This window comes from Streptomyces sp. NPDC046821 (assembly GCF_040645335.1).
Classification (GTDB): Bacteria; Actinomycetota; Actinomycetes; order Streptomycetales; family Streptomycetaceae; genus Streptomyces.
The window spans coordinates 1-56,573 of sequence record NZ_JBEYYB010000015.1 but is presented as its reverse complement, the minus strand read 5'-3'; the positions used below and the strand labels follow the sequence as shown (position 1 = coordinate 56,573).

The window sequence follows — 56,573 nt, the reverse complement described above, 5'->3', positions numbered from 1 at the left end:
CGGAGGCACCGGCCCGCAGGGGAAGGGCCTCGCCTATCGCTTCGCCCGCGGCGGGCACGACGTCATTCTCGGGTCGCGCGACGGAGGGCGGGCCGCCCAGGCCGCTGACGAGCTCGCCGCCCGCCTGGGTGGGCGTGGCGGGACGGTGACCGGGGCGGTGAACGCGGAGGCCACGACGAAGGCCCAAGTCGCCCTCCTTGCCGTCCCGTTCACCGGTCACGACGTCCTGGTCGCGTCCCTGGCCGCCGAGCTCGCGGACAAGGTCGTCATCAGCTGCGTCAACCCGATCGGCTTCGACCGGCACGGCCCCCACGGTCTCGAGCTGGGTGGCACGTCCGCCGCCGAGACAGCGCAGGCCCTGCTGCCCGACAGCGCGGTGGTCGGCGCCTTCCACCACCTCTCGGCCGTATCGCTGAACGGGGACGCCGACCTGCTCGACCACGAGGATGTACTGGTCTGCGGCGACGACCAGGAGGCCAAGCAGACGGTCATGGAGCTCGCGGCGACCATCACCGGCAAGCCGGGCATCGACGCCGGAGCACTGCGGCTTGCACGGCAGCTCGAGCCGCTGACCGCCGTACTCATCTCCATCAACAAGCGGTACAAGGTCCGCTCCGGTCTGGCCATCCACGGTGTGAGCGGCTCATGACCGAGCAACCACGGTGGTGGGTCGTGGTTCCGATCACCGCATGTGCCGGAACGCCACTGCTCCAGTCCTCCGGTCCCGACTCACTGAGCCATCACCGCGCCTCGAATGCCCGGCAGGTTCACGTCCCGGCGCGGTCCGGCCTGCGCCGTGATGTCGACTACCAGGAGGACCTGAAGGGCCCATCCTGCCTGGGTGCCGGTCTTGCGGTCTTTTGTGACGCAAGGGGCGTCGTGCATGAGTGAAGTCCTCGGTGAGCTGCTTGCCTGGTGGCGTGCCGGTGAGTCGGTTGCCATGGGGACCGTCGTCGCGACCTTCAGGTCGGCGCCCCGCCCGCCGGGGGCGTCGATGCTGGTCGGCCCCGATGGGAGCGTGGTGGGCTCGGTCTCGGGCGGGTGCGTCGAGGGCGCGGTCGTCGAGCTGGGCCGGCAGGTTCTCCGGGATGGCGTACCGGTGTTGGAGCGCTACGGCGTGACGGACGACGACGCTTTCGCCGTCGGGCTGACCTGCGGCGGGATCCTCGACGTGTACGTGGAGCAGGTCGACCGGGCGACCTTCCCGGAGTTCGAGGACCTGGTGGGCGAGGTCGAGGCGGGGCGTCCCGTGGCCGTGGCGACCGTGGTCGCCCACCCCGATCCCGCCGTCCTAGGCCGACGGATGCTGGTGCGGCCGGGCGCAGCGGTCACCGGCAGCCTCGGCAACGACCGTATGGACCGCGCAGTTGCCGACGACGCGCTGGGCCTGCTCGCGGCCGGCTCCAGTGAGACGCTCGGCTACGGTCCTGAGGGTGAGCGTCGTGGAGAGGGGATGCGGGTGTTCGTCCGCAGCTTCGCCCCGCGCCCGCGCATGTTGGTGTTCGGCGCGATCGACTTCGCCGCTGCGGTCGCCCGGGTGGGAACCTTTCTCGGCTACCGGGTGACGGTCTGCGACGCCCGGCCCGTGTTCGCGACGCAGGCCCGATTCCCCGACGCCGACGAGGTGGTCGTCGACTGGCCGCACCGCTATCTCCAGGCGCAGGCGGACGCTGGGGAGATCGACGGCCGGACCGTGATGTGCGTGCTGACGCACGACCCCAAGTTCGACATCCCGCTGCTCGAAGTCGCGCTGAGGCTGCCGGAGTTCGCCTACATCGGGGCGATGGGTTCACGGCGTACCCATGAGGATCGCCTCCGTCGTCTGGAGGAAGCCGGCCTGACTCCCAAGGAGATCGAGCGGCTGTCGAGCCCCCTCGGTCTCGACCTCGGCGCGCGGACGCCGGAGGAGACCGCGATCAGTATCGCTGCCGAGATCATCGCCGGACGCTGGGGCGGGAGTGGCCGGAGGCTCGCCACACTCGGCGGGCGGATCCACCGCGAGGACTGAGCAGCAGCGAGTGTCCTGCCCGGCCGGAGCCGGGCAGGACACTCGTCGTCGACTATCGGGGGTGGCGCACTCAGGCGCGGTCGTCGACCTCCACGCGGCGTACTTCGACCGTGGCCGGCGGGGCGACCCGAGGACGCCACACGGCGTAGATCACCGCGGCGACGACGGCCGAGACGAAGTAGCTGAAGTCCGCCCCGTGCAGCGCCTTGGCGATCGGGCCCGTGTAGAACTCGGTGCCCATGAACGGAATCGATATGGCGGTGCCGACCACCAGCGCGGTGAGTCCAGGGATTCCATAGCGCCCGAACACGCCGTCACGCTCATAGAAGTTGCGGATGTCGGGGTAGCCACGACCCGACCGGTGGACGACGAAGTAGTCGATCAGCAAGACCGCCAGCCACGGCGTGATGTAGTACGACACGACGTGCAGGAACAGGCGGAAGTTCGCCTGGAACGCGTCACCACCGAAGACCAGGGCGAGGAAGAGCCCGAAGAGTCCGGCGATCGTCACCGTCACCCACTGCGGGAGCCGCAGGTCGCAGGTCAACGTCGCCATCGCACCGCTGTAGAGGTTCACCGCGTTGTGCGGGATCGCCGAGATGCCGAGCGTCAGCAGCACCACGTAGCGAAGCCAGTCGGGCAGGGCGACCTGGAGGGCGCCGAGCACGTCCCCGTCCGGTGCGAGCGTGATGAGTCCGGCGCCAAGGACCATCATCCAGGTCGTCGACGCGAACAGTCCGGCGGTCGCCGCCTTGACGACCGACGACGGCTTGGTGTCCTCGGGCAGGTAGCGCGAGTAGTCCGACGCGTACGGTGCCCAGCTCGCGGTGTAGCCGAACACGACGGTGAACATCACGAGCCACGCCAACCAGTAGTCGCTGCCCGAAGTGCTCGGCGCCATGCCCGGGCCACCGCCGTGCGCGATCAGCACGATCGAGACGACCGACAGCAGAACGAAGCTGAGCTTCGTGATCCAGTCGCCGAGAATGTGCAGGACGCGGTAGCCGTAGACGCCGATCACGATGTTCAGCGCCGCGACGACGACGACCGTCGGCCCGTACGGCGTCTTGAACAGGTCGGCCAGAGACTGCGCGCCCAGCACGGTCCCGACGGTGTAGTACCCGACGAACACCAGGAGGGACAGCAGCGCCGGAAGGTAGTTGCCGATATGGCCGAACGCCGCACGTCCCATGGGAAGTTGTGGCATACCCAGGCGAGGGCCCATCGCAGCGCACAGACCGGTGCCGACCGAGCCCAGGAGGTTGCCCAACACGATGGCGGTGACGCTGCCCCAGAAGCCGAGCCCGAGCACGCCGCCGCTGGAGCCGACGAAGATGCCCGCCAGGTAGATCACGGGGGCGAACCGCACGGTGAACTGGTTGCGGGGGCGGCCGTATCGGCGACTCGGTTCGACATAGGCGATGCCATGACGTTCGAGTGCCAGAGCGGCTCTGTCCGACGGCTCGGCATGAGCCGCCGTGGGATTGTCCTTCATCACGGATCCTCGGTTCCTCTGTCGGGCCAGCACGACAACCAAGACACGCGCGCAGCCTTGGGTCCGAATGCCCAGGGGTGGCCATATTGCTGAGCTCGGGAGGCATCGCTGGCTGCCTCGGCGGCATGAGCCGCCTACTCGCTCCCTCAAGCCCATCGGGTGTGACATCGGCAACATTAGGGAGCCGTGCCGCCCGAGCCCATGGCACCTTGCGCCAAGGCAGCGTGCCCAGCCTTGGCTGAGACCGCCATCCGCGCCAAACAGAGTGTTCGTGCGGGTCGCGAGGAACCGCGGGCGGGCCGCGTCCGGCGGCCCGCCCGAGTCAGCGCTGTACGTTCAGCCCCGCACTACACGTTCAACGCCGCGCTCCGTCCCGCCCTGCGCCCGAAGAAGCTGCCGTCCCCGAGTGACGCGCCGCTCGCGTACCCCCAGGACGCGATGCCCGCCGTGGCGCGGCCCGCCGCGTACAGGCCGGGGATCGGGTCCCCGTTCACATGCAGCACCTCGGAATCGGGGTTGGTGGTCAGGCCGCCGAGGGCGAAGCCCGACGTCATGCCCCGCAGGTCGACGGCGCCGAGCGGGCCACGGAGCGGTCGCAGCCAACGCGCGGTCTTGTGCAGCAGCGGGTCCCGGCCCTCCTCGGCATGGCGGTTGTAGACCTCCAGCGTCGACTCCAGGGCACCGGCCGGAAGCCCCATCTCGGCGGCCAGTTCGGTCGCCGTCTCGCACACCCAAGTCGGCCGCAGCTGAAGGAAGTCCGGCGCGGAGGAGACCCTGGCGGCCTCCTCGAACCCCTCCTCGTCGAGCACGAGGAACGTCTGGTTCTCCTGCTGGAAGAGCGCGGCCTGCCCGATCCGGCCGGGGTAGGTGTCCTCGTTGATGAACCGCTGTCCCCGGCCGTTGACCATCATTCCGCGGATCAGATACTGCGGGTCCATGTGCAGCGCGACCTCGCACGCGTCCATGTGCGCGACCCCCGCGCCCAGTCCCTGGGCCAGCCGGACCGCGATGCCGTCGTGCTCCTCGACCGCCGAGCCCGGACGGTCGAGCAGCAGCGGAGCGTGAGCCGCCAGCATGTCCTCGTTGTACGTGAAGCTGCCGGTGGCCAGCACCACCCCGCGCCGGGCCTGGACGGTGACCCGCTCTCCGTACTGGCGCGCGACCACCCCGCACACCCTGCCGTCCGCCTCGACCACCAACTGTTCGATGCGCATGTCGTAGTGGGCCTTGACGCCGAGCCGTTCGGCGGTCTCCACCAGGGGCTTCATGAGCATGTATCCGCCGCCGCGCTCACCGGTCCGCTTGTCCTCCATCTGCGGGAGGTGACCGCGTGGCGCGGCCTTGGCGATGGTGTCGAACGGGTGGGCGTTCTCGCCGCCTGAGTACATCAGGCCCTCGTCGGCCGCGGGTTCCCAGGCCGGCTCTCCGTAGAAGGCAGGCTTGAAGGGCACACCGCACTCGACGAGCCAGTCGTAGTGCGCGACGCTGCCCTCGCAGTACGCGGAGATCTTCGCCTTGTCGCTGCCCGGGCCCATGGCGGCCATCAGGAACGCGGACATCGCCTCGGGGGTGTCGTCGAATCCGCAGGCACGCTGGAGCGCGGTGCCGCCGCCGAGGTAGATGAAGCCACCGGCCAGGGCCGCGGCCCCGCCCCAGCCGCCGGCCCGCTCGAGGACCAGTACCTCGGCCCCCGTTGCGGCGGCCTCCACGGCGGCCGCTGCTCCCGCCACTCCGTACCCTGCGACCACCACGTCCGCGGTGAGGTCCCAGGAGCCGATCTCGGTTGCTGCGCACGGTTTCATGCCGTCGTCCTCTCGCCTTGCGGAAAGAGGCAGGAGCGTAGGGCGGCCGTGCCGCACCGCACACGCCGAAGCTCCCGGTGACCGGGAAAGCGTCCCATCGAGTTGGCCGGCGTCCCGGGCGAGTTGGTATACCCGGGTGTGCCCGCAGCCGTCCGCGCAGCTGTCCGCGCAGCCGTCCACGTGTGCTCCGTCGTCAGATACCAACCTCATCATCGACGCACGCTTCGATGATGAGAGCCACCTGCTCCACAGCCGGTGAGTTGCCCACGGCCCGGCGCCCGAGCAAGAGGTCGGTGGTCTCCGCCTCGGCGAGAGCCACGTACGTGACCCCGTCGAGCCGCAGGCTCTGCACCGACTCCGGGACGAGGGCGACGCCGTGCCCCGCCGCCACCAGGACGACGAGGGTGGCCGTCTCACCGACTTCCACGAGGGACTCGGGCCGGAAGCCCGCCCTGCCGCAGGCGGCCATGACACGGTCGTGCATGGCGGACCGCTCCTGGGCGGGATGGATGACGAAGGGCTCACCCGCCAGTGCGCCCAGCGGGATACGGCTCTCGGAGGCCAGCGGGTGGTGGGCCGGCAGTACGGCGACCAGGGGTTCGGTGCGCAGCGGTGTGGTGTTCACCCCCTCGGTGCGGGGGCCGGAGCGGAGCACCGCGAGGTCGTACGTGCCGTCGAGCAGGCCGTCCATGAGCTGGGGGGTGAGTAGTTCGCCGCGCAGGTCCAGGGTGATGTGGGGCAGCCGGGCGCGCACGGTGCGGGCGACGCGCGGCAGGACGTCGTAGGTGGCGGTGCCGATGAAGCCGACGGATACGCGGCCCGCGTGACCGGTGGCGAGTTCGGCCATGTGAGCCCGCGCGCGTTCGGCCTCGGACACCAGGGTGCGGGCGTAGCCGGTCAGGTGCCGGCCCGCCTCGGTCAGTTCGACGCGCCGGGTGGAGCGGTGGAACAAGGCCACGCCCAGTTCCCGCTCCAACTGCTTGATCTGCTGGGAAAGGGCGGGCTGGGCGACATGCAGACGGGCTGCCGCACGTCCGAAGTGGCACTCTTCCGCGAGCGTGAGGAAGTAGCGGACTTGGCGGAGCTCCATGGGTCCAGCCTAAAGCAGCCTATAAAGAACCCTTATCAATAGGTAAGCACTCAGTCTTGGACGTGATGAAGTGCGCGGCCTACCGTTCTGACTGTGACCGACAGTTATGTGTACGCGACAGCACGGACGCCGTTCGGCCGGTTCTCCGGTGCCCTTGCCGGCGTCAGGCCCGACGACCTCGCGGCACTCGCCGTACGCGGGGTCCTGGACAAGGCGCCGGCGCTCGATCCGGGCGAGATCGGCGACGTGGTCTGGGGCAACGCCAACGGCGCGGGCGAGGACAATCGCAACGTGGGCCGGATGGCCGTGCTCCTGGCCGGGCTGCCCACGTCCGTGCCCGCCACGACCGTCAACCGGCTCTGCGGGTCCTCGCTGGACGCGGCGATCATCGGCTCCCGGGCCGTCGAGACCGGCGACGCGGACATCGTGCTGACCGGCGGTGTGGAGTCGATGAGCCGGGCTCCCTGGGTGCTGCCCAAGCCCGACCGGGCCTTCCCCGCCAAGGACATGACCGCCGTCTCCACCACACTCGGCTGGCGGCTCGTCAACGAACGTATGCCGAAGGAGTGGACGGTCTCCCTGGGAGAGGCCAATGAGCAGCTCGCCGACCGGTTCTCCCTCTCGCGGGAGCGGCAGGACGAGTTCGCCGCCCGGTCCCACAACCTCGCCGACGCCGCCTGGACGGACGGCTTCTACGACGACCTCGTCGTGCCGGTCACGGTGGACCGCAAGGGCGGCACCCTCACCCGGGACGAAGGCATCCGGCCGGGATCCACGGTCGACAAGCTCGCCGCCTTGAAGCCGTCCTTCCGCCCCGACGGCGGGATCACGGCGGGCAACGCCTCGCCGCTGAGCGACGGCGCGTCGGCGGTACTCCTCGGCTCGGGGGAGGCTGCGGCCCGTATCGGAGTGGATCCGCTGGCGCGGGTGGCCGGGCGCGGGGTGTTCGCGCTGGATCCGCAGCTGTTCGGCTTCGCCCCCGTGGAAGCGGCGAACCGGGCCCTGAAGAGCGCGGGCATCACCTGGTCCGACGTCGGCGCGGTCGAACTCAACGAGGCGTTCGCCGTACAGGCACTGGCCTGCGTGGACGCCTGGAAGATCGACCCCGCCATCGTCAACACCAAAGGCGGCGCGATCGCGCTCGGCCACCCGCTGGGCGCATCCGGCGGCCGGCTCGTCGGCACGCTGGCCCACCGGCTGAAGGAGTCGGGACAGCGCTGGGGAGTGGCCGCGATCTGCATCGGAGTCGGTCAGGCGCTCGCCGTGGTCCTTGAGAACGTCACGGAGACGAGGGGATGACCGTGAAGCTGTGTGCTGACGCCGACGAGGCTGTCGCCGGCATTCAGGACGGCTCGACCGTGCTGGTCGGCGGGTTCGGCATGGCCGGTATGCCGGTGGAGCTGATCGATGCGCTCATCCGCCAGGGTGCGACCGATCTGACCGTGGTGTCCAACAATGCGGGCAACGGTGACACAGGCCTGGCCGCACTGCTGGCGAAGGGGCGGGTCCGCAAGATGATCTGCTCCTTCCCCCGGCAGAGCGACTCCTACGTCTTCGACGGGCTGTACCGGGCCGGCGAGATCGAGCTGGAGGTCGTCCCGCAGGGCAACCTCGCCGAGCGGATGCGGGCGGCCGGAGCCGGGATCGGCGCGTTCTTCTGCCCCACCGGGGCCGGGACGCTGCTGGCCGAAGGCAAGGAGACCCGCGTCATCGACGGCCGTACCTATGTGCTGGAGTACCCGATCAAAGGCGATGTCGCGCTGATCGGAGCGCACCGGTCCGACCGCATGGGCAACCTCGTCTACCGCAAGACCGCTCGCAATTTCGGGCCCGTCATGGCCACGGCCGCGACCACCGTGATCGCGCAGGTGCGCGAGGTCGTCGACACCGGAGTGCTCGACCCGGAGTCCGTGGTGACGCCGAGCATCTACGTGGACCGTGTGGTTCAGGAGACAACCGTGCAGGAGGCAACCGTGCTGGAGGCAACCGTATGACCCCCGACCGGCCCGTCCTGGACGCCGAGCGCGGTCCGCTCGGCGCCACCCTTGACGCCGAACGCCGTCCGCTCGGCAAGCACGACATCGCCGCCCTCATCGCCAGGGACATCCCGCACGGGGCGTTCGTCAACCTAGGGATCGGCCAGCCGACGCTGGTCGCCGACCATCTGCCGGCCGACTCCGGAGTGGTGCTCCACACCGAGAACGGAATGCTCAACATGGGCCCGGCCGCGCAGGGCGAGGAGATCGACACCGATCTCACCAATGCCGGCAAGATCCCCGTGACTGAGTTGCCCGGAGCCGCGTACTTTCACCACGCCGACTCCTTCGCCATGATGCGCGGCGGCCACCTGGACGTCTGCGTCCTGGGCGCCTTCCAGGTCTCCGCGGGCGGTGACCTCGCCAACTGGCACACGGGCGCGCCGGACGCCATACCCGCCGTCGGCGGGGCCATGGACCTGGCGATCGGGGCCAAGCAGGTCTTCGTCATGATGACGCTGTTCACCAAGACCGGCGTGCCCAAGCTCGTACCGCAGTGCACCTACCCGCTGACCGGAACCGGCTGCGTCGACCGCGTCTACACGGACCTCGCCGTCTTCGACCTCACCCCGGACGGAGTGGTGGTGCGGGAGACCTTCGGGACCACCGTCGCCGACCTCGAAACCCGCCTCGGCCTGCCGCTTCTGCTGGCACAGACCTGACCTCGGAGTCCCGTGCAGCTGTCGGCGTACGCTGATGCAGAGCGTCACAGGGGCGGTGTGCGGGGCGGCCATCGGCCACCCCGGGAACCAGGAGTCGCCGTATGACCGGTGAGGACGTGCTGCAGCGGTACGACGTGCTCGAGTCGGCCGAACTCGACGAGTTCCGTGCCACGGTGGCCCGTTTCCTGACCCCCCACCGGCTCAGGCCCACCGGGCACGAGGGTGCCTACCTGCGCGGCAATGTAGCCGTCGCCTCGCTGGGCGCGCTGTCGCTGGTCTACGGCTCGCACAGTGGCACCGAGCTCGACGTCACCCTCACCGAGCAGGTGGACTACTACGACGTGAACCTGGCCTGGGAGGGCCACAACCGGATCACCTGCGGCGGCCAGGAGATCATCGTGGACGCGCAGACCGCCGGGATCATCTCCCCGCAGATGCGGGCGACGATGCGGCTCAGCGACTCCTACCGCCAGCTGCACGTGCGGATGGAGCGCTACGCCCTGGAGCGCCACCTCGAGGAGTTGCTGGGCCGGCCCGTGGTGGCTCCGATCAGGTTCCACCCGGCGATGGACCTGCGGAACCCGTCGGCGGCCACATGGGCGCGCGCGGTCCGCCTCCTCGTCGACGACCTCGAGACCCTCGACGGGCTCGCCGCGCAGCCGGCGGGGGAGACCCCGTGGACGTCGTTCCTGATGACGGGGCTGCTGCTCGGCCAGCCGCACAACTACACCGAGCAGCTCACGCGGCAGCGCGCGGCTCCGCGCCCGGGCGGGCTGCGGCGCGCGATGGACCTCGTAGAGGAGGCGCCCGAGGCGGACCTCTCGGTGGAGCGGCTCGCCCTCGCCGCCGGCATGAGCCCGCGCTCACTGCAACGCCAGTTCCGCGCATACGCCGGCGTCGCTCCCCGCGAGTACGTGCTCCAGGTTCGCCTGGCCCGGGCCCACGACGACCTGCGGAACGCGCGGCCCGGTGCGGTCACCGTGGCGGACGTCGCCCTGCGCTGGGGCTTCACGCACGTACCCCGCTTCGCGGCGGCCTACCGTCAGCGGTACGGCGAGCTGCCGTCGGCCACGCTCAACGCGTTGTGACCGCAGGCACAGCTCTGTCGCGCGACGGATCCCGGCGTCGCGAAGCGGATCGGCGAAGTGCTCCGTCGTACCTAGCGTCATCGCCATCACCGAGCCGAGGTGCTCCGGTCCCATGGGAGACACACATGAACCACGACTACGACGTCGCGATCGTCGGGTACGGCCCCGCCGGCCTGATCCTCGCCGCCACGTTGGGCAAGGCCGGCCACAAGGTTGTTGTGTTCGAGCGCTGGCCCGGCCTGTACGGCCTGCCGCGGCTGACGCACATCGACGGCGAGACGGCGCGGATCATCCAGGGCGCCGGCGACATCGAGCACGCGCTGCGGGACGCGTACCCGATCCCGGACTACCGCTACTTCAACGGCGACGGCGAGCTGCTCGTCGAGCTGGACTGGCGGGGCACCTCCAGCGGCCACCCCGCGCACATCTCCATGTTCCAGCCCGACGTCGAGGACGCCGTGGACCAGCACGTGCGGGCGACGGGCAACGTCGAGGTGAACCAGGGCTGGGCCGTCGTCAGCGTCGGTCAGGACGAGGAGGGTGTGCAGGTCACCGCCCGCCCGTGGTCCAAGGACCGCACCGGGCAGTGGTCCCACGCCGACGAGGAGCGCACGGTCACCGCGAAGTACCTGGTCGGTGCGGACGGCGCCGGCAGCTTCGTCCGGGCGACCCTCGGCATCGAGCGCAGCGACAACGGCGTGGACGACCGCTGGCTCAACATCGACACCGAGCGACTGCGCGAGCTGCCCGAGCAGTTCATGAAGGTGACCCAGTTCTGCGATCCGCAGCGTGGCCACATGTATATGCCGATAGGCCGCAGCAGGCAGCGGTTCGAACTCGCCGTGCTCAAAGGGGAGGACCTGGCTTCGTACGAGGCGGAGGACTTCGCCTGGAAGTGGTTCGACGAGACGCACGGCCTGGGCCCCGAGGACGTGAAGATCCTGCGCCAGGTGGTGTACACCTTCCAGGGCCGCATCGCCGAACAGTGGCGCAAGGGCCGGGCGTTCCTCGTCGGGGACGCGGCCCACACCACACCGCCGTACATCGGGCAGGGCGCCTGCTCCGGGATGCGGGACGGCATCACCCTCGGCTGGAAGCTCGACCTGGTGCTCAGCGGCAAGGCGGACGACCGCCTGCTCGACACCTACGAGGCGGAACGTCGCCCGCACGCCACCGCGATCACCGAGATCTCCACGGCGCTCGGCAGGGTCGCCAACACCCACGACCCCGTGGAGGCGGCCACCCGGGACGAGGCCTTTCGGACTGGGAACGTTCCGCCCCCGCCCGCGTTCCCGACGATCGTGGCAGGCGTGGTCCACTGTGGTGCCGACGGCCGCGTGGCGCCCCTGGCCGGCACGCTCGCCCCGCAGGGTGTGGTGCGCAAGAGCGGTGTTGAAGGGCTGTTCGACGACGTGGTGGGCCGCGGCTTCGCGCTGGTCGGCAGCCTGGACGTGCGCTCCGTCCTGGACACCGACCGACTGGCCTTCCTGGCCGACCTCGGCGCCACCACGGCCACCTTGGCCTCGGGCGCACACGACTCCGTCGAGGACGTCGACGGTACGTACGCAGAATTCTGGGAGACCAACGACGTGCAGGCATTCATCAGCCGCCCCGACTACCACCTGTTCTGGGCCGGACAACTCACGGAACTCCCTGCCGTGGTCGACGAACTCAGGGCGCAGCTCGCCTGGTCGACGGTTCCGACGTCCGCTCCGACGTCCGCCGGAGCCCTGGCATGACCGCCCCGGCCGACTCCGCGATCGCACCCGCCGACGTGCTGTGGCGGGCGATGGGCCCGTCGCGGCTCCTCGACTGCGGAGTGGTACCCAGTGACGTGACCGCCCTTCAGGCGCACACGGCCGGTGGGGCACGTTGGGATGACGCCTGCGAGACCCTCGCCGACGCCCAACTCGCCCGCGCCGCTCAGGCCGAGGAGCGCGGACACCGGGTCACCGCGGTCGAGGCGCTGCGCGCGGCCGCCGCCGACCTGCTCTTCGCGCAGATGGCGTTCAACTTCGACACCGGGCGCAAGCGCGAGCTGTACGCCCGGTTCAGCGCCACGGTCGCCCGCGCCGGCGCTCTGGCGGGCTGGGAGCGCGTACAACTTCCTTATGGGGACGGCCACTTGGTGGGCTGGCTCCTCCGCCCGACAGGACCCGTCCGGGGCACTGTGATCGTCTTCGGTGGCCAGAGCGGGTGGGGCGCGGCGTACCTGCGGATGGCCGACGCGCTGACCGCCCGTGGCCTGGCCGCCTTCCTGGTGGAGGGCCCCGGGCAGGGCGAGCCGCGGATGGAGAGCGGGCTCATGCTCGACGGGTACGTCCGCGGTGCCTACTCCGCGTTCGTCGACCACGTGCTGGCACAACCGGACCTCGCCGGTCCGGTCGGGCTGTGGGGCAACAGTCTGGGCGGTCTCTACGCGGGGACCACCGCCGCCTCGGACCCGCGCGTGACGGCGGTGTGCATCAACGGCGCCCCCGCGCGGCCGCGGCTGCTCGGCATGAGGACCTTCGACGAGCAGGCCGCCGCGATGCTCGGCTCGGACGACCCGGACGCGGTGCGGCGCAACTTCGACCGGCTCGCCCTGCGGCCGGATGAGCGGATCGAGGCATCGCTGCTGGTCCTGCACGGTGGCGCAGACCCGATCGTCTCCCTGGCGGACCAGCAGCCTTTCCTCGACGCCGCCGATCCCGGCCGCGCGAGCCTGCGAGTCTGGGACGATGGCGAGCACGTGATCATCAACCACGCCGAGGAACGCAACGCCGTCGTTGCGGACTGGTTCTGCGAGCAGTGGAGTTGAGAATGACGGATATCAACGCCGGCACCGCCACCCGGGCCGTGGTCGACAGCTTCGCCGACACCCCGGATCCCCGGCTGAAGGAGATCCTGGGCACCGTCACACGGCACCTGCACGACGCCGTCCGAGAACTCGCGCTGACCCAGGAGGAGTGGGAGCGGGCGATCGGCTTCCTCACCGCCGTCGGGCAGAAGTGCGACGACACTCGGCAGGAGTTCGTGCTGCTCTCCGACGTCCTCGGAGTCTCCATGCTGGTGGAGACGATCAACGGGGGAGCCGAGTGCACCGAGAGCACGGTCCTCGGCCCGTTCCACATGACCGAGTCGCCCGCGCGCGAGCTCGGTGACTCGATCGACCTGGTCGGCACCGGAACCCCCTGCGTCGTCACCGGCACAGTGCGCGGCACCGACGGCGCCCCACTGCCCGGCGCGGCCGTCGACGTATGGCAGTGCGACGAGAACGGCTTCTACGACGTCCAGCAGCCCGACATACAGCCGGCCGGCAACGGTCGCGGCCTGTTCCGGGCGGACGACGCGGGCCGGTTCTCGTTCCGCACCGTGGTGCCCAGCCACTACCCGATCCCCACCGACGGACCGGTCGGCGCGCTGCTGACCGCGACGCGCCGCCATCCGTTCCGCCCGGCCCACGTCCACGTGCTGGCCTCGGCCCCCGGGCACGAAGAGGTGGTCACGCACATGTTCGTCGCGGACAGCCCCTACCTGGACAGCGACGCCGTCTTCGCCGTCAAGGAGAGCCTGGTGGCCGACTTCGCACCGTCCACCGACGCCGCGCTCGCCGCGCGCCACGGCGTCGAAGTCCCGTTCCACCACGCCCACTTCGACATCCGGCTCAGCCCGGAGAACCCCACCAAGTGAACGGAGCCGTCCCCGTGTCCCTCCCCGCCTCCTTCGTGTACGACGCCCTGCCGATGCGTGTCGTCTTCGGCAACGGCAGCCTCAACAGGCTGTCCGAGGAGATCGACCGCCTCGGCCTGCGCCGGGTGCTGGTCCTGTGCACGCCCGGGCAGCAGGACCTCGCCGGGCAGGTGGCCGAGCTCGTGGGGGAGCGGGCGGCGGGCACCTTCGCGCAGGCCCGGATGCATGTGCCGGTTGAGACGGTGGCCGCCGCTGCCGTCGAGGCCGAACGGCTCGGCGTGGACGGCTATCTCGCCGTCGGCGGCGGCTCCACGATCGGCCTCGGCAAGGCCCTGGCACTGAAGTTCGGGGCTCCCGTGATCGCGGTCCCCACGACGTACGCGGGCTCGGAGATGACGCCGATCTGGGGGCTGACCGAGAACGCGCAGAAGCGGACCGGCCGCGACCCGGCGGTGCTGCCGCGCAGCGTCGTCTACGACCCCGATCTCACCCTCACGCTCCCGCCGGCGATCTCGGCCACCAGCGGACTGAACGCCCTCGCGCACGCCGTCGAGGCGCTCTACGCACCGGACGGATCACCCGTCGTCGCGGCGATGGCCGAGCAGGGCGTGCGCGACCTGGCGGCCGCGCTGCCCACTTTCGTCACCGACCCCCGGGACCGGGAAGCCCGCGCCGCCGCGCTCCAGGGCGCCTGGCTGTGCGGGGCCTGCCTGGGGGCCACCACGATGGGCCTGCACCACAAGCTCTGCCACGCCCTGGGCGGCACCTTGGACCTGCCCCACGCCCAGACCCACGCCATCGTGCTGCCGCACGTGGCCGCCTTCAACCTGCCGGCCGCACCACAGGCGAAGGCGGCGCTGTCCCGCGCCCTGAACACAGGCGACCCGGCAGCCGCGCTCGCGTCCCTTGCCGACACCGTGGGCGCACCCCGCCGACTGTCACAACTCGGCGTGACGGAGAGCGACTTGCCCCCGATCGTGGAGACAGTCCTGGCAAACCCGTACTCCAACCCGCGCCCGGTGGGCCGGGCCGACCTGGAGCGACTTCTGACGGGTGCGCTGTGACGGCCCGCGTTACCTCAACGCTGTGAGGCGGAGGCGGCAGTCACAGCCGTAGCCAGGGGATCGCGGGCCGGGCGGCCGAGGAGATCCGTCAGGTCGGGAGTGGTGCCGTCCAGGAAACCGTGTCGGACGCCGGTGGCGATCGACGTGAGCATGGGCGGCTGGAACGGCAGGAGTCCCGGCGTCTCGTCGAGCAGCCTGCGGCGGTACTCGCCCAGGCCGATGGTGCGGTGCGGAACGCCGAGAACGTCGGCCACCTGCCCCGCCGTGATCGGCGTACCGACCAGGTCGTACACCCGCCCGCGGTGTCGGTCCGGGTCGGCCGCGACGGCCGCCGCGGCGTCTGCGAGATCCTCCCGCGCGACCGCCGCCAGAGCGCCCTCCCCGAAAGCTGACTCCACACCATCGCCGGCCCACATCAGCAGGCCGCCGAAGAGTTCGGCGTACAGGCCGTTACGCAGGATCGTCCACGGCAGTCCGCTCGCCCGCACCAGACGCTCGGTCGCGCGGTGCGCCAGCGCGAAGCCGAGATGGTCACCGGCCGTGGTCAGGCTCGTGTAGACGACATGGCTCACGCCGTCGCGCTCGGCCGCGTCCAGAACCGCCTTGTGCCGCCTGACGACCACGTCGTCCTCGGCGTAACCGGCGGAGATCAGCACCAGGGTCGACACCCCGGCGAGGTCGAGGCTCGCGTGGTCGTCGAAGTCGAGGTGCCGTGTCCCCTCGCCCGGCGTGCGGCTGCCGCCCGTGGCGGTGGCTCCGCCGGCACGTAGCGCCGCGAGAGTGGCCGCGCCGAGGTTCCCGTTTGCTCCCGTCACCAAGATCATGTCAATCGCAGTCTTTCGTCGTGGTTCTCTTCAGTAACTACGCTTGATCCTCGATCGCACGCTCACCGGCCACAAGAAGGCACTTTGATGTCAGTCACGCACACCGGGGTAACCGCCCCAGCCGAGCTCGACCCCTGCGGCCGCGAGGACCATCCCGACTGCGGCATCCGCGACGTCCTGGACCGCATCGGCGACAAATGGTCGGTGCTCGTGATCGTCGAGCTCGCGGGCGGGCCCCGCCGGTTCCGCGAACTACAGCGGGCCGTCGACGGCATCTCCCAGCGGATGCTCACGCTCACCGTCCGCCGGCTCGAACGCGACGGCCTCGTACTGCGCACCGTGTACCCGACCGTCCCGGCCCAGGTCGACTACCGCCTGACCGAGACCGGAGCCGGCCTGACCCACCTGGTCAAGGCACTCGCCGACTGGTCACTCGCTCACCGCGCGGTCATCGCCGAGGCGCGGCACGCATACGACGAGACGCACCCTGACCATGACATTCGCTGACGAGGACCGCTGCCCCGTACCCGCGTCTACGTAAGCGCGGGCACCCGTCGTCATCCGGAGCCGGCCCTGACCACCCGGTGAATGCCACGCAAGCAGTTGGCGACCTTGACCCGAACAGTCCGTTCAGAGGGATCCCGCCCGGCTTTGCGGCCATCTTGCATGTCGAAGCAAGCCGGAAGGATCTGTCTCGCATGGCCAGCACCGACGTGCCCACAATGCCCGCCCCGCCAGGGGACCGCGCCCGTTTGCGAACGGTGATGCTCGACCCGGAGCGATGGCGGAGGCCCAGAGGCGGGCAACCGGCGTACGCCCGGCCCGCACTGGCAGCCATCCTCCTCCTGGCGGCCGTGCTGTTCGCGTGGGACATCCAGAACGCCCCCTACCACTCGTTCTACTCCGAGACCGTGCGGAGCATGAGCATGAGCTGGAAGGGGTTCTTGTTCGGCTCGTTCGACCCCGGCAACTCGATCACCATCGACAAACTGCCCGGCTTCATGTGGCCGCAGGCGCTGTCCGCGCGGATCTTCGGCTTCCACCCGTGGGCGATCACGCTGCCACAGGTGATCGAGGGCGTGCTGAGCGTGGCGGTGCTCTATCGCGCGGTACGGCGATGGGCCGGGGTGAACGCGGGGCTGCTCGCGGCGGGCGCGTTCACCCTCACGCCGGTGATCGCCGGGCTGTTCCGTACGGAGGTCGAGGACCCGGCGTTCACGCTGTTCCTGCTGCTGGCCGGCGACGCCACGCTGCGGGCGGCGCGCGAGGCCCGGCTGCGGCCGCTCGTGCTGGCCGGAGTGTGGGTGGGCCTGGCGTTCCAGGCCAAGATGCTGGAGGCATGGGCGGTGCTCCCCGCACTCGGGGTGCTCTACCTGGTGGCGGCCCCGACGACGCTGCGGCGCCGTGTCGGCCACCTGGCGGTGGCGGGCGCGATGTGCGTGGCCGTATCGCTGTCCTGGGTGCTGCTGGTGACGATGACGCCGGCCAAGGACCGCCCGTACGTGGACGGCACGACGGACAACTCGTCGATCAGCCAGGTGGTCGGTTACAACTTCCTCAACCGCTTCGCCTCGCTCGGCGTCACCCCCGAGCAGACCGGCAGCGTTCCCACGTCGGCCATGGCCGGAACCACGCCGTCCCCGAACGACGGCAAGGCCCAGCCCGCCCGGGAGTGGGCGAAGATGCTCGGCAAGTCGCTGTCCTCGCAGGTCGGGTGGCTGTATCCGGCGGCAGCGCTGTCGGCGGTGTGCGGAGTGCTCTGGCGGCGCGGGAGGCCGCGCACGGACATGCTGCGGGCGGGCTTCCTGCTGTGGGGCGTGTGGCTGGCGACGTTCTTCATGGTGTTCAGCGCGGGAGCCGTCGGCGGGCACATCTACTACATGGGCATCGTGGCCGTACCGATCGCCGCCCTGTTCGGCGCCGGAACGGTGCAGTTCTGGCGGGCCTGGCGCTCGGGGGACCGGCGGCGGGCGTGGGCGCTGCCGACGGCGGTCGCGTCCACGGCGGCCTGGTCGGCGCTCTGCGCGGCGCGCTACCCGACGTTCGAGCCGTTCCTGGCACCGGTGGCCGTCGCCCTCGGCGCGGCGGCGCTGACGCTGCTGGGCCTGTCCCGCAGGAGCGCCGGCCGCGCACGGCGGCGCACGGCGGTGCTGGGGCTCGGGGTGGGGCTCGCCGCGATGCTGCTGCCGTCCGCCGTCTGGGCGGCGTCGGTCCTTGACCCGACGTACGGGCACTCGGGCATGGGCGCGGCCGGACCGGTGCGTCCACACCACACGCAGCGGCACGCGACCGAGGCCATGAGCAGCGGTACGCGGTCTCAATCCGGCCATCCGACTCGCCCGCATCTGACAGCCGCGGGAGCCAGCGAACCAGATTCCCTCGCCCCGGCGGAACGCAGCCTGCTCACGTACACCGGGGCTCACCGGATGGGAGCCAAGTACCTCTTCGCGACCACGAGCTGGCGCACGGCCTCGCCGTTCATCCTGTACGCGGGCGCCGACGTACTCCCGATGGGCGGCTTCACCGGCACGGCCCCCAGCCCCACCACCGCCGGACTACGTCACCTGGTGGCCACGGGCCAACTGCGCTACGTCCTGCTCGGCGGCCCCGCCACCCAGACCGGCCACGCCAACGCGGCCTGGGTACGGGCCAACTGCGCACGGGTGCCCGACCGGCCCGAGCAGTTCTACCTCTGCACTCCGGCGACCCCCTGACCCGCCGAACCGCCCTGGCACGGCGGGGCATGGGGGAGCGGGGTCGCGGTCTGATGCCGGCCGGCAGACGCCGACCGACGCGGACAAGGCTGCGCTGGGCGACCTCGCCGTGCACCTCCCACTGATCTTGGGCTAGTAACGACGTGTGCGGCAGTTGAACATAGGAGACGACCTTTCAGCCATGCTGTGCTTCTGGCCAGACCTGAAGCAGCCACTCTTCGACGCCCTCGAAGAAACACTCGTCGACGGAACGTGCCGCTGCTTCCGCGCGACCGCGGCAATAGGCACGGAGACGGTGCTTCCCAGACGCTCCAAGGTCCACCGGGCCTACGTCCGCTGCGGGGCTGTGATCCCACTCCCGCAGTTCAACCTGCCCAGACCGGCTGCTGAAGACAGCCTCCTCTACGGCCTCCCAGGAGCCGTCAGCACGACAAGGCTCAACAGGCCAGACTTCGAGACGGACGTCGGGGCGGAAGTCATTGGCCGCCGTACGGAACAGAGCCCCGCGATCCCCTTGGACCACGATGCGGTCGGAGCCTTTCCACGAGGGGAACTCGGGCAGAGAGCCCTCGTCCGCCAGCAGGAACTGCCGGTATTCGACACGAGGGCGCCCTTCGACGGCAACCAGAGGAGCATCGGCGCTGGCCATGAGCGAGATTCCTTTCTTGGGGCCGCTCGCCATCGGGAGCGGTTGACAGCGCGCAAGGCGCGCAAGGCGCGCCACGCGGGTCGGAGCACCGTCACGCCGTCCAGTCAGGGCGCCGCCCCAAGTACCTCAGCAGCTCCGCCGTCACATCGTCGCCCGGCTCAGCCGGAATCACCGGCGCGAAGGCGAACGCTCGCAGCGGCTCGACGAACTGCCGTGCCGCAGCGAGCAGTTCGGCCGCGAGTTCCGGGGTCAGCGGCGACGCCTGACCGGTAGCGACGGCGATGTCCCAGGCGTGCACCGCGGCATCCAAGGCACAGGCGCTCACGCCGAGGGCGGCCGGCATCTTGTTCGGCGGCAGCGGGACGGGGACATCCTCCTGTCCCGGAGCCACCGTCGCCCACGCGGCTCTGCTCACCCGCACCGCGGCCTCCGCCACCGCCAGCGGCTCGCCGTCCAGCTTTCCGGAGGGTGCGAACGGGTCCTCGGCCGGGCCCTCGCCCTGGCCGAGGAACGCGGCGTAACCGAGCTGGTCGCCCGCCGCGTGCTGCAGCACCTGCAGGGCATTCCACTCACTGCACGGGGTGGGCCGCGTCCAGTCGGCAGAGCCCACACCTCTGACGGCGGAGAGCAGCGCTTCGTGGGCCTGGTCCAGAACCGGCCAAGTCGTAGATGTACTCACGGTGTTCACCTTCCTGGTCACGTCACGATCAAGCTCACCCTGACATGACTGCAGTTCCGGGACCACGGCTTTCCGGAACACCACTTCTTACGCCGCCACGGAGAACCTCTCCTCCGCGTCGGCCAGCCAGAAGAAGACCAACGGCAGACCGAGCTCGATCACCGCCAGCGCGATCTGGAACCACTGCGGCCAGCCGTGCACGGCGAGCGAGAGCAGCCGGCCGATGCCGCCGAGCAGGAAGATGCCGGCCAGCCACCGCACCGCCTGAGCCGGAATCGGGCGCTGCCGCGCGGCCCAGAGCCAGGCCAGCCCGTAGCCGACAAAGCTGGCCCCCATGAACCGGCCCCAGCTGTCGACCGTCGCCCCGGCGGAACCGGCGCCCGGAATCGCCGCGTTACCGAGCGCCACATGGAACAGGCCGATCGCAACGCAGGCCCAGCCCATCAGATGCGTGAGTAGGCGCAGAGCCCTGGCCATAGTCCCTCCGAGCCGAGCAGGCGGACGTAAGTAGACGTACGTCTACTACAGTGGAGGCGCTAGTAGACCCATGTCAACTAGACTCTCGTTCGTGTCTCCCCGTCAGCGACTCACCCCTGCCGACCGTCGCGCCCAGCTCCTCGCCGTCGGCGCACGACTCTTCGCCGCCCACCCGTACGCGGATGTGCTGATGGAGGATGTCGCCGAAAAGGCCGGTGTCTCCAGGGCCCTGCTCTACCGTCACTTCCCCAGCAAGCACGCCCTCTTCGCCGCGGTCTACCAGCAGGCGGCGGACCAACTGCTCGCCGAGACGCGGCTGGACCCCGCCGACTCTCTCGTCGAACAGCTCATCCAGGGCATGGACGTCCACCTCGACTACTTCATGGCGAACCGCAACGCGGTCCTCGCCGCGAACCGGGTCCTCGCGGGCGACCCGGTGATCCAGACGATCATGACGAACGAACTGGACGCGCTCCGCGAGCGGCTGCTGGCCGTGCTCCCGCTCACGGACGAGGGTGACCGCGAGGCGGTGTCCGGCGTCCTGAAGAGCTGGCTGGTCTTCGTCCGGGTCCTCTGCATCGACTGGCTCACCCACGAGACCTGCACCCGCACCCAGCTGCGCGACGTCTGCGTCGGCGCGGTCCTCGGCGCCCTCCGGCCCCTGCTCACCGAGGACCCCGCCCCGGACTGGCCGCCGCCAACGCCGCGCGGATGAGCATTGGGAAGTCGCGCGGCATCAACCAGTCAGCAAGTGGTGACCGTACGGCTCGGCCACGATCACGGCGTCTCGTCGGCGCTTGACGAGTCGGCCGTTCTCGACGTCGAAGTACTCGGTCGAGACGTCCTCCAGCGCGTCCCGGTTCTCCTCGCGGTCCAGGTCGTAGGCGTCGCCGAGCGGTCCGGCCGAGCGGGCGTGGACGGAGGCGATGAGTGCGTGGTCCTCGTCCGTCAGCCGGAGCTGGGTCAGTTCGACGTTGGCCTGGATGTGGCGTGCGTGCCGGGCGCCCTGGATGACGGCGGCGACGGCCTCCTGGTCGAGCACCCATCGACTGGCGACGGCCGGGATCGTGACGCCGTGGCGGTCGGCGATCGTCTTCATCGCCTCCAGGAGCTCCTGGTAGAGGCCCCAGCCACCGAAGTCTTCGATGATCCGGTAGTACTTGTCGAGGGAGACGTTCTCGAAGTCCGGGCTTCCCGGGTCGGGAATGCCGCGCCACTTGTCGCTGAAGAGGCCGCCGGCGATCGTCCCGTAACAGAGGAGCTTGACGTCGTGGGTCCGGCAGTACTGCGCCAGACCGTTTTGAGGCCGTCGGTCGGTGGCTGAGTACTGGACCTGGTTGGACACCACGTCGACGCCTGCGTCGATCAGTTCTGCCAGGCGCGCCGTGTTGTAGTTGGTGACGCCGACATACCGGATCTTGCCGGCCTTCTTGAGGTCCTGCAGGATGCCTGCCACCTCGACGTGGTTGCCGATCTCGTAGTTCCACCAGTGGAGTTGCATCAGGTCGGGGCAGCAGGCATTCGACGACGCCCGCACCGATTGCGGAGCGCGCGCGGGTCGCCGAACACCGCATGGCCGAGGCCGGAGCCCTGATCCCCGACGACCTGCTCGACAGATTCACGTTCTGCGGCACACCGGGTGACGTCATCGAGCACGCCACCGAGGTGTACGAGGCCGGAGCGACCCGCATCGAGTTCGACACGCCCTTCGGTCTGACCGAGCACGGCGGAATCAAGCTGCTCGGCGAGCAGGTACTGCCCGCCCTGCGCGCCCGCGGCATCGGAACCCTCTGAAGACCGACCACCATCGGATCCCTCTGAAGACCACCGCCGGATCCCTCTGAAGACCACCGTCGGATCCCTCTGAAGACCACCGGCTTCGCCTCATCACCCTCGCACCCGGTCGAGGAGGTTCCCGTGCGGCGGACCCTCCTCAACTTCAGGAAGAACCAGGAGACGCGCATGAAGAGTGTCGACACACCCGATGAGCACACGACCCGCCCACCCACGCCCCACGCCGGCACCCGACGGCCGGACATCTCGCCGGCCCTCTACCGGAAGCTGGTGTGGCGCGTCCTGCTCCTGGTGGCGGTCTGCTACTCCATGGCCCTGGTCGACCGCGTGAACGTCGGCTTCGCCAAGTTGCAGATGAGCGAGGGCATCGGCCTGTCCGCCGCCGCGTACGGGCTGGGCGCCGGAATCTTCTTCATCTCGTACTGCCTGCTGGAGATACCGAGCAACCTCATCCTCGAGCGCGTGGGCCCACGCGCCTGGATCGCGCGCATCATGGTGACGTGGGGCGCGATCACCTGTCTCACGGCGCTCGTCCACACCCCCGGGCAGTTCTACCTCGCGAGGCTCGCGCTGGGCGCGGCCGAAGCCGGGTTCTACCCCGGGATCGTCTACTTCCTCGCCCGCTGGTTCCCACAGAAGCGCCTGGCGAGATCCCTGTCGAGCCTTGTCGTGGCCGCCTGCCTGGCCAACATCCTCGTCGGCCCCCTGTCGGGCTTCATGATGACCCACCTCCACCAGTTCGCGGGCCTCGCCGGCTGGCAGTGGCTGTTCATCGGCCAGGGCATCCCGGCGATCCTGCTCGGCATCGTCTTCTACGTCTTAATGCGCAACACCCCGGCCGAGGCCCCCTGGCTGAGCGAGCCGGAGCGCCGTGAACTCACCGACGCGGTCGGTGAGTTGGCCAAGCACGACCCCCAGGTCAAACTGTCGACGCGGGTGCGGTCCGCGGTCACCGACGGCAAGGTCTGGCTCTTCGGCGGACTCATGGCCGCCGCCTACCTGGGCGTCTACTCGGTGGTGTTCTGGATGCCCACCATGGTGGAGGCGAGCGGTATCCACGATCTGACCGTCGTCGGGTTGATCTCGGCGGTGCCCTTCGTCGTGGCGGCCATCTGCACCATCTGGGTCAACGCGGTCGTCGACCGCACCGGCGCGGCCCATCGCATCGTCGTCATGATGATGATCGGAGCCTCGGCGGGACTCATCTTCGCCGTTGTCGTCGGGTCCTCCCTCGCGCTCACGCTCATCGGGATCTCCGTCGGCACCGCGTTGTTCAGCGCCGCCAACCCCGCCATCTGGGTCATCGCGAAAGAACACCTCGGCAGCACCACGGCCACCGCGGCAGCACTGGCGCTCATCAACTGCATCGCCTCGTTCGGGTCGTTCCTCGGGCCGTACATCATGGGTCTCGGACAGCAGTGGACCGGTGGCACCCGGATGCCTCTGATCGCCATCGTCGGGGTCGCGGGGGAGCGACCACGTCCGCCGCGCCGCACGCGGCTACCCGGCCGCGGTCCGGCGCGTGGTCAGCCAGCTGCTGTAGCGGCGCAAGTCCTTGCGCTGCCGGAGCTGGTCCCTGAGCAGGGCGACGGCGGGTCGCGTGCGGGGAGTTGGGGAGCGGCCGTCCGCGAGGCGGCGCAGTTGGTGGCGGACGAGGGCCATGCTCGCGGAGGAGGCGAGGGCCTTGTCGGTCCAGGCCACCGGGCGCAGGGCGTGGTCCGCTTCGGTGCGGGCGGCCCAGCGGCGGGGCAGGTCGGGGGTGACGGCGAGGGCGGTGCCCATGCCGATGACGGCGACGCCGTCCGCGAGGGCCCGTTCGGCGGTTTCGCGTCGGGTGATGCCGCCGGTGAGCATGAGCGGGAGCGGGCTCGTACGAACGAGGTCGGCGGCCAGGTCGAGGAAGTAGGCCTCGCGGGAGCGCGTGCGCTCGTCGGCCGGGCGGCCGGTCATCGCGGGGCTCTCGTAGCTGCCGCCGGAGAGTTCGACCAGGTCGACGCCGAGCGGGGCGAGCATGGCGATCACCTGGCGGGCGTCGTCGATGTCGAAGCCGCCGTGCTGGAAGTCGGCCGAATTGATCTTGACCGCGACGGCGAAGTGTGGCGGGACAACGGCACGTACCGCGCGGACAACGTCGAGCAGCATCCGGGCGCGGTGTTCGAGCGGGCCGCCCCAGGCGTCGGTGCGGGTGTTGACCAGAGGGGAGAGGAACTGCGAGAGGAGGTACCCGTGGGCGGCGTGGATCTCCACGCCGTCGAAGCCGGCCTCGGCGGCGCGGCGGGCGGTAGTGGCGAAACGCTCCACGGTCGTGGTGATCTGGTCGGGTGTCATGGCGGTGGGGCGGCCGAAGCGTCCGCTGTGCCGGCCGAGTTCGACGCCGCGGTCGGTGGGGCCCCAGACCACACCGGGCAGTCCGGAGGGCACCTGGCGGCCCGGGTGGTTGATCTGCATCCACACCGCGGCGCCGCCGGACTTGGCCGCTCGGGCCCAAGCGGCGAACGGTTCTAGGGGCGAGTCGGCATCGAGCACCACACCGCCGGGCCCCGTGAGCGCCTCGGCGTGGACCATGACGTTGCCGGTGATCAGCAGGCCGCTGCCGCCCGCGGACCAGCCGCGGTAGAGCGCGAGCAGCCGCCGGTCGGGCAGCTGGCCGTCACCGGCGAGGTTCTCCTCCATGGCCGCCTTCGCGATCCGGTTGGGCAGCACCGCGCCCGAACCCAGGTGCAACGGCGTGAACAGGTCGTCCGCCATCGGGGACTCCGCTCCCTCGACTAGAATGTGTGCGCTGCTCACATTAGCCCAGGATGTAAGCAGTGCATACATGAGTGAGGGTGACGCATGGCACAACAGACCGGCTCCTACCACCACGGCGACTTGCGTACCGCCTGCCTGCGCGCCGCGCACGACCTCCTGGAACAGGACGGCAGCGCCGCGCTGTCTCTGCGCGCGGTGGCCCGCCGGGCGGGCGTCTCCGCGACCGCTCCCTACCGCCACTTCGCCGACCGCGACGCGCTGCTCTCCGCCGTCGCCGCGCAGGGCTACCGCGAACTCGCCACACGCCTCACCGCCGCACACCCCGCCCCGCGGACCCCCGAGGACCTGGCCGCCGTCGCCGCCGCCTACGTCCGCTTCGCGATCGAGCAACCCGCCCTGTTCCGCGTGATGTTTGCCGAACCCTGCGACCCCGCGGACGCGGAACGGGCCGCGGCCACCGCCGCGATGCGGGACTACGTCGATGCGATCGTCGCCGACACGTTCCCCGCAGCCGACGGTGAGGCGATGTCGACCGCCGTGTGGGCGCTGGTCCACGGCCTGGCCTTCCTCCACCTCGACGGAAAACTCGGCCCCACCGACCCCGCCGCGACCGACGCCCACGTCCGGGCGGCGGTCCGTGCACTGCTGAACACCACCCGACCCGCCCCTGCCGCGGAACCGAACCAGTAAGCCGCACGGCCCACGTCTGCTCCCCGCCGCACGCACGTCAACGCTACGACTTCCTGCGTCTGCGACGTGCGCGCCCGGACATGCCGGCCGGCTGCGTCATTCGTCCCACTGATCGAGGAGGACGTCCGTGAGGTCGGCGCTGGGTTCGGTGGCGCCGAGGGTTTGTTCGGTCCAGATGATTTTGCCGCGGGCGGTGTAGCGGGTGCCCCAGCGCTGGGCGAACTGGGCGACCAGGAACAGCCCGCGGCCGCCCTCGTCGGTGGTCTTGGCCCGCCGCAGGTGGGGGGAGGTGTTGGAGCCGTCGGCGACCTCGCAGATCAGGTGGTCGCGGTCGTGCAGCAGCCGGAGCCGGATGGGCTGGGTGCCGTACCGGATGGCGTTGGTGACCAGCTCGCTGATGATCAGTTCGGTGGTGAATCCGATCTCCTCCAGGCCCCAGCTCTCCAGTCGGCGTGCGGCCTCGCCCCGGACGGTGGAGACGGCCGCGGGGTCGGCGGGCACGTCCCAGGTGGCGACCCGCTCGGGGTCCAGCAGCCGGGTGCGGGCGACGAGCAGCGCGACGTCGTCGCGGGGGCGCTCGGGCAGCAGGGCGTCGAGTACGGCCTGGCAGGTCTCCTCAGGCGTGCGGTCCGGGTGGCCGGCCAGAGCGCTGCGCAGCAGGTCCAGGCCGGTATCGAGGTCGCGGTCCCGGTCCTCGACGAGCCCGTCGGTGTACAGCACCAGCTGGGAGCCGGCGGACAGCTGAAGCTCGGCGGTCTCGAACGGCAGGCCGGCGCCCAGCCCCAGCGGCGGGGAGATCGGCACCTCAGGGAAGGTGACGGTTCCGTCGGGGGCCACCAGGGCGGGGCCCAGATGGCCGGCGGTGGCGGCTTCGGCCCGCCCGGTGACGGGGTCGTAGACGGCGTACAGGCAAGTAGCGCCGGTGACGGCCGGCTCGTCCTCGCCGTCGGCGGCCTGATCGCTGTCGAGGTGGGTGACCAGCTCGTCCAGGTGGCTCAGGAGCTCGTCGGGGGCCAGGTCCAGGGCGGAGAAGTTGTGCACAGCGGTACGCAGCCGCCCCATGGTGGCCGCGGCGTGCAGGCCGTGCCCGACCACGTCCCCCACGACCAGGGCCACCCGGGCGCCGGGCAGCGGGATGATGTCGAACCAGTCGCCGCCCACCCCGGCACGGGCGGGCAGGTAGCGGTGGGCCGCCTCCAGGGCGGACTGATCGGGCAGGGTGCGGGGGAGCAGGCTGCGCTGGAGGGTTACGGCCATGGTGTGCTCGCGGGTGTACCGGCGGGCGTTGTCGATGGCCAGCGCCGCCCGGGCGGCCAGTTCCTCGGCGGCGGACAGGTCGTCGTGCTCGAAGGGTTCGTGGCCCGAGCGCCAGAAGTCGGCCATCCCCAGCACCACGCCACGGGCCTGCAGCGGCACCGAGATCAGCGAGTGGATGCCGTAGTCCAGAACCCTCTGGGCGCGTTCCGGATCCTGGGCGCACCAGCTCTCGGAAGCGGCCAGGTCGGGCTCGAGGACCGGGCGGCCGGCGGCGATGGGGTGGTCGGCGGAGTGGAAACGGATGAGCTGCCCGACGGGGTAGAGGGGCGCGTCGTCCCGGATGCCGCGGACGGCGGCGCGGCGCATCTCGGTGTGCGCCCCGGCTGGCTCCTCGCCGCGCAGGACGGGGTCGAGGAGTTCCACGGTGACGAAGTCGGCGAACCGGGGGACCGCCACCTCGGCCAGCTCTTCGGCGGTGCGCTTCACGTCCAGCGTGGTGCCGATCCGAACCCCGGCGTCGTAGAGCAGCCGCAGCCGTTGCCGGGCCACCTCGGCACGGCCCGCCAGGGCCCGCAGCTCGGTGGTGTCCCGGAGCGTCGCGACGACGCCGCCCAGCCCGCCCCCGTGCGGATCGGTGGTCCGGACGTTGACCGCAAGGAGTCGCTCCCCGGCCGGATGAACCTCGTCGGTCGCCGCCCGCCCCGAGACCAGCAGATCAGCCATCTCCGGTCCCAGGCCCAGCTCGCCGACCAGGCGCTGCTCCGCGTCGGCCGGCAGGTCGAGGAGGCGCCGCGCCTCGTCGTTGGCCAGCACCAGCCGCCCGTCACCCCCGACGATCAGCACTCCCTCCCGCACGGCGTGCAGCACCGCGGTGTGGTGCTCGTACATACGGGTCATCTCAGCCGGACCCAGGCCGTGCGTCTGCAGACGCAGCCGCCGGCCCACCAGCGCGGATCCGCCGGTGGCGAGGAGCAGCGCGGCGGCGGCGGAGCCGAACACGACCGGCAGGTGCTGCATCACGGCGCTGTTCACGGTCTCGACCTTGACCCCGGCGGACACGATGCCGACGACGGAGCCGTCGGCCTTGGTGACGGGGACGACGGAGACGACGGAAGGGCCCTGGCTTCCCGCGAAGGTCGCGGTGGCGGTCTTGCCGTGCATCACGTCGGCCAGGAGATCGCGGGGGCCGATGACGTGTTTTCCGATCAGGTTCGGGTCGGGGTGGGTGTAGCGGATCCCGGCCGTGTTGGAAACGACGATGGCGTCGACACCGGCTCCCTTCCTGGCCTGCTCGGCGAGCGGCTGCAGCACCGCGGTCGGGTTCGGGCTACGCAGCGCCTGCACCATCCCCGGGGAGTGCGCGAACGCCTCGGCGGCGGCGAGCGACCGCTGGCGGGCGTCCAGCGTGGTGTCGTGCCGGGCCTGCAGCACCAGCGCCACCACCGCGGCGGCGACCAGCAGCAGCACCGTCACGATCTGCAGCAGAAACACCTGGCCGGCGACGGTACGCACACTCAGCAGCGATCCGAGGCGCCGCCCCGCCGACCGGTGAGGAACCTCCTGCCCGCCCTCGCGCCGAGTCACCGCCCGGTTCCCCGAAGCGCAACCTCAGACCGCCCCTGCGCACACCCGATGGCGCACAGACGGCAAGACGGTATCGAGGAGCTGCGGAAACATCCCGGCATGACCATATGTTCCTCCACATTCACCAGTGTCGCCGACCAGAGGAAGACGACCGGCACCGGGCCGGAACCGACCGCTTCACCGGCCCCGCCCCGACACCTGGGCCGACCGACGAGTCGGTCGGCCTTCGCTCCGCCGCTGCGGCTTCGTCATCGACTACCCAGTGCGGTAGGAGGATCAAGCCCTCGGATCGTAGGAACTTCAGGGCTGTGTCCTCGCCACGGTCGAGTTCGCACGCCGACCCCCGCGTCCTCGCCCGGCAGCGTGCCCGGGAGGAGGGGCAGCGCTGTGCAGTTCTTCGGACGACCGAGCTGAGCAGGTGGTCTGCGCGCCCCGGCGTACTAGCTGCCTGCTTCAGCCGGCGCGGCCTCTCGTTCAGTGGGCGGCGAGGGACGCGGGAGTGTCGCCGAGGCCGCGCCCCATTTCGTGGAGATGGACTTCCGGCGGTGACCGGCCTGGCGAGGTCGTAGGTTTCGGTGGGGCGGGCGACGCAGTGCCGACAGGCCAGCGCCGGCGAGCGATCCGGGCGGCCGGGGATGAAGGGGTCGGTTTGCTGGCCGAGGAGAGGGGGCGCGTGCAGGAGGGGCGTGCGGGGCTGACCGCCGGCGAGCCGGTCGATGTAGTCCTGCTGGGAGGCCGGCCAGTGACTCTGGTTCAGCAGTCGTTCCTCAGCCGGCATCGACCGTAGGCAGGACCGAGACGCCGTACCGGGAGAAGACGCAAGACACCCCACCAAATGCCCGGAGACGACCGAGACGTCGCCCCGCTTGCCCGGAGATCTCCGAGACTGCCCGGACATCACAGAGACAGGACATCCGGGCAGTGGCCATTCGTCCTTGCCCAACGCCCTACGGCATTTCGTGCGCGATTCGTACGGTAAATGTACGCGACTTGCACGGTTCGTGGGGTAGGTTGTGGGTCAGGAGGTATTTCATGTCCGAGCTGTTCGACGCGGTCGATGCCTTGCTCGCATCACGTTCCCCGCTGCCGCCGCCGGCCGAGCGCAAGCGCCTGCGCACCGCGCACGGCCTGACGCTCGACGATGTGGCTGCCGCACTGCAGGTGCGACGGGCCACGGTGGGCGGATGGGAGTCGGCCAAGAAGCCGGTCGAGCCGCGAGGGCCGGAGCGTGAGGCCTACGCACGGCTGCTGGACGGACTCGCGAAGCTGTACCCCGCCCCTGCCGTCCGGCAGGCCCAGGAGGATGCGGAGGTGCCGGAGGCGTTCGCCGGGCCCGCCGCCGCTGCGCCTTCCGTCAACGAGACGGAGCCCGACACCGCAGCCGGATCGCCGCCGAAGCCGGCCCGGCCCGAGCCCGGTGCCACGACGGCTCAGGCGGCTGCCTCGCGTGCGCCGGCCCGCGCTGCCTCGTCGTCGACGTCGCGCCGTCCGGGAGCGAAGAAGGCCGCAGCAACGACTGCCCCTGCGGCCGGCACCGACGCGCGGTACGAGAACGGGCCACTCGCCGTGGTCGACGTCGATGCCGACGGGCAGGTGCTGGCGTACTGCACCGGCGGCCTGGTCCTGGACGTGCCCGCTAAGTCCCTTCCGTCGCTGGTCGACTGGACGCTCAAGGAGGCGAAGCTCGGACAGCCGAAGCTGTCTGGGCCGGGCAAGGATGCCGACCCACTGCTCGTGCTCACCGAGGCCGCCCTCGAGCGCTACGGTCTCCCGGCCACCCTCACCGAGGAGGAGAGGCTCGCTGGGCGCATCCCTGAGGGCCACAAGGTCATCAAGCAACTGGTGCGCGCGGAGTGGAAGCTGACGAAGCGCGGGTTCGGCCCGTGGGCGCGGATCTACCGCCCGGCCACCGGTTCGGAGCGGGCCTGCGTGCAGTTGTGCATCCCGTCGTGGAACGCGCTCGATACCCGGCACTGGGGCGAGTCCGGGCAGCTCCCGCCGGCCGAACTCGCCCGAGTGCTCGGCGTGTACGCGTCCCGGGTGATGACTCCGCGCGGCTCGACGGCGGTGACCGGTCTGGAGCTGATGACCGCACTGCACCCGGCGACCCGCGCCTCCGCGCTGGATGCCGACGGTATGCGGCACTCCGAGCGCAACCCCGGTTCCCTGGGCAAGGACCCGGTCGACCCGGCGCCGTGCGAGGCCCCCGACGGCCACCCCGTCCTCAAGGACCTGCCCCGCTTCCACATGCGCGGCCAGGCGGAGAAGATCTTCGAGGAGGCGTACGACTGGGCGCGGCCGATGACCGACGCGGAGTGCACCCTGCGCCACCTGGTCGGCATCGACGTCAACATGGCCTTCGCGGCCGGCGCGAACGGCCTGCCCGTCGGTCTCGCAGCCCCGACGCACGTCACGAACCCGGTCTTCGACCCCAAGCTGCCCGGCAGTTGGCTGGTGGATCTCTCACACGTCGACCTGTCGAAGGTGAAGGTCGCCAAGGACCAGTGGGTGGAGCTGGACGCGAGTCTGCTGCCCAGCGCGTTCACGCCGAAGGGCGACCATCCGACGGGCCTGGCCTGGTACGCGACGCCCACTGTCGCCTACGCCCAGGAGCTGGGCTACGAGGTGCGCCCGACCGAGGCGTGGGTGCGGCGGGAGAACGGCCGCTACCTGGACGGCTGGTACACGCGGCTGCGCGACGCCTACCTCGCCACGATGGCCGACCTCGGCGTCGACGCCGAGCTCGCCCCGGAAGACTTCCTCACGGCGATGGACGGCTACAAGGCCCGGGACCCAGAGCTCGCGATCGTCGTCTCGGCCATCAAAGCGACTGTGAAGGGCGGCCTGGGCAAGCTCCGCGAGCGGCCCCGCGGTGAAGGGTGGCGGCCCGGCGAGCCGTGGCGCGCCCTGTCCCGGCCCACCTGGCGGCCGGACATCCGCGCGGCGGTCATCGCCCGCACCCGCATCAACCTGCACCGCAAGATCATCAAGCACGCCGCCTTCACCAGGCAGTACCCGATCGCGATCCTGTCCGACTGCGTCGTCTACGCCGCGGCCGGGCCGTCACCGCTCGACTTCCTGCCTTACCGGGAGGGCAAGCCGCTGCCCGGCGGCTTCAAACTCGGCATCAACCCCGGCCTCGTCAAGCACGAGGGCACCCAGTCCGTCCTGTGGGGAGAAGAGGTCCGCGAGCGCTTCAACGCCCCGGAACTCAACCTCGCCCGGTACATCAAGGACGGCACCGTCACCGACGTCGACAACGGAGAGTAGGAGAGGGCCACGATGAGCCTGTTCGGGGACGGCCTGGACGCCGCCGTACAGAAGGCGTTCACGCGCCCGGCGCCCAAGAATGCGGGCCCGCAGATGCGATACCTGGTCAAGCAGATGGCCGGCACCAAGGCGGTTGCCCAGATGCTGCGGATCTCCCAGCGCACCGTCGAGCGGTACGTGAAGGACCAGATCAAGAAGCCCCGCCCGGACCTCGCCGCGCGCCTGGAGCGCGAGGTGAAGAAGCGCTGGCAGCCACAGATCCGAGCCAAGGCCAGGGCGAAGGCCGCCAGCACGGGCGGCATCGTCATCGACACCCGCGCCCGCATGGGCTACACCGCGCCGATCGGGTCCACCGACCAGGACCGCATCCGCCACCTCACCATCGCCCTGCCACCCGGCTACGCCGCCCGCCTCTTCGAAGCCCAGGAGGCCGGTGCCAGCGACGCCCGCCTCCAGGAGATCGCGGCCGAAGCACTCAAGGAGGTGTACTTCCAGGACGGCGGCCGCCGGGCCGGCTCCCTGGAGGAGGTCCGGTTCACGGACATCGAGCACCTCGAGTTCGAGCTGTAACGGCCCGCTCCCCGAACAGCGGGCAAGCCCCCGGTGCGGTCGAGTACTTCAGCTGACGGATGGGCGATCTACCAGCGCGTTGATGCGACAGCGGGCCATGTGACTGAGCCGGGACACGGTAGGTGGAACGTGGCCACGCATCGGCTCGCTGCGGTTGGTCGGTGTCAACCACTGGGGCCGATTGGGGAGGCGCGGGTTTCACCGGGCCGGAGTGTTGCCGCGGCCTGGGACGGTGCCCCACGCGGTGTGGAGCACCGTCCCAGACACTCCGGTGACCGGCCAGGCCACGCGGAAGGCGCCGGTTATTCGGCCTGGCTGCGGTAGACGAGAAGCAGGGACTCGCGTTCGGCGCCGGCGGGGCCGTCCTTGAACGCCAGCAGGGCGGGGGTGTTGACGGACTCGTGGCCGACCAGCTTTTCGGGCTCGCTCCAGCCGCCGTCCTTGGTCCAGGTGGCGTGCCGCAAGTTGGTGGTCCCCTCGGCGGAGGGGTAGACGACGTGGAGCTTGCCGCCGTAGGAGGCCGGCGCCGCGCCTTGGCGGGACGCGTGGTAGGGGTTCTCGGGATTTTCGGGGTCGCCGGCTTGGGGGTTGGGCTGGCTCATGGGCTCGTCGCTGCTCGTCCAGGTGGTGCCGTCGAACACGGTGTGGAAGAGGCCGAGAGCCGCGGATGAGTGACGCAAGACCATGTGGAGCCGGCCCTCGTGAACGGCCAGGGCAATGGTGACGCGCCGGGACTGTGAGACGTTCCTGTCCCCCTCCCTGGAGCCCGCGACACGACCGAACCAGGGGCGCCGATGGATGCTCCGTCGGGGCCGACTGCGGGCTCCCACTGGCCGTTGGGCTTGAGGACCCTATGTCCGGCGTAAGTGTCGCCAGGCGCCCTGTAGAGGAGGTGGACCTCGCCGTTGAAGACGGCCATGGCAGGCGGGCACATGTCCACTCCGGGCGGGGCGCCGGCCTGGGGTCACTGCGGGCGCCGTAATGCGTCGGTGAGTTCGGTGGTCGGTGTGGTGGGGGTGGAGGAGTTCTGTGCGGTGTGCGAGGCGGGGTTCGGTGATCGGTACGGCCGCGATGCCAGGGCGGCCGGCGGCAAAGGGGAGGGCCGCTGTGGCGAGGCCGGCTCCGGCGGCGACCAGGGCGGTAAGGCTGCGGATGTCGGTTCCGGTGTAGGTCAGCTGGTGGCCGAAGCCGTCTGACTGTGCGGCGGCACGGATCTGCGCCAAGGGCACGGCGGCGTCAGGTGCGTCGATCCACCGTCCTGGACCGCTCACCGACGCGCTCGCGGACGTAGTCGTGGATGGTCGACGTACGCCTCAGCTGACCCGAAGACCGACCGCCAGCGTCAGTTCGAGGACCCGGTGTGGTGATGCGAGGTCCGGGAACAGGTCCCGCAGCTGTGACATCCGGTACCGGACGGTCTGGGGATGGACGAACAATGCCGCCGCCACCTCGTCCCGCCTGCCCTGGTGCAGCAGCCACTCCCGCAACGTGTCCTCTAGCCGCCGTGCGGTCGCGGCAGGCAAGGTCTGCAATGGTGCGAGGGCTCGGGCACGCAGGTCTGCGAACGCGTCCGTGTCGGCGCTCAGTACCAGCTCGGGCAGGTGGTCTTCGGTGTCGCGGATATCAGGGGAGAGGGAGCGGGCGCGTGCGGCTCGTGCGTAGGAGGCGGACGCGCGAGTCCATGGCCGGGCCGGGCCGGCCACGGCGGTGCGGTCGGTGAGCTGCCGCAGGAGATGTGACCGGTCGGCGTCGGGGACGAGCAGCACACCGGTGGCGTCGGGCAGGTCGTCGAGGACGAGGGTGCTGGGGTCGAGTGTGCGGTAGGCGGGCCGGGCCTGGGCGGCGGGCAGCAGGACCGCGGTCAGCGAAACCGGAGGTTGCCACCCGGCCCGTTGAGCTGAGGCCAGCAGCACGTCCGGGCTCGCGCCGGCGATCAGGTCGCGGGCCAGGTGTTCCAGGTGGCGCTCGTGGGCCCTGCCCCGGGCGGCCAGTTCGTCGGCGTGGCCCGCGGCGCTCGCGGCGGAGAGTTCGTCGATGTAGGCGAAGGTCAGCTCGGCGAACTTGGCGACCTCGGCGGCGGGCAGACCTGCGGGTACGGCGCCCGCTGCCAGGCATCGCCAGGCCACGCGGGCGCCGACGCGGTAGGCGCTGAGCAGGGCGTCCATGGAACGGCCGTCGCGGACCTCGCCGCGGCCCAGTTCGTAGGCGGCGTCACCGGCGTCGCCGCCTGTGGCGTTCTGGCTCGCGAGGTCCAGGTAGTGCCCCAGGGCGGTGCGCACGGCCCGGCGGATGGTGGCGCCCATGTGGCCCGAAAGGGCGCCCGCGTAGGGAGGGACCTCGTCGATGATCGCCTGGACGACCTCGTCGGCGGTGGTCTTCAGTTCAGCCCGAAGTGCTGTGACCGTCGTCTCATCCAGGGCCAGTTCGCTGGCCCTCCGGATTACATGACTCACGTTTTTGTTCCCTGCGAACAATTCAACCGACCAGATTTACGTCCTGCGGTCAAGATTTTACGCCCTGAGGCGCAGCAAGCTGGAGTCATGACGAGTGCAGCCCTCCGCAGCAGGGCGTGGAAACTGCTGGAGATGGTCACGACGCCGCTGCTGCCGTCGGACTACCTCGACCTGGTCAGCCCGCTGCGTGCGGGCGCCGACCTGCGGGGGCGCATCGAGGCCGTGCACCCCGAGACGGGTGACGCCGCGACCATCGTGATCAGGCCGGGACGGGGCTGGCGCGGCCACACGGCCGGTCAGTACGTGCGGATCGGGGTCGACGTCGACGGGGTGCGCCTGTGGCGTGCCTACTCCCTCACCTCGCCGACAGGCCGCCCGGACGGCCGCGTCACGATCACGGTGAAGGCGATCGAGGACGGCAAGGTCAGCAACTACCTGGTGCGCAGGGCGACACCGGGCACGCTGATCCAGCTCGACCAGGCGACCGGTGACTTCGTGCTGCCGCCGGCCAAGCCCGCCAAGGTGCTCTACCTGACGGCCGGCAGCGGCATCACGCCGGTGATGGGCATGTTGCGTGACACCGAGTTCGACGACGTCGTCATGGTCCACTGCGCGCCACAGCCGCACGACGTGATCTTCCGCAGCGAACTGCACGACCTGGTCGCGGCCAAGAAGCTGCGGCTCACCGAGGTGCACACCGACACGGACGGCATCCTCGACATCGCCCGTCTCGACCACCTCGTGCCCGACTGGGCCGAGCGTGAGACCTGGGCGTGCGGGCCCGCGGGCCTGCTGGATGCCGCCGAAGAGCACTGGACTGGGCACGGCGTCCAAGAGCGCCTGCACACCGAACGGTTCCGCCCCGGCATCGTCGTCACCGGAGACGGCGGCGAGGTCACGTTCAGCGCCACCGGCAAGAGCGTCGACGCGGACGGTGCCACGCCGTTGCTGGACATCGGCGAGGAGGCCGGCGTGCTCATGCCCTCCGGGTGCCGCATGGGCATCTGCTTCGGCTGCGTCACGCCGCTCAAGGCGGGCGCCGTCCGCGACCTGCGCACCGGCGAGATCACCGAGGCCGAGCCGGGCGTCCTCATCCAGACCTGCGTGTCCGCCGCAGCGGGCCCCTGCGACATCGAACGGTAGGAACACCTTGACCGCCATCGACCCCACCGCCCACCTGACCGCGGAGCAGATCGAGGAGCTCGGCCGCGAGCTGGACGCGATCCGCGACGAGGTGATCGCCGGCCGCGGCGAGAAAGACGCCGCCTACATCCGTAAGGTCATCTCGGCGCAGCGCAAGCTGGAGCTGGTCAGCAGGGGCGTGCTGCTGTTCTCGATCTTCCCGCCCGCGTGGCTGCTCGGCACCGCCGGTCTGTCCGTGGCGAAGATCATGGACAACATGGAGATCGGCCACAACATCCTGCACGGCCAGTGGGACTGGATGCGAGACCCGAAGATCCACTCCACGACCTGGGAGTGGGACCACGCCTCGCCGTCCGAGCAGTGGAAGCACTCGCACAACGAGCTGCACCACACGTACACCAACGTGATCGGCAAGGACAACGACCTCGGCTACGGCATCATGCGCGTCGACGAGGACCAGAAGTGGCACCCGTTCCACCTCGGCCAGCCGCTGTGGAACTTCCTCAACGCCTGCTTCTTCGAGTACGGCATCGCCGCGTACGACCTGGAGCTCGGCAAGAACCTGAACAAGCGCCGCCGCAAGAACCCGGAGTTCCGCGCGCGGGCCAAGGCCGTGGGCCGCAAGATCCGCAAGCAGGTGCTCAAGGACTACGTGATCCACCCGCTGCTGTCGGGCCCGTCGTTCCTCACCACGCTCGCCGCCACGTTCACCGCGAACGTGGTCCGCAACATCTGGTCCCACTCGGTGATCATGTGCGGGCACTTCCCCGAGGGCGTGCAGGTCTTCGAGCGCCGGTCCATCAAGGGCGAGACGCGCGGCCAGTGGTACCTGCGCCAGATGATGGGCTCGGCGAACATCAGCGGCAGCAGGGCCATGCACTTCATGACCGGCAACCTGTCGCACCAGATCGAGCACCACCTGTTCCCGGACCTGCCGAGCAACCGGTACGCCGAGGTCGCGGTGAAGGTGCGCGCGCTGTTCGAAAAGTACGAGCTGGAGTACGTCACCGGGCCGCTGCCCAAGCAGGTGTTCTCCGCATGGCACAAGGTCTTCCGGCTCTCACTGCCGAACAAGAAGCCCCAGGTCAAGACGCCGGACCGCGAACAGGAGCTCGTCGCGGCCTGATTCCCGCTATCGGTTCAGACGTCCCCACCGGCACTCCGCCCAGCAGGTTGGGAGCGTGGACGTGTCCTTCGAAGAACGCCTCCTGACCTGCCGAGGCGAAGATCCGGTGGACGGGCTTGCCTGAGTAGGACAGGCGGAACGCGAACAGGCAGGGAAGCGTTTCGGCGATGGCTGTTCGAGAAACTCACCGAGGCCGGCAGGAGCTGCCCCGCCGCCATGGCCTCGGCCTACGCCTCGGCCAACCGCTTCCATGGCCTGCGCAGTGAAGACCTGGACCTGCTCGTCACCATCACCGACACCACCGTCGACTCGGTGCAGGCCGCGCATAAAGCCGACCTTGGCGAATGGGCGATCGAACAGCAACTACGAGACCACCCGGATCTTGCTGTGCTCGACGCCGGCCTGGATCGCCGTTCCTGAACCAGAGAAGAGCCCCTGTCCAGCTCCACCCGCGCCGGGTCCTGGCCGACGTCGACCGGTACGTCGACCATGAACACCCGCACCCCGTGAACCCCAGGAAGTGCTCGGGTTTTCGCTCGTAGCGCCGGTGCAGGCGCCGGCATCCCGACAGTCACGACAGCCACGACAGCCACGACAGCCACGACAGCCACGACAGCCACGACATGGTCCGCTCGACCACCCAGCGGTAGCGTCCCAGGCGCCCCGAGCCGGCGTGATTTCCTCAGACCGCCTCTGCGTACCGGTCGATGGCGACGTCATCAGGAATCGCAGAGTTGCGAAATTTAGCAATTCGTAAGATTGTGTAGGCCGTCGTGCGCGGAGAGCTTGCCGTGGTGTGGTTCCGCCCCCGGGCGCGGCCGCCTGTCCGCCTGCGCGGTGGGGGTGGGGCAAGAAACTTAAGGAGGGGGTCCGTGTCGGTTCCGCTGTACCAGGCCAAGGCCGAGTTCTTCCGTATGCTCGGCCATCCCGTGCGTATCCGGGTCCTGGAGATGCTCCAGGACGGGCCGACATCGGTACGGGATCTCCTGGCGGCCATCGAGGTCGAAGCGTCGGCCCTGTCTCAGCAGCTCGCCGTGCTGCGCCGCTCCGGCATCGTGACCTCCCAGCGTGAGGGGGCGACCGTCGTGTACGCGCTCGCCGGCGGCGACGTCGCCGACCTGATGCGGGCCGCGCGCCGCATCCTCACCGAGCTGCTCGCCGGGCAGAACGAACTGCTCGCAGAACTCCGTGAGACGGACACCGAGGGAGTCGCGGCGAAGTGCGCTCATCTCTGATCGGCCGGGCGTGGGGTCGGGCATGGGCCCTGCTGCCCGCCCGCACCGACCTCGACCAGGCGCGTCGTGATCCGCGTCGTGACCTGCTCGCCGGCCTGACAGTCGCCATCGTCGCGCTCCCGCTTGCCCTCGGATTCGGGGTCACCTCCGGCCTCGGCGCCGAGGCCGGCCTGGCCACCGCCGTCGTGGCCGGTGCCCTCGCCGCGATCTTCGGCGGATCGAATCTGCAGGTGTCGGGTCCGACCGGCGCCATGACCGTCGTCCTCGTCCCCATCGTCGCCGAGCACGGCCCCGGCGGAGTCCTCACCGTCGGCCTGCTCGCCGGACTCATCCTCGTCGCCCTCGCCATGGCACGCGCCGGCAAATACATGCAGTACGTGCCCGCCCCCGTGGTCGAGGGCTTCACCCTCGGCATCGCCTGTGTGATCGGCCTGCAGCAGATCCCCAACGCCCTCGGCGTCACCAAACCTGAGGGCGACAAGATCCTCGTCGTGACCTGGCGAGCCCTTCAGGAGGCAGGCAAAGCCCCCAACTGGACCGCAATCGCCCTCGCCGGAGCGGTCGCAGCCGTCATGCTGATCGGCGCACGGCTGCGCCCCACGATTCCGTTCTCGATCGTTGCCGTCATCGCCGCGACGCTCGTCACGCAGACCTTCCACCTGGACGCCGCCCGGCCCATCGGAAAGCTGCCCGCCGGCCTGCCCGCGCCATCGCTGTCCTTCCTCGACCTCGGCTCGCTCGGATCACTGCTTGCCCCCGCCGTGGCCGTCGCCGCCCTGGCCGCCCTGGAGTCGCTGCTCTCGGCGTCCGTGGCCGACGGCATGACCGTGGGCCAGAAACATGACCCCGACCGTGAACTCTTCGGCCAGGGCCTGGCCAACATCGCCGCCCCGCTCTTCGGAGGCGTACCCGCCACCGGTGCTATCGCCCGCACCGCGGTCAACGTCCGCACCGGTGCTTCCTCCCGCTTGTCCGCGCTGGCGCACGCCGTCGTCCTCGCGGTCATCGTCTTCGCAGCCGCACCACTCGTCTCCAAGGTCCCCCTCGCGGCCCTCGCCGGCGTCCTGATCGCCACCGCGATCCGCATGGTCGAAGTCGGCTCGCTGCGCGCGATGGCCAGGGCGACGCGGTCCGACGCGCTGATCCTCGTCCTCACCGCCGTGGCCACGGTCTGTCTCGACCTCGTCTACGCCGTCATCATCGGCCTCGCCGTCGCAGGCGCCCTGGCCCTGCGAGCCGTCGCCCAACAGGCCCGCATGGACCAGGTCCCGCTCGATCACGGCGAGCACACCGACGAGGAACACGCCCTGCTGGACGAGCACATCGTCGCCTACCGCATGGACGGGCCGCTCTTCTTCGCCGCCGCCCACCGCTTCCTCCTCGAACTCGCCGAGGTCGCCGACGTCCGCGTCGTCATCCTGCGCATGTCCCGCGTGACGACCATGGACGCCACCGGCGCCCTCGTCCTCAAGGACGCGGTCGAAAAACTCAACCGGCGCGGCATCGCAGTCATGACCTCCGGGATACGCCCCGGCCAGTACCAGGTCCTCGACTCCGTCGGCGCGCTCACCCTGTTGCGCCACGAGGGACGCTCGTACGCCACCACCCCCGAGGCCATCGCCGGAGCACGAACCCATCTCGAGCGCGCCGGGATCCTTCCCGCCGGGCCGACCGACACGGGTCCCCGCGCGGGCTCTCAGGAAGAGACCGTCCGATGACATACCCCACCGGCGGCGGAGCGGGATGCCATGGTCCATGGCCGTAAGCCTCGTTGACGGGGCATGGTCACTGCGCTTCTCCCTCACGGTGGCCGCTGCCGCTGCCGCTGCCGCTGCCGCTGCCGCTGGTGCGGCGGCGTCGGAGCAGACTTCGCCAACGCACTCGACGAAGCCGAGCCCGAGGCACGAGAAGCCCTGATCCGAGGCGTGCTCGTCCGGACGATCGACGCAACCGGCTATCTCCGGGAGGCGGAAGAGGGGGTGGCCGCCGCCTTGATCGCGGCGCAATGCCCGGAGGGTGACCCCGTCGACAGCACCTACGGTCCGGAATCACCCATGCCCCTGTTCCTCTCCGACCTGCGCGCACTCGCCGACGAAGCCCTCGCCCGCATCGTCAGCGACGAGGATGGGCCGGCCTCAAACTGGGTCGGCCCGGAGGCTGGAAGAGGTGGCGAGCCATACGCACGCGCCTCCGCGCGGTGTTTGCCCCGTCACCCCCTTCCAACGCTCTCTTCGATATTCAGCCGTAACCGAGCGTTACTCGGCATGGAACTTGAGCCAGAATCGGAACTCGCGAACATCACTACCCCGCGCTCTGTCCGCGTCTCCCAGGCGACTTGATCCAGGCCCTGCCTGCCCTCCGCCTCCCGGATGTTGCCGGGCTACGTGCTCGGGGTGTGGTCGCAGGCCCCGCGGAGGAAGTGCCGGCCTTGCGGCGGGCCCTCGGAGTCGGCGGTCGGGGCGGGCGTCGAGCCCCGCGCCCGAGGTGATGGCTGTCGTGTTGCTCGTCGTCGGCACGGCCACCCGTTTTTTGCCCGGCGCACGATTTCGTGTGCCGGGTGGGCTGTCCGGGGGCTGGTCTTGCGTAGGGGATGCCGCACTGTTCGCGTCGGCGGCCCGGTGACACCTGGGTTTGCGCTCAGTGCCCGACCGCTGCCTTGGCCGCGACGATCACCAGGCCGAGCAGCAGATTCACCGCGCCCTGGGCGACGACCTGGGGCCGTGAAGCGCCCGCACGACGTGCGCCCAGGCATGCCCAGAAGACCTGCTGGGCGACAGCGACACCCAGGGCGAGCCAGGCGTTCTCGCCCGTGCCCAGCTTCGGACTGACCAGGACCGCGAGGGCGGGTAAGGCGGCTGCTTCCACGATCGGCCACTCGTGGCTCGCGATTCTGCGAATCTCCGCACGAGTGACGGACGTACCCGCCTCCCGCTCGCCGGCAACGTGCGCGTAGACATGGGCAAGCCAGAAGACGATGCCGGTGACAAGCAGCAGAAGGATCAGCTGAAGTCTGGGGAAGGGCTCGTGCACGCTCGAGGCCGCCAGAACGGACGCGGCCAGGAGCGATCCGTACACCGCGCCGGCGTAGTCGGTGCGGCGGGTGAGCGGGGACGGTTCGGAGTCGGGCGGCGCATCCTTCACACTGGCGATTCTGTGGGTGAAGTCCGACCACCGCAGCCCGCGACCACGCGAGGTCCGGCAGTGTGGACGTTTGCCCACCACGGCTATAGCGGGGGCGGGAGGCTGGACATACGCCTTGCAGCCTGGACGAAGACGCCCAACCTCCCAGGCCGACCTGATCCACGCACTGCCCGGCCTCCGCCTCTCGGACGTCACCGAGCTGCGCGCCCGAGGCGTGGTGGGAGGCTCACTGAGACAGCGCCGGCCATACGGCGCACCCTCGGAGCCGGCGGTCGCGCCGACGAGGCCCCCCGCCTGAGCCGACGGCCGCCGTGTGCTCGTCGACCTCGACCAGGCCGTCGAACTCCGACCGGAGCGGCAGGGGGCGTACCGATCTCGCCCGTTGCCGGGACGCGGACGTCAACCTGACGCCTTCGAGCCAGGGCACCAGGTCGCCTCTGACAGGCTCCGGCCATGAGATTGCACCATCAGACGTTGGTCATGGACAACGCCGGGCCGGTTGGCCTGGAAGTCGGATCCTCACCCGGTGCCGGATGCGGTGTACTACACCCTCCTCGTCGGCGACGAACTGGCCCTGGTGCTGCCGCAGGACACCGGGGAGCGCGAGACGTTCCCCGCCGACCCGGAGAACGGATCGCCCAAGTGCGGGCCGCAGCGGCGGAGCTTGCCGAGCAGCACGCAGCCGCCGGCCTGACCGCGGCGAATCCGGCCGCACACACCGGCGGGACCGCTCGTCCCACTGCGGCTCGCCCAGCGCACTTCCACCGGAATCGGCTTGATGCGGGTCGTGGGGCGGCCCAACTCCGTGGAACGCTGGGCCGATGATCACTAGTACGCCGGATGACGCGGAGTCGCTTGCCTTCGGGGCCCTTGAGTGGCTGCTGAAGGCTGCACGGGACGTCGACGCCGGTTTGGCCTGGCCAAGCACTCTCGTCGACGACCAGGTCACGCCGGTTCTCTGCTCAGGAATCCGGACAGTGTGGCCTGACCCGAGCTGAAGAAGGTGTGCGGCACCGGGTGGACGACGAACGCCCAGACGAACGCCAGGAGCAGGACCGCACCCGAGGCGTAGGTCATGATCCGCGCATAGGCGTGGATCAGGTTGTAGCCCCAGATCGTGGCCGCGATGCTGGCCGCCGCGAGCAGCACGATGCCGGCCTTGCTGCTCAGATGCGGTATCACCGACGCCAGCGACTGTCCTCCGAAGACCAGGATCGAGATGAAGAAACCGAGGTACATCACGACCACGATCAGGACGACCAGCAGCGCACCCCAGGAGCCGAACTGCCCCTTGGTCTGCACCATTTGAGGCACCCCGAGCCGCGGCCCCTGGGCGGAGTGCAGCGGCCATGAAGATCGCGCCGAACAGGTTCCCGACGGTGATCCCCAGCGCTGCCGACCAGGCCGGCTGGCCGAACAGGGTGGTGGCGAGTCCTCCGGTGACAATGGACAGGATCATGATGTTCGTGCCGAACCAGATCGTGAACATGTCCCGGTTCGTGCCGTGCCGCTGGTCGAGCGGGATCGGCTGGATGGTTGCCGACTCGGCACCGGATGCGGACTCGCCCGGGCCGGCCGGTTGCTCACTCATGCCGGCTCCCCGCCGTCGGCGTGCCGGGCCCGGTTGACCATCACGTGCTTGGTACGTGAGTAATCGTCGAGCGCGTACGCCGACAGGTCGCGCCCGTAGCCGGACGACTTGAACCCGCCCCATGGCATCTCGGTGGCGAATGCGAGGTGGTCGTTCACCCACACCGTGCCGAAGTCCAGCCGCCCGGGCAGATCGGCGGCGCGACGGGCGTCCTCGGTCCAGACCGAGGCGGCCAGCCCGTAGGCGGCGCGATGGGCCGCCTCGACCGCAGCGTCCTCGTCGGTGAAGGTCTCCACCGTGACCACGGGCCCGAAGATCTCCTCGCGCGTCGCCTCGGCACCGTCCTGGAGGTCCACGAGGACCGTCGGGAGCGCGAAGTATCCTTCGCCTTCCGGTGCCCTCCCGCCGGTCGCCGCCCGCGCTCCTTCCGCGAAGGCACGGTCGAGGAAGCCGAGCACGCTGTCGCGGTGGGACTCCGAGACGAGCGGTCCCATCTCGATGTGCCCCCGCCGCCGGGTCGCCCATGGCCAGCGACTCCACCCGGGGCACGAGACGCTCCAGCAACTCGTCGTGGACGGACCGCTCCACGAGGATCCGGCAGGCCGCGCCGCAGTCCTGGCCCGAGTTGCCGAAGCGGGCGAACCGGATGCCCTCGACGACCGCGTCCAGGTCGGCGTCAGCGAACACGATGACCGGCGCCTTGCCGCCGAGCTCGAGGTGCACGCGCTTGAGCGTGGCCGCGGCCGCGCCGGCCACCGCATGTCCGTTCCGCACGCTGCTCGTCACCGACACGAGCGCGACATCCGGGTGCGTCGCGAGCGCCTCGCCGACCACCGGTCCGGAGCCGGTGACGACGTTCAGCACCCCGGCGGGAAGCACATCGGCGAGCAGCCCGGCCATGCGCAGCGCGGTCAGCGGTGTCTGCTCCGACGGCTTCAACACGCAGGTGTTGCCCACCGCGAGGATCGGCGCGATCTTCCACGCCGCCGTGAGCAGGGGGTAGTTCCACGGCGTGATCGCGGCCACCACCCCGACCGGCTCCCGCACGATCATCGACGTGTGGCCGGTGACGTACTCCCCGGCGCTCAGACTCGACTGCGCCCGGACCGCGCCGGCCATGAACCGCAGCGTGTCGATCGTCCCGGCGACGTCGTCGCGGGCCAACGGCATCGGCTTGCCGGTGTTGACCGACTCCAGGTGCGCCAGTGCCTCTGTGTGTGCTTCCAGCACCGCCGCGGCCCCGAGCAGCACGTCGGCGCGGTCCTTCGGTGTCCGCTGCCGCCAGCCGGGCAACGCCGCCCTGGCCGCGGCCACCGCCTTGTCGACGTCGGCCGGTGTGCCCTGCAGGGCCTGGGCGATCGGCTGTCCCGTCGCGGGGTTGAACACCGGTTGTGTCTCCGTCCCGGCGCCCTCCCAGGCGGCACCGTCGACGAAGTGCGTCAACACCGCGGTTTCCGCACCGACCGACGCCGGTTCGCCTACCGGGTGAGCCACCGGGACCTGCCTTTGTGCCTCGATCATCGTGGAATCCTTCGTTCGTGAGCTCAACGGATCGCGAAGCCGCGATCGACGACGGTGGCCAACATGTCGATGTAGGAGTCGACATCGTCGCGGGCCGTGCGCGGCGGAGGGTCGTGGGCGAGCGCGGCCTTCGTCCGGGGGCTCAGGAAGTAGGCACCGGCGGTCAGGACGGTGAGGGCCTGGAACTGCTCGGGTTGCTGCGCGCAGAGCGCGTCCAGAGCGGCTTCCGGGTCCTTGCCGACACATCGGGCAAGGGCCTCGGCGAACGGTTCGGCCAGGTCAGGGCGGTAGCCGAGCGCCTGGTCGAGCAGCGCGTCCGGCACACCGGCAGCGGTGGCCGACGGCATCGGACCGGACGCGGGAATCAGTACGTCGGCGAGTGCGGCGAAGAGACGCCGCTGGTCGGAATCGAGCATCACGGTGTCCTCAGTCGGCGGCGGGCTGGTGGTGGCGGTTGTCGGCGAGGTGGCGCATCGCCCGCAGCGCGACCGCCATGACGGTCGCGGTCGGGTTGACGCCGGTCGAGGTGACGAACACGCTCCCGTCGATGACGAAAAGGTTCGGCACGTCGTGCGTGCGGCCGTACTGGTCGACGACGGAGGTGGCGGGATCGGTACCCATGCGCGCCGTGCCCAGGAGGTGCCAGCCGCTTTCCCGGACGACGGGGGCGGGGTGCACCGAGGTCGCGCCCGCGGCCAGGTGGGCCTCGGTCGCCCGGCCGACATGGAACTTGAGCATGCGTTCGGTGTTCTCGCTGATGGTGTAGCGAATCCTGGGCACGGGGATTCCGTCGGAGTCCGTGGCGTCCGGGTCGAGGACGACCTCGTTGTGGTCCTCGGGCAGGTCCTCGGTGGTGATGCCCCACTCGGTGTACCGGCCGAAAGTGGTACCCAACCGGGTGTGGAAGGCGGGCCCGTAGGTGTCGCGCCAGTCCTCGCCCGGCTCCCACAGGGTGTGGGTGAGCGGGCCGCCGGTCGGCATCAGGTTCCACTTCGCCCCGCGCACGAACCCGCGGCCGGTGTCGGTCTCGTAGAACTGCATCGACTGCAGTGCCTGCCCGGTCGGACCGAGCCACGTCTCGAGCCCTTCCTCGTAGGTCCCGTACACCGAGGCGTAGGGATGCACCATGAGCCGCTTGCCGACCAGGCCCGAGGAGTTCGCCAGACCGTCGGGGAACTGGGCGGAGGCCGAGTTGAGCAACAGGCGCGGGGTGCCTGTCTCGTTGGCGGCCGGCACGGTCACACCCGCGGCCTGGTGGCGCACGACTCCGGCGCGATCGACGTACTCGGCACCGGTCACAAGGCCCCGATTGTCGACCGTGAGCCGCCGCACCCGGGCCCCGGTCACCAGCACGGCGCCGGCGGCGATCGCGTCGCGCCAGTGCGTGAAGTCGGTGCTCGCCTTCGCCCCGGTCGGGCATCCCGACTCGCAGGCGCCGTACCGCAGGCACGCGGGCCGGTTCCTGAACTTGCGCGAGGCGATGGCGTTCGGGGCGGGCCACCAGTGCCAGCCGAGCTTGCCCATGCCCTTGGCCGCGGCGAGGCCGTAATTGCCGATCGGCATCGACGGCCTGACGGCGGGTCACCTCTGCTGACCTGTGCCTTCGGTCCCTTTGACACGCTCGAAGGTGAGGGACACCGTGCAGTCATGGGTGGTGGGGTCAGGCCCCGGCCTCACCACCGTGGGACCCCCTGTACGCCGACCCCGACCCGCACCAGCACGCCGCCCCCGCCTTCGGCGGCCAGGGAACGGCGCGGCCGCGCGCCGCGAGGGCCGTGGCGTACTGGGGAGGAGGATCGCGTCGTCCCTCAGCGCACCCTCGGTCGACGCCAAGTGGGCCTCGCCCAATTGCTTCCAAGGCCGTAAGCCGTCCATCGGGCCGAACTCCGGACGGCACCTGTGCCGGCCATCCAGTTCGCGATCCACGTGCGGCTGTGCATCGCAGTGGACGCTGGCAAAAAGGCGCCATGCCCATTCCCGCCAGGACCTGTCCAGGTCTGTGCGCCACAGCCCCCACCACACTCTTCGCAGCACTCGGGGATCACCCCCTCCCGGGTCCGATGAAGAGAGGGCTCCATGACCAGAGTTCCCCGGAGACGCAGAGCCGGGTTGTTCTCGGCCTCACTCGCGCTCGTCCTGCTCCCGGCCGGTATGGCAGGGCAGGCCGTCGCGGCCGGACCGGACGGCGGCGGCCAAGCGGCCGCGCGCACCAGCGCCGAAGCCGCCGCACGCCCTACGGCCACCGCCCACGCCACCCATACCGTCACGCTCGTCACCGGCGACAAGGTCAATGTCACTGACCTCGGCCAGGGCAAGAAGACCGTCAGCGTGGACCGCCCGAAGGGCGCCACCGGCGCCGTCCGCACCGAGACGACGAACGGTCAGATCACCGTCGTCCCGGACGAGGCGCTGCCGTATCTGAACGCCGGCACCCTCGACGCGCGGCTGTTCGATGTGAGCGAGCTGATACGCCAGGGCTTCGCCGATGGAGACAAAGGCGCGGCGGACGGACTGCCGTTGATCGTCACTTACGGCAGGAGCGCGCGGACGGCGTCGAGTGTGCCGCAGGGCGCCGAGAAGGTGCGGTCCCTACCCAGCATCGGCGGCGCTGCGGTCCGCGCCGGCCAGGAGCGCGAGTTCTGGCGGTCCGTGGCTCCGCAGGCCGCCAAGCCCGCCGCGCGTGCGGCGACTTCGGACGGCGCGCGCTTCGCCGACGGTGTCGAGAAGATCTGGCTCGACGGGCGCGTCAAGGGCGACATGGCCGAGTCCAACGCGCAGATCGGCACGCCCCAGGCCTGGGAGTCCGGACTCACCGGCAAGGGCGTGACGGTCGCCGTGCTGGACACCGGTATCGACGCCGGGCACCCGGATCTCACGGGACGCATCTCCCAGTCGAAGAGCTTCATCGAGGGGCAGGAGGTCGCCGACCGAAACGGACACGGCACCCATGTCACCTCCACCGTCGGCGGTACCGGTGCTGCGTCGGACGGCAAGGAGAAAGGGGTCGCCCCGGACGCCACGCTCGCGGTCGGCAAGGTGCTCAGCGACCAGGGCTCCGGCAGCGAGTCGCAGATCATCGCTGGGATGGAGTGGGCCGCGCGGGACGTGCACGCCAAGGTCGTCTCGATGAGCCTCGGCTCAAGAGAGGGCAGCGACGGCACCGACCCGATGGCGCAGGCCGTGAACACGCTCTCCAAGGAGACCGGCGCCCTCTTCGTCATCGCCGCCGGGAACTCCGGCGCCCCCGGCTCGATCGGCTCGCCCGGCGCCGCTGACTCCGCGCTCACCGTCGGCGCCGTCGACTCCGCCGACCGGGCCGCGTACTTCTCCAGCCAGGGTCCCCGCTTCGGCGACAACGCGCTCAAGCCTGACGTGTCCGCGCCCGGCGTGGGCATTCTCGCCGCCCGCTCCCAGCTGATCAGCGGCAGCGGCTACTACACCTCGCTGAGTGGTACGTCGATGGCGACGCCGCATGTCGCGGGCGTCGCCGCGCTGCTCGCCCAGAAGCACCCCGACTGGAGTGGCGCGCAGCTCAAGGACGCGCTGATGTCGACCTCGAAGCAGCTCGGCGCGTCCGCGTACGCACTGGGCGCGGGCCGGGTCTCCGTGCCCGCCGCGATCACCGCGCGGATCACCGCGACCGGCAGTGCCGACCTGGGCTTCTACAGCTGGCCCTATGCGGACAACAAACCGGTGACCAAGACGCTCACCTACGCCAACGCCTCGGACCAGCCGGTCGAGCTGAGCCTCGCCGCGCAGGGCGCTCCCGACGGCGTCGTCTCGCTCGCCGACACGAAGCTGACCGTGCCCGCGCACGGCACCGCGTCCACCACGGTGACCGGTGACGGCGCGAAGGCTGCCGTCGGCAACACCAGCGGACAGATCGTGGCGAGCGCCGACGGTGCCCCCGTCGCGCACACCGCCTTCGGCATGGTGAAGGAGAACGAGCGGTACACGCTCACCGTCCACGTCAAGGACCGCGACGGCGCCGCCACCGGCGCATACCTCGTGCTGCAGCAACTCGCCAAGGGCATCGACCCGTCCCCGGCACAGGTCGGCGACTCCGGCACCCTGAAGCTGCGGCTGCCGCCGGGCACGTACAGCGTGACGTCCTTCCTCAAAGTGCGCGGCAGCCACGGCGCCGACTCGCTCGGCCTCGGCTTCCTCGCCGCCCCCGAGATCAACCTCGACCAGGACCGCGAGATCACCCTGGACGGGCAGCAGCTGAAGGAGATCAGCGCCAGGGTCGACCGGCGCACCGAGACCCGTCAGCAGGTCATGGAGTACGCCCGCAAGGCGAACGGCGCCGACATAGTCGGCGCGGTCCAGGTGCCCCCGACGTACGACAGCATCTTCGCCGCCCCTACCGACAAGGTCACCGACGGTACCTTCGCGTACCGCACAACCTGGCGGCTGGGTAAGCCGCTCCTGGAGGCCGAGGCGGGCGACAAGCCACTGAGCGATGCCACCGTCCAGCCCGGCAGCGCCCTCACGGACGGCCACAGCACCGTGCCCGTCGTGGACGCGGGCAGCGGCGCACCCGCCGACTACACCGGCAAGGATGTGCACGGCAAGGCCGTTATCGTCCACGCCACCGGCGCGATCTCGCCGGTCGTCCTGGCCCAGACGGCCCAGGACGCAGGCGCCAAGGCCCTGTTCGTCACCGACGACCAGCCCGGTCGGCTGATGGCCTGGTTCGGCAACGCCGACCACACCGGCCGGTCGCTGCTCGTCGCCACGGTCAACGCCGCCGACGGTGCCCAACTGATCGACGCGGCCAAGACCGGCGAGCGCATCCACCTCACGACCACCCGCAACTCGCCCTACATCTACGACCTGTCCGACAGCCACCCCGGCGCCATCCCGGACAACCTGACGTACGCCCCGAACGCGAGCGAACTCGCCCGGGTGGACGACACGTTCTATGCGGTGAAGCCCATCCAGGGCAGTGAGGTCCGCGCCTCGCTCACCGACACCTTCCCCGTCGCGGTGGGCTTCCCGGAGCTCATCGACTACCCGGCCAAGCGCACCGACTTCGTCACCGCCGACCACGGCCTGAAGTGGCACCAGAGCGCGTGGGCCGCGTCCGGCGCCCTTGAGGAGCGCAACGGCCTGGCCACCTACCGGGGCGGCACGCGCAGCCAGGCCGACTGGTTCAAGCCCATCTGGCACCCCTGGCTCGGCACTGGGCTCGGCTGGGGCCAGCAGCGGGCCGGGAACGACCTCGAGTTCAACGTACCCGGCTGGGGCGACTCCGGACCGGACCACACCGGCTTCGGCGACGTGTACAACGACCCCTCCCTCCAGCAGACCACCGAGGTCTACGCCGACGGGCAGCTCGTCGACCGGCGCAAATGGTCGGCGGCGTACGCCAGGAACGCCGATCCGGCCGAGCACACCTACAAGGTCGTCACCGACACCGCACTCGACCCCGCACGGTGGAAGCTGTCCACGAAGGGCCACTCGGAGTGGACCGTCAAGTCCGCCGAGACGCCCGCCGACAGGTGGACGTACCTGCCGCTGCTCAACCTCGGCTTCAACATCGACACCGACATCGCGGGCAACGTCCGCGCCGGGCAGCGCCTGCCCGTCGGGATCTACTCCGAGTACTACAAGCGCGCGACGGGCACCGGGACCATCGGCGACGGCACCCTCCAGGTGTCCTACGACGACGGCCAGACCTGGACCTCCGTCGGCCTCGAACGCGACGGGAGCAAGGCCGCCTGGAACGGCACCCTGAACGTGCCCGCCGCCGCGCAGTACATCTCGGTGCGCGCATCCGCCAGCGATGATCAGGGCGGCAAGGTCACCCAGGAGATCATCCGGGCGGTCGGCGTGAAGTGACGCGCTCCGGCCGCTGAAGCCATGGGGTGAACCGTACGCGGCGCAACCCCGAGTAACAGGAGGGCGCCGTCTCCGTGGGACCTGGGAGGCGGCGCCGCTCGTGCCGTTCAGCCCGTCGGTTCGACGATGCCGCGGACGACACCCAGCCCGACCAGGTCCTGCGGACGCAGCCCGAGCTCATCCACGGTCCGCCGCACCTGGTCGGCCCGGCTTTTGAGGATCGCGGCGGCCAGTTCGGGCGCGATGACGGAGAGACAGCGGTCTGGCGTGGCCCCTGAAGCGCGTCAGGGAATTGCTGGGGATGCCGGACGTCAGGCCGGTGCTGCGGCTGGTGTGAAGCACGCAGCCGACTCCGCAGTGTGTCGCTACAACACGCCGGTCAGGGCGTTGTCCTCCCACTGGTCGACGACCTCGAGGTAGCCGGCTAGGACCCTGGGGTGCGGAGCCGACGATCCAGTTGGCCGAGCGGTGCGCTCTGCCCAACGGTTCGGTCGGCTGCCGGGAAGATCCAGGGAGTCACGCTGTCGGTGTCCTACGACGGCAACGCCACCTGGCGGCCGGTCAAGCTCAGCGGCAAGTCCGGCATCTGGAGCGCCCGTTACGACGCCCCCCACCACGGCTTCGTGTCGCTCAAGACCGAGGGCTGGGACGACGCGGGCAACCACATCAGCCAGGAGGTGATCCGCGCCTACGGTCTGAAGTAGGCAGCTCCGAGCCGGGCGGGGCTGGCGCCCCCTCCCGTCGTGTCACACCCCACCCCCGCGTGACTGACGGAACGACAGCCTCCGTAATCTGGCCGGGATTTCACTCGACCGACCACGAGGAGGTCCCGTGCTCTCGCTGTTCGGGCTTGGCCCTGCCGAGGAGGAGGTCTACCGCCTCCTGGTGGCCCGGGCCGGCGCCAACGCCGACGTGCTGGCGGCCGAGACCGGCCGTGCACCGGCGGAGATACTGCCGCTGCTCACCACACTGGCCCGGCGCGGCCTCGCGGTGTCCAGTGCGGACGGCGAGCCGTCGGTGGCCACGGTCTACACCGCCGCGCCCCCGGCCCTCGCGCTCGGCGGAACGTTGCGGCAACGCCGCGACGACCTGCGAGCCGCCGAAGAGGCCATGCTCGCGCTCACCGAGGAGTACCGCAACGCGGCCGCTGGCGGCGGCATCGTCGAGGTCATCACCGACCCCGGCGCGGTCCGGCACCGCTTCATGCAACTCCAGGAGTCCGCCCGGCACGAGATCCGGGCGATGATGGTGCCGGAGACCACCGTCGTGCAGCGCACGCACAACACCGCCGAGCCCGCCGGTGTGCGCCGTGGCGTGCTCTACCGCACCATCGTGGAGCGCGACATGCTCGGCCAGCCGGGCGTGGTCGCCGAGGCGCTGGACGCCCTGGCGGCCGGCCAGCAGGTCAGCATCGCGGAATCGGTTCCCGTGAAGTTCATGATCGCCGACCGCGATGTGGCCATGGTGCCGCTGATCCCAGGCCGCCGTACCTCCCCCGCCTCCATCCTGGTGCACACCTGCGGGCTGCTGGAGGCCTTGCTCGCGTACTTCGAACTCGCCTGGGAGCGCGCCTACCCGCTCTCTCCCAACACCGTGGGCGGCGTCACCGAGATCCGGCCCGACGGCCTGGACGAGACGGACGCCCGCGTCCTCGCACTTGTCCTGGCCGGCCTCACCGACCAGGCCGCCGCTAGCCAGCTCGGCGTCTCCCGCCGCACCGTCCAGCGCCGTATCGGCGAACTCATGCTCAAGGCGGGGGCCGAAAGTCGAATCCAGCTGGGCTGGATCGCTTCCCGCCGAGGGTGGGCATGACCAGCGCGTTGCACTCGGCGGCAACGCCAGCACCGCCCGGCCGACAGCTCTGGCCAGGCCCCCAGTACCGGCGCCGGAAGCTCCACCCTCGGCGCTGGTATGAGAGTCGCAGCCATTGTCCGACGGATGTTCTCGGTGGCCGCGCTCAGTATCTCGGCCAGCCGTGAGTCGAAGCTGTTGGTCATCGAGTTCCCTCCCTCATGGGTTGGATCATCTTGAGACATGGGAGCCTGCGCTGACCCGGCGGGTGATCGAGGCCGCGCACGAGCGGGCCATCGCTGCCGTGCTCGCCTGGATCGAGGACGAGTCCGCGATCATCCGTATCGGCGCCCAGGGCGTCTACCAGGTCCGCCCCGTGCACGGTCTGGTCGCCGCACGGTTCCGCCACTACGAGGCGCGCTCCGGGATGCCGCTGCTGCACGACCATCTCCTGCTGTCCGTCAAAGCCCAGCGCCCCGACGGCAAGTGGGGCTTCATGCACTCCACGGTCCTGTACGAGAACACGGTGGCCGCGTCCACGCTCTACAACGAGATCGTGATGGCCGAGGCGTGTGAGGTGCTGGGGCCGGCCTCCGAGCCGCGGACCGTCACCTCCGGGCGCCGCCCGGTGATGGATGTCGCTGTTCAGTGCCGCCTTCGCGGCCTCCAGCCCCTCGGGAGGACGGGGTCCGTGCTGTGTCACGCCCGCAGGTACGCCAGCACGGCCAGCACCCGCCGATGGCCCTCGGTGTCCACTGGCAGATCCAGTTTGTTGAAGATGTTGCCGATGTGCTTGTTGACGGCCGCCTCGCTGATGAACAGGTGTTTCGAGAGGCCGGCGTTGGTGCGGCCCTCGGCGACCAGGGCGAGAACCTCCCGCTCGCGGGTGCTCAGCCGCTCCAGTGGGTCCTGGCGCAGCTGGACCAACTGGTGGATCACCTCGGGGTCCACGACCGTCCCGCCCGTCGCCACCCGCTCGATCGCGGAGATGAAGTCGACCACCTTGCTCACGCGCTCCTTGAGTAGGTAGCCCACTCCCGCGCCGCCGCCGGAGTCCAACAGCCTTAGCGCGTAGGAGCGTTCCACGTACTGGCTCAGCACGAGCACCGGCAGTCCGGCGAACTCCTCGCGCAACGCCACCGCGGCCCGAAGCCCGTCGTCGCTGAGCGTCGGCGGCATCCGCACATCGGTGACGATCAAGTCGGGCCGGTCGGCCCGGACCGCTGCCAGCAGAGCATCGGCGTCACCGACCGCCGCAACCACCTCATGGCCGACCCGCTCGAGCAGCCCGACCAGGCCTTCGCGCAACAGAACGGCGTCCTCGGCCACGATCAGGCGAAGCGACATGGAACCTCCACATGCTCCACTCCCACCGGGTCGTGTGCCCCGCGGGATCCGTACTGCTGAGCAGGCGGTCACGCGCGTCCCACTGGTGGTGGACAGTGTGCCCGAGCGTGTCGGTGATCGAGACGATCTGGCCGTGCGGGTTCGCGCGGTAGGTGGTGGCGTGGCCGAGGGAGTCGGTGTACGTCGCGGTGGTGATGCCGTCGTGCTCCGGACCGGCGTACGCGATACGGGAGGTGAGGATGCCGTCGGTGCCCTGCGTCTCGACGACCCGGCCCGAGGCGTCGTAGACGTACCGGAACTCGGTGTCGTTGCTGTCGTGCCAGCCGGTTATGCGGTGGGGCGTCGTCGTAGGTGAAGCGGGTGAGGGCATCGACGGCGGTGCGGACCTCGGTCAGGTCGCCCGCCTCGTCGTAGCAAAAGCCACGCAGACGGATCGGTCCGGCGTCGGTGAGGGCGTGCAGTCCGGTGACGAGGGGGCTGTCCTCGGCGGTGGTGACCTGGAGGCGGTAGCCACCGGAGTGGGATATCTCGAGGAGCCGGTCGTCCTGGGCGCGTTCGATGGTGATGTAGTTGTGATTGCGGTCCTCGACCCGCGTCAGCCACCACGTCCCCCCGCGGGCCTCAGCGGCCTCGAAGTGGCTGGTCAGGCCGGTGAAAGGGTCCTGGATCACGAGCACGTACGAGGTCCCCTGGGACAGATACGTCAAGGGCAGCTGCTCGCCCGCCACGGGGTCGACCCGGTCGCCGACGATGTCTGGGGTTCGGGGGTAGTAGAGGCTGGAGCCGTCTTCGCGGTGCCACCACACGCCCTCGCCCGCGGGCTCCTTCTCCAGGCGCTCGTCGAGTGTTGAGGCCCAGGACGGGCCGAAGCTGATCCCGTGGGTGTAGCCGCTCAGGTGGGCGCGGTGTAGGACAAGCGGCAGGATGCCGGGCAGTTCGGCGTCGGTCTGGGCGAGGATCATCTGGCCGGTGGCCATGTCGATAGGGTCGCCGCAGGTGAACTTTTTCTTCAAGTCCCGTGCCCTCTGCGCCAGTTCAGCACTGACCTTGCTCAGCTTGTCCCGCGCAGACTTCGGGCGGCCGCTGTCGACATGTGGCTTTCCGCCGCCGCCCTTGCCACCGTCGTGCTTGCCCACGTTGATGCTGTTCACCTTGGTGCGGACGTCGTGGTCCTTGCCCTTGTGGGTGCGGGAGGCGCCCTTGACCCGCTCCGGCAGGGTCTCGGTGATGTGCTTGCTGATCTTCTTCAGGGCTTTCTCGGAGCCCTTGATCGCGCCGTGCAGCACGCTGTCGAAGGCTTTCGTGAACGGGTCGCGGCCCTTGCTGCGACCGAACGCGCCCTTGACCCGGCCCGCCCAGCGGATCGGAGGCGGCCGTTTGCATGTCGCTGCCGTGCCGGGAGACCTTGCCCGCGCCGTCCTCGAACTCGCCGTGATCGATACGGGTGACCTTGCCCGGGCCGCTGCCGGAATCGCCGGCCGAGTCAAGATGCATTCCGCCCTTGCCGCCGTGCCCGCCACCGGCGCTGCCCTTGGCCGCTGGCATGTGGAACGCACCGTCGGCCAGATCCAGGACCATATCCTCGACCATCGCCTCCAGCTTCGCGTTGACCGGCGCGGTGAGCTTCGCGAGCACCTCGTCGACGATCCGGTCCACGGCCTCGTCGATGATCCGCTTGACCGCCTGCCGCATCGCCTGGATCTCGGCCGCGCCGAGCAGCGCGGACAGGCCGCCGGTAGCCCACGCAAGACCGATGGACAGGCCCAGGTACGCGGCCATGAGAGCGAGTTCGGCCTCGGCCTTCGTCTTCATCCAGAAGATGATTTCGGCGAGGGTGTCACAGGCGTCCGCGAACAGCCGTGCCAGTTCCGGGAGTTTCTCCAGATGGCTGGCCTTGATCTTGTTCCAGTGCTTCTCCATGGAGTCGACGGCCCAGCCCTCGGAAGAGGACAGGATCCTCGAGAACGCCTTGTGGGCATCGCCGCCATGACCCTCGAACTTCTCGGCGAACTCCCGCATGGCCGTGGCCATTTCGCGATAGTCGTCCTCATCCACGTTCGGGAAGTTGATCCCGATGAAGTCCAGAACATCGTCCAGCCAGCCCGGAATCGTATAACCCATCCCCGTACCTCTCCCCGTGCCCCACGCCCTGGCCGCAGGCACAAAAGTTGCTGCGCATGCGATCAAGAACCCAAGTGGACGGCAGCGACACAGGTGAAAGCGGAAAGCCAGCAGTTGTGGCCATGCACCAGGCCGCCGAAGCTTCACGGTCAGGGCAGCGGGGGACCAGCGCATGACCACGCTCTGGGACGCAGACGGGGAAGGCCACACGGCTTGGAACATGCCGCACTCAGTTCCCCTGGGGGATACGCGGCGACATCCACGAAGCTCTCCTCACCCTCGGCGCGGAGCGGGCCGGGGGCGCTGAAAGTACATGCCGCACGCTGCGACACCGTCACCGTCCGAGACACGGAGGCAGGTGCCCAGCGGGAAGAGCGAAGCGCAACTCGTGTGGCCCGCTCGAGTGCAGGAGGATCCACTCATCGAGCCAACCCTCATGCGCAGCTTGGGTGATACCTCGACCTCGCCTTGACTGTGGGTGTTGCGCGCTCGGCGGTTCAGCCGGGGGAGCGACAGTTGCCACGCGACCTCGGTCTCCTGCGATGCGCAGCGCCAGAAGGAGATCAAGCGTGAGCCGGTCAACTGGTCTAGCAGGTGGGCGAGTTGCTGCGGTGTCTGCCCGCACAGGTGCATGAGGAGATCCATCTCGGCTGTGCCGGTTCCGTCGGGGCGGGTGTGCGAGGCCGCGGTGAGCGCGGCGAGCCGGACGGCGCCGGGGAGTACGCGCGGGGCGGGCCGGGGAAGAGGGTGCGAGGCCCAGTGCGCGGCCCGGGTGCGCTGCGGACGGTGCGACTGGGCCTGCACCGCCGCGTCGAGGAGGCGGACCTGCACCGGGCCGCGGCCCCTGCCGCGCTGCAGCCAGCCGGTGTACTCCAACTCCTCCTACAGTCGCGTGATCGGTCTGCCGGGAAGAGTAGAGGCGTCAGGCATCCCGGTCTTGGCCGGGCGGGGCAGGATACGGGGTACGAGGCTCGGTGAGGCGGAACGTGTCGGGGCGCGGGGCCGCTTCGGGCCCCGCCCGCCCCGGGACCGGGCAGGCCTCAGCCTGCGGGGCTGGTCCAGTCGGCGGGAATCCGGGCGAGGC

At 70.3% G+C, this 56,573-nt stretch carries 49 protein-coding genes and 6 pseudogenes (1 of these 55 running past the window's edge); 30 read left to right on the top strand and 25 right to left on the bottom strand.

Annotated elements, in window-relative coordinates:
• Positions 1-649, top strand: partial view of an NADPH-dependent F420 reductase gene (gene npdG, locus ABZ893_RS28895; RefSeq protein ID WP_361409259.1) — the 3' portion only. 20 nt of this gene lie to the left of the window's left edge; the window shows 649 of its 669 coding nt (coding positions 21-669); its start codon lies beyond the left edge, outside the window; the stop codon is at positions 647-649.
• A gap of 80 nt (positions 650-729) precedes the next feature.
• Here npdG and ABZ893_RS28890 read toward each other — a convergent pair whose 3' ends face one another.
• On the bottom strand, positions 730-885 hold the full coding sequence (locus tag ABZ893_RS28890) for a hypothetical protein (RefSeq protein ID WP_361409256.1): 156 nt from the start codon (positions 883-885) through the stop codon (positions 730-732).
• Here ABZ893_RS28890 and ABZ893_RS28885 point away from each other — a divergent pair.
• Positions 884-2,008, top strand: a complete 1,125-nt coding sequence (locus ABZ893_RS28885; RefSeq protein ID WP_361409254.1) for an XdhC family protein — start codon at positions 884-886, stop codon at positions 2,006-2,008. The genes ABZ893_RS28890 and ABZ893_RS28885 overlap by 2 nt on opposite strands.
• A gap of 70 nt (positions 2,009-2,078) precedes the next feature.
• On the opposite strand, the gene ABZ893_RS28880 is transcribed toward ABZ893_RS28885, so the two are convergent.
• From ABZ893_RS28880 to ABZ893_RS28870, 3 genes are all read right to left on the bottom strand, one after another.
• Positions 2,079-3,503, bottom strand: coding sequence for a cytosine permease (locus ABZ893_RS28880; protein WP_361409251.1), 1,425 nt, complete (start codon positions 3,501-3,503; stop codon positions 2,079-2,081).
• Between the two features lie 347 nt (positions 3,504-3,850).
• Positions 3,851-5,305 (bottom strand): FAD-dependent oxidoreductase, encoded by a 1,455-nt coding sequence (locus tag ABZ893_RS28875; protein WP_361409248.1) that lies wholly within the window; start codon positions 5,303-5,305, stop codon positions 3,851-3,853.
• A gap of 193 nt (positions 5,306-5,498) precedes the next feature.
• Positions 5,499-6,395: a LysR substrate-binding domain-containing protein gene (locus ABZ893_RS28870; protein WP_361409245.1), complete on the bottom strand. Its 897-nt coding sequence runs from the start codon at positions 6,393-6,395 to the stop codon at positions 5,499-5,501.
• Positions 6,396-6,488: 93 nt separating this feature from the next.
• Here ABZ893_RS28870 and ABZ893_RS28865 point away from each other — a divergent pair, with 93 nt between their 5' ends.
• The 8 genes from ABZ893_RS28865 (at position 6,489) to ABZ893_RS28830 (ending at position 14,917) form a co-directional block, all read left to right on the top strand.
• Positions 6,489-7,694, top strand: a complete 1,206-nt coding sequence (locus tag ABZ893_RS28865) for a thiolase family protein (protein WP_361409242.1) — start codon at positions 6,489-6,491, stop codon at positions 7,692-7,694.
• Positions 7,691-8,389: a 3-oxoacid CoA-transferase subunit A gene (locus ABZ893_RS28860; RefSeq protein WP_361409239.1), complete on the top strand. Its 699-nt coding sequence runs from the start codon at positions 7,691-7,693 to the stop codon at positions 8,387-8,389. Before ABZ893_RS28865 ends, ABZ893_RS28860 begins: the two co-directional genes overlap by 4 nt.
• On the top strand, positions 8,386-9,093 hold the full coding sequence (locus ABZ893_RS28855) for a 3-oxoacid CoA-transferase subunit B (RefSeq protein ID WP_361409235.1): 708 nt from the start codon (positions 8,386-8,388) through the stop codon (positions 9,091-9,093). Before ABZ893_RS28860 ends, ABZ893_RS28855 begins: the two co-directional genes overlap by 4 nt.
• A gap of 101 nt (positions 9,094-9,194) precedes the next feature.
• Positions 9,195-10,181: an AraC family transcriptional regulator gene (locus ABZ893_RS28850; RefSeq protein WP_361409232.1), complete on the top strand. Its 987-nt coding sequence runs from the start codon at positions 9,195-9,197 to the stop codon at positions 10,179-10,181.
• Positions 10,182-10,306: 125 nt separating this feature from the next.
• Positions 10,307-11,920 carry a bifunctional 3-(3-hydroxy-phenyl)propionate/3-hydroxycinnamic acid hydroxylase gene (locus ABZ893_RS28845; protein WP_361409230.1) on the top strand — a complete coding sequence of 538 codons (1,614 nt, stop codon included), beginning with the start codon at positions 10,307-10,309 and terminating at the stop codon, positions 11,918-11,920.
• The gene (locus ABZ893_RS28840) at positions 11,917-12,981 is read left to right on the top strand and encodes an alpha/beta hydrolase (protein WP_361409227.1); all 1,065 of its coding nucleotides are present in this window, start codon (positions 11,917-11,919) and stop codon (positions 12,979-12,981) included. Before ABZ893_RS28845 ends, ABZ893_RS28840 begins: the two co-directional genes overlap by 4 nt.
• Before the next feature lie 2 nt (positions 12,982-12,983).
• Entirely contained in the window at positions 12,984-13,853 is an 870-nt protein-coding gene (locus tag ABZ893_RS28835; protein ID WP_361409224.1) for a dioxygenase, read from the top strand.
• A 53-nt stretch (positions 13,854-13,906) separates the two neighbouring features.
• On the top strand, positions 13,907-14,917 hold the full coding sequence (locus ABZ893_RS28830; protein ID WP_361409704.1) for a maleylacetate reductase: 1,011 nt from the start codon (positions 13,907-13,909) through the stop codon (positions 14,915-14,917).
• 14 nt (positions 14,918-14,931) lie between these two features.
• On the opposite strand, the gene ABZ893_RS28825 is transcribed toward ABZ893_RS28830, so the two are convergent.
• On the bottom strand, positions 14,932-15,741 hold the full coding sequence (locus ABZ893_RS28825) for an NAD(P)H-binding protein (protein ID WP_361409221.1): 810 nt from the start codon (positions 15,739-15,741) through the stop codon (positions 14,932-14,934).
• An 87-nt stretch (positions 15,742-15,828) separates the two neighbouring features.
• On the opposite strand from ABZ893_RS28825, the gene ABZ893_RS28820 reads away from it, so the two are divergent.
• Both ABZ893_RS28820 and ABZ893_RS28815 read left to right on the top strand, forming a co-directional pair.
• Positions 15,829-16,248, top strand: a complete 420-nt coding sequence (locus ABZ893_RS28820; RefSeq protein ID WP_361409218.1) for a helix-turn-helix domain-containing protein — start codon at positions 15,829-15,831, stop codon at positions 16,246-16,248.
• A gap of 191 nt (positions 16,249-16,439) precedes the next feature.
• A complete protein-coding gene (locus tag ABZ893_RS28815; RefSeq protein ID WP_361409215.1) occupies positions 16,440-18,455 on the top strand; it encodes a glycosyltransferase family 39 protein in 2,016 nt (671 codons plus the stop codon).
• Positions 18,456-18,630: 175 nt separating this feature from the next.
• Here the strand turns inward: ABZ893_RS28815 and ABZ893_RS28810 are convergent, their stop codons facing one another.
• The 3 genes from ABZ893_RS28810 to ABZ893_RS28800 all read right to left on the bottom strand — a co-directional run bounded on the left by ABZ893_RS28810 (position 18,631) and on the right by ABZ893_RS28800 (position 20,260).
• Positions 18,631-19,104 carry a hypothetical protein gene (locus tag ABZ893_RS28810; RefSeq protein ID WP_361409212.1) on the bottom strand — a complete coding sequence of 158 codons (474 nt, stop codon included), beginning with the start codon at positions 19,102-19,104 and terminating at the stop codon, positions 18,631-18,633.
• 91 nt (positions 19,105-19,195) lie between these two features.
• Positions 19,196-19,783, bottom strand: coding sequence for a TIGR03086 family metal-binding protein (locus ABZ893_RS28805; protein ID WP_361409209.1), 588 nt, complete (start codon positions 19,781-19,783; stop codon positions 19,196-19,198).
• An 87-nt stretch (positions 19,784-19,870) separates the two neighbouring features.
• Positions 19,871-20,260, bottom strand: a complete 390-nt coding sequence (locus tag ABZ893_RS28800) for a DUF4345 domain-containing protein (protein WP_361409206.1) — start codon at positions 20,258-20,260, stop codon at positions 19,871-19,873.
• A 91-nt stretch (positions 20,261-20,351) separates the two neighbouring features.
• On the opposite strand from ABZ893_RS28800, the gene ABZ893_RS28795 reads away from it, so the two are divergent.
• Positions 20,352-20,975, top strand: a complete 624-nt coding sequence (locus ABZ893_RS28795) for a TetR/AcrR family transcriptional regulator (protein ID WP_361409203.1) — start codon at positions 20,352-20,354, stop codon at positions 20,973-20,975.
• Between the two features lie 21 nt (positions 20,976-20,996).
• Here the strand turns inward: ABZ893_RS28795 and ABZ893_RS28790 are convergent, their stop codons facing one another.
• On the bottom strand, positions 20,997-21,761 hold the full coding sequence (locus ABZ893_RS28790) for an aldo/keto reductase (RefSeq protein ID WP_361409200.1): 765 nt from the start codon (positions 21,759-21,761) through the stop codon (positions 20,997-20,999).
• A gap of 71 nt (positions 21,762-21,832) precedes the next feature.
• Here ABZ893_RS28790 and ABZ893_RS28785 point away from each other — a divergent pair, with 71 nt between their 5' ends.
• On the top strand, positions 21,833-22,054 hold the full coding sequence (locus tag ABZ893_RS28785) for a hypothetical protein (protein WP_361409197.1): 222 nt from the start codon (positions 21,833-21,835) through the stop codon (positions 22,052-22,054).
• A 168-nt stretch (positions 22,055-22,222) separates the two neighbouring features.
• Positions 22,223-23,389 (top strand): annotated as a pseudogene (locus tag ABZ893_RS28780) (MFS transporter); the annotation flags it as partial.
• 165 nt (positions 23,390-23,554) lie between these two features.
• Here ABZ893_RS28780 and ABZ893_RS28775 read toward each other — a convergent pair.
• On the bottom strand, positions 23,555-24,802 hold the full coding sequence (locus ABZ893_RS28775) for a 2,4-dienoyl-CoA reductase (protein WP_361409195.1): 1,248 nt from the start codon (positions 24,800-24,802) through the stop codon (positions 23,555-23,557).
• Positions 24,803-24,889: 87 nt separating this feature from the next.
• Between ABZ893_RS28775 and ABZ893_RS28770 the strand changes: the two genes are divergently transcribed.
• Entirely contained in the window at positions 24,890-25,495 is a 606-nt protein-coding gene (locus ABZ893_RS28770) for a TetR/AcrR family transcriptional regulator (RefSeq protein ID WP_361409193.1), read from the top strand.
• 96 nt (positions 25,496-25,591) lie between these two features.
• Here the strand turns inward: ABZ893_RS28770 and ABZ893_RS28765 are convergent, their stop codons facing one another.
• A complete protein-coding gene (locus ABZ893_RS28765) occupies positions 25,592-28,264 on the bottom strand; it encodes a SpoIIE family protein phosphatase (protein WP_361409190.1) in 2,673 nt (890 codons plus the stop codon).
• A gap of 1,104 nt (positions 28,265-29,368) precedes the next feature.
• Here ABZ893_RS28765 and ABZ893_RS28760 point away from each other — a divergent pair.
• Together ABZ893_RS28760 and ABZ893_RS28755 are read left to right on the top strand one after the other, a co-directional pair.
• The gene (locus ABZ893_RS28760; protein WP_361409187.1) at positions 29,369-31,606 is read left to right on the top strand and encodes a helix-turn-helix transcriptional regulator; all 2,238 of its coding nucleotides are present in this window, start codon (positions 29,369-29,371) and stop codon (positions 31,604-31,606) included.
• Between the two features lie 12 nt (positions 31,607-31,618).
• On the top strand, positions 31,619-32,176 hold the full coding sequence (locus ABZ893_RS28755) for an XRE family transcriptional regulator (protein WP_361409184.1): 558 nt from the start codon (positions 31,619-31,621) through the stop codon (positions 32,174-32,176).
• Positions 32,177-32,478: 302 nt separating this feature from the next.
• Here the strand turns inward: ABZ893_RS28755 and ABZ893_RS28750 are convergent, their stop codons facing one another.
• Complete coding sequence (locus ABZ893_RS28750; protein WP_361409182.1) at positions 32,479-32,862, bottom strand: hypothetical protein; 384 nt, start codon at positions 32,860-32,862, stop codon at positions 32,479-32,481.
• Positions 32,863-33,081: 219 nt separating this feature from the next.
• Here ABZ893_RS28750 and ABZ893_RS28745 point away from each other — a divergent pair, with 219 nt between their 5' ends.
• Entirely contained in the window at positions 33,082-33,372 is a 291-nt protein-coding gene (locus ABZ893_RS28745) for a hypothetical protein (RefSeq protein ID WP_361409179.1), read from the top strand.
• A gap of 117 nt (positions 33,373-33,489) precedes the next feature.
• Here the strand turns inward: ABZ893_RS28745 and ABZ893_RS28740 are convergent, their stop codons facing one another.
• Positions 33,490-34,629, bottom strand: coding sequence for a helix-turn-helix domain-containing protein (locus ABZ893_RS28740; RefSeq protein WP_361409176.1), 1,140 nt, complete (start codon positions 34,627-34,629; stop codon positions 33,490-33,492).
• A gap of 87 nt (positions 34,630-34,716) precedes the next feature.
• Between ABZ893_RS28740 and ABZ893_RS28735 the strand changes: the two genes are divergently transcribed.
• From ABZ893_RS28735 to ABZ893_RS28710, 6 genes are all read left to right on the top strand, one after another.
• Positions 34,717-35,772, top strand: coding sequence for a ferredoxin reductase (locus ABZ893_RS28735; RefSeq protein ID WP_361409174.1), 1,056 nt, complete (start codon positions 34,717-34,719; stop codon positions 35,770-35,772).
• A 7-nt stretch (positions 35,773-35,779) separates the two neighbouring features.
• A complete protein-coding gene (locus tag ABZ893_RS28730) occupies positions 35,780-36,898 on the top strand; it encodes an acyl-CoA desaturase (protein ID WP_361409171.1) in 1,119 nt (372 codons plus the stop codon).
• A 216-nt stretch (positions 36,899-37,114) separates the two neighbouring features.
• The gene (locus tag ABZ893_RS28725; RefSeq protein ID WP_361409168.1) at positions 37,115-37,318 is read left to right on the top strand and encodes a hypothetical protein; all 204 of its coding nucleotides are present in this window, start codon (positions 37,115-37,117) and stop codon (positions 37,316-37,318) included.
• A gap of 452 nt (positions 37,319-37,770) precedes the next feature.
• Positions 37,771-38,133 carry a metalloregulator ArsR/SmtB family transcription factor gene (locus ABZ893_RS28720; protein ID WP_361409165.1) on the top strand — a complete coding sequence of 121 codons (363 nt, stop codon included), beginning with the start codon at positions 37,771-37,773 and terminating at the stop codon, positions 38,131-38,133.
• Complete coding sequence (locus tag ABZ893_RS28715) at positions 38,118-39,851, top strand: SulP family inorganic anion transporter (RefSeq protein WP_361409162.1); 1,734 nt, start codon at positions 38,118-38,120, stop codon at positions 39,849-39,851. The genes ABZ893_RS28720 and ABZ893_RS28715 overlap by 16 nt, the downstream gene beginning before the upstream one ends.
• 63 nt (positions 39,852-39,914) lie before the next feature.
• Complete coding sequence (locus tag ABZ893_RS28710; RefSeq protein ID WP_361409159.1) at positions 39,915-40,472, top strand: DUF4259 domain-containing protein; 558 nt, start codon at positions 39,915-39,917, stop codon at positions 40,470-40,472.
• A 298-nt stretch (positions 40,473-40,770) separates the two neighbouring features.
• Here the strand turns inward: ABZ893_RS28710 and ABZ893_RS28705 are convergent, their stop codons facing one another.
• Positions 40,771-41,274 carry a hypothetical protein gene (locus ABZ893_RS28705; RefSeq protein ID WP_361409156.1) on the bottom strand — a complete coding sequence of 168 codons (504 nt, stop codon included), beginning with the start codon at positions 41,272-41,274 and terminating at the stop codon, positions 40,771-40,773.
• 526 nt (positions 41,275-41,800) lie between these two features.
• Between ABZ893_RS28705 and ABZ893_RS28700 the strand changes: the two genes are divergently transcribed.
• Positions 41,801-41,968 (top strand): hypothetical protein, encoded by a 168-nt coding sequence (locus ABZ893_RS28700; protein ID WP_361409153.1) that lies wholly within the window; start codon positions 41,801-41,803, stop codon positions 41,966-41,968.
• A 251-nt stretch (positions 41,969-42,219) separates the two neighbouring features.
• On the opposite strand, the gene ABZ893_RS28695 is transcribed toward ABZ893_RS28700, so the two are convergent.
• The 6 genes and pseudogenes from ABZ893_RS28695 to ABZ893_RS28670 form a co-directional block, all read right to left on the bottom strand.
• Positions 42,220-42,720, bottom strand: a complete 501-nt coding sequence (locus ABZ893_RS28695; protein ID WP_361409150.1) for a cytosine permease — start codon at positions 42,718-42,720, stop codon at positions 42,220-42,222.
• Positions 42,632-42,865, bottom strand: a pseudogene (locus ABZ893_RS28690) (cytosine permease); the annotation flags it as partial. The gene ABZ893_RS28695 and the pseudogene ABZ893_RS28690, both read right to left, overlap by 89 nt.
• Positions 42,862-43,359, bottom strand: a complete 498-nt coding sequence (locus tag ABZ893_RS28685) for an aldehyde dehydrogenase family protein (protein ID WP_361409147.1) — start codon at positions 43,357-43,359, stop codon at positions 42,862-42,864. The pseudogene ABZ893_RS28690 and the gene ABZ893_RS28685, both read right to left, overlap by 4 nt.
• Positions 43,360-43,432: 73 nt before the next feature.
• Positions 43,433-44,386 (bottom strand): annotated as a pseudogene (locus ABZ893_RS28680) (aldehyde dehydrogenase family protein); the annotation flags it as partial.
• A 23-nt stretch (positions 44,387-44,409) separates the two neighbouring features.
• Complete coding sequence (locus ABZ893_RS28675; RefSeq protein WP_361409144.1) at positions 44,410-44,802, bottom strand: hypothetical protein; 393 nt, start codon at positions 44,800-44,802, stop codon at positions 44,410-44,412.
• A 10-nt stretch (positions 44,803-44,812) separates the two neighbouring features.
• Positions 44,813-45,949 carry a GMC family oxidoreductase gene (locus tag ABZ893_RS28670; protein ID WP_361409141.1) on the bottom strand — a complete coding sequence of 379 codons (1,137 nt, stop codon included), beginning with the start codon at positions 45,947-45,949 and terminating at the stop codon, positions 44,813-44,815.
• Positions 45,950-46,462: 513 nt separating this feature from the next.
• Here ABZ893_RS28670 and ABZ893_RS28665 point away from each other — a divergent pair.
• Positions 46,463-50,230 (top strand): S8 family serine peptidase, encoded by a 3,768-nt coding sequence (locus tag ABZ893_RS28665; RefSeq protein WP_361409138.1) that lies wholly within the window; start codon positions 46,463-46,465, stop codon positions 50,228-50,230.
• Positions 50,231-50,337: 107 nt separating this feature from the next.
• Here ABZ893_RS28665 and ABZ893_RS28660 read toward each other — a convergent pair.
• Positions 50,338-50,502: pseudogene (locus ABZ893_RS28660) on the bottom strand (acetyl-CoA carboxylase carboxyl transferase subunit alpha/beta); the annotation flags it as partial.
• A 255-nt stretch (positions 50,503-50,757) separates the two neighbouring features.
• Between ABZ893_RS28660 and ABZ893_RS28655 the strand changes: the two are divergent.
• From ABZ893_RS28655 to ABZ893_RS28645, 3 genes and pseudogenes are all read left to right on the top strand, one after another.
• The gene (locus ABZ893_RS28655) at positions 50,758-50,934 is read left to right on the top strand and encodes a hypothetical protein (protein WP_361409135.1); all 177 of its coding nucleotides are present in this window, start codon (positions 50,758-50,760) and stop codon (positions 50,932-50,934) included.
• A 127-nt stretch (positions 50,935-51,061) separates the two neighbouring features.
• The gene (locus tag ABZ893_RS28650) at positions 51,062-52,042 is read left to right on the top strand and encodes a LuxR C-terminal-related transcriptional regulator (RefSeq protein WP_361409133.1); all 981 of its coding nucleotides are present in this window, start codon (positions 51,062-51,064) and stop codon (positions 52,040-52,042) included.
• 163 nt (positions 52,043-52,205) lie between these two features.
• Positions 52,206-52,649 (top strand): annotated as a pseudogene (locus ABZ893_RS28645) (relaxase domain-containing protein); the annotation flags it as partial.
• Positions 52,650-52,720: 71 nt separating this feature from the next.
• Here the strand turns inward: ABZ893_RS28645 and ABZ893_RS28640 are convergent.
• From ABZ893_RS28640 to ABZ893_RS28625, 4 genes and pseudogenes are all read right to left on the bottom strand, one after another.
• Positions 52,721-53,368, bottom strand: coding sequence for a response regulator transcription factor (locus ABZ893_RS28640; protein ID WP_361409130.1), 648 nt, complete (start codon positions 53,366-53,368; stop codon positions 52,721-52,723).
• Positions 53,286-53,738 (bottom strand): RHS repeat domain-containing protein, encoded by a 453-nt coding sequence (locus ABZ893_RS28635; RefSeq protein WP_361409701.1) that lies wholly within the window; start codon positions 53,736-53,738, stop codon positions 53,286-53,288. The genes ABZ893_RS28640 and ABZ893_RS28635 overlap by 83 nt, the downstream gene beginning before the upstream one ends.
• 457 nt (positions 53,739-54,195) lie before the next feature.
• Positions 54,196-54,330 (bottom strand): annotated as a pseudogene (locus ABZ893_RS28630) (DUF6531 domain-containing protein); the annotation flags it as partial.
• 73 nt (positions 54,331-54,403) lie between these two features.
• Entirely contained in the window at positions 54,404-55,489 is a 1,086-nt protein-coding gene (locus ABZ893_RS28625) for a hypothetical protein (RefSeq protein ID WP_361409127.1), read from the bottom strand.
• Positions 55,490-56,573: the final 1,084 nt, after the last annotated feature.

Bases quoted from the DNA above. Each gene is read 5' to 3' on its own strand.
- ABZ893_RS28640 (WP_361409130.1), bottom strand. From the start codon at position 53,368: ATGTCGCTTCGCCTGATCGTGGCCGAGGACGCCGTTCTGTTGCGCGAA.
- ABZ893_RS28770 (WP_361409193.1), top strand. From the start codon at position 24,890: ATGGCACAACAGACCGGCTCCTACCACCACGGCGACTTGCGTACCGCC.
- ABZ893_RS28755 (WP_361409184.1), top strand. From the start codon at position 31,619: ATGAGCCTGTTCGGGGACGGCCTGGACGCCGCCGTACAGAAGGCGTTC.
- ABZ893_RS28850 (WP_361409232.1), top strand. From the start codon at position 9,195: ATGACCGGTGAGGACGTGCTGCAGCGGTACGACGTGCTCGAGTCGGCC.
- ABZ893_RS28800 (WP_361409206.1), bottom strand. From the start codon at position 20,260: ATGGCCAGGGCTCTGCGCCTACTCACGCATCTGATGGGCTGGGCCTGC.
- ABZ893_RS28790 (WP_361409200.1), bottom strand. From the start codon at position 21,761: ATGCAACTCCACTGGTGGAACTACGAGATCGGCAACCACGTCGAGGTG.
- ABZ893_RS28810 (WP_361409212.1), bottom strand. From the start codon at position 19,104: ATGGCCAGCGCCGATGCTCCTCTGGTTGCCGTCGAAGGGCGCCCTCGT.
- ABZ893_RS28670 (WP_361409141.1), bottom strand. From the start codon at position 45,949: ATGCCGATCGGCAATTACGGCCTCGCCGCGGCCAAGGGCATGGGCAAG.
- ABZ893_RS28825 (WP_361409221.1), bottom strand. From the start codon at position 15,741: ATGATCTTGGTGACGGGAGCAAACGGGAACCTCGGCGCGGCCACTCTC.
- ABZ893_RS28845 (WP_361409230.1), top strand. From the start codon at position 10,307: ATGAACCACGACTACGACGTCGCGATCGTCGGGTACGGCCCCGCCGGC.
- ABZ893_RS28625 (WP_361409127.1), bottom strand. From the start codon at position 55,489: ATGGGTTATACGATTCCGGGCTGGCTGGACGATGTTCTGGACTTCATC.
- ABZ893_RS28860 (WP_361409239.1), top strand. From the start codon at position 7,691: ATGACCGTGAAGCTGTGTGCTGACGCCGACGAGGCTGTCGCCGGCATT.
- ABZ893_RS28870 (WP_361409245.1), bottom strand. From the start codon at position 6,395: ATGGAGCTCCGCCAAGTCCGCTACTTCCTCACGCTCGCGGAAGAGTGC.
- ABZ893_RS28840 (WP_361409227.1), top strand. From the start codon at position 11,917: ATGACCGCCCCGGCCGACTCCGCGATCGCACCCGCCGACGTGCTGTGG.
- ABZ893_RS28750 (WP_361409182.1), bottom strand. From the start codon at position 32,862: ATGGTCTTGCGTCACTCATCCGCGGCTCTCGGCCTCTTCCACACCGTG.
- ABZ893_RS28815 (WP_361409215.1), top strand. From the start codon at position 16,440: ATGGCCAGCACCGACGTGCCCACAATGCCCGCCCCGCCAGGGGACCGC.
- ABZ893_RS28855 (WP_361409235.1), top strand. From the start codon at position 8,386: ATGACCCCCGACCGGCCCGTCCTGGACGCCGAGCGCGGTCCGCTCGGC.
- ABZ893_RS28820 (WP_361409218.1), top strand. From the start codon at position 15,829: ATGTCAGTCACGCACACCGGGGTAACCGCCCCAGCCGAGCTCGACCCC.
- ABZ893_RS28760 (WP_361409187.1), top strand. From the start codon at position 29,369: ATGTCCGAGCTGTTCGACGCGGTCGATGCCTTGCTCGCATCACGTTCC.
- ABZ893_RS28635 (WP_361409701.1), bottom strand. From the start codon at position 53,738: ATGCCCTCACCCGCTTCACCTACGACGACGCCCCACCGCATAACCGGC.
- ABZ893_RS28665 (WP_361409138.1), top strand. From the start codon at position 46,463: ATGACCAGAGTTCCCCGGAGACGCAGAGCCGGGTTGTTCTCGGCCTCA.
- ABZ893_RS28785 (WP_361409197.1), top strand. From the start codon at position 21,833: ATGGCCGAGGCCGGAGCCCTGATCCCCGACGACCTGCTCGACAGATTC.
- ABZ893_RS28885 (WP_361409254.1), top strand. From the start codon at position 884: ATGAGTGAAGTCCTCGGTGAGCTGCTTGCCTGGTGGCGTGCCGGTGAG.
- ABZ893_RS28675 (WP_361409144.1), bottom strand. From the start codon at position 44,802: ATGCTCGATTCCGACCAGCGGCGTCTCTTCGCCGCACTCGCCGACGTA.
- ABZ893_RS28735 (WP_361409174.1), top strand. From the start codon at position 34,717: ATGACGAGTGCAGCCCTCCGCAGCAGGGCGTGGAAACTGCTGGAGATG.
- ABZ893_RS28775 (WP_361409195.1), bottom strand. From the start codon at position 24,802: ATGGCGGACGACCTGTTCACGCCGTTGCACCTGGGTTCGGGCGCGGTG.
- ABZ893_RS28830 (WP_361409704.1), top strand. From the start codon at position 13,907: ATGCGTGTCGTCTTCGGCAACGGCAGCCTCAACAGGCTGTCCGAGGAG.
- ABZ893_RS28710 (WP_361409159.1), top strand. From the start codon at position 39,915: ATGGTCACTGCGCTTCTCCCTCACGGTGGCCGCTGCCGCTGCCGCTGC.
- ABZ893_RS28725 (WP_361409168.1), top strand. From the start codon at position 37,115: ATGGCCTCGGCCTACGCCTCGGCCAACCGCTTCCATGGCCTGCGCAGT.
- ABZ893_RS28835 (WP_361409224.1), top strand. From the start codon at position 12,984: ATGACGGATATCAACGCCGGCACCGCCACCCGGGCCGTGGTCGACAGC.
- ABZ893_RS28890 (WP_361409256.1), bottom strand. From the start codon at position 885: ATGCACGACGCCCCTTGCGTCACAAAAGACCGCAAGACCGGCACCCAG.
- ABZ893_RS28880 (WP_361409251.1), bottom strand. From the start codon at position 3,503: ATGAAGGACAATCCCACGGCGGCTCATGCCGAGCCGTCGGACAGAGCC.
- ABZ893_RS28875 (WP_361409248.1), bottom strand. From the start codon at position 5,305: ATGAAACCGTGCGCAGCAACCGAGATCGGCTCCTGGGACCTCACCGCG.
- ABZ893_RS28685 (WP_361409147.1), bottom strand. From the start codon at position 43,359: ATGGGACCGCTCGTCTCGGAGTCCCACCGCGACAGCGTGCTCGGCTTC.